Genomic DNA, 56,081 nt, shown 5'->3' with positions numbered 1-56,081 from the left:
CGTCAATGCGCAACCCGATGCGCTGTGGCAGCACGAGCCCGTCTTCTGGCTGCTGGACATCGCGATGCTGCTGGTGCTGACCGCGATCCTGTCCGCGCTCACCTGGTGGCGACTGCGGCTGAAGCGGTCGGCCACATGACCGGGTGGCCGGCTGCCCCGTCGCGCGTGTCGTGCGAATGGCAGGCACACTAGTGCGTGTGACGGCTCGAGTTGGGGCAGTGCATCTCGGCTGGGATGTGGTGTCCGTGGCCGCCGGCGGCGGTGGGACACCGATTCGCCCGGTCCAGGTGGAAGGCACTTACACACCGCCGGCGTATCTGCTGGCCGATGCGTCGGGTCGGCTGCACACCTCCGGGGCGGAGCGGGGGCGGCCCGATCTGGGCATCGCCATCGCCGATGTGCGCGATGTGCTGGGCCATCACCAGATCCGGATCGCGGGCGCGACCTGGCCGGTGGAACTGGTGTTCCGGGCCCGGCTCTACAACCCGCTGGCCGCGGTCGGCAAGCATCTGCGCGGCAAGCCGGACGTGGTGGCATTGCCGTATCCCGACGATTGGCCGGACGAGAAGGTCGACGAATACTGCCGGGTCGTCGAGCTGCTGGACGTGATCACCGAACCGTTGCCGGAATCGGTGGCGCTGTCGGGTTATGTGCGCGCGCTGGGCCTGGTGCAGCCCGCCGACGGCGGACGGCGACCGGTCGGCGCGACCGGGGTGTATTCCGACGGCCGGATGTGTCTGGTCGTCGCGGTGCACGGCGATGACGAGCAGCCGACCGAATCGGTCGGCGTGCCGATCGCACCCGATGCCATGCGCGAGGCGCAGTCGGCCGACAATGTGGTGATCGAGGTGATGGCCGCGGCCCGCTCGATCGGCGCCGACACCTCGACCGTGCTGCTCACCGGCAACATCTGCTTCAACGACGCGTTACGGCTGGCCTTCCAGAACCACCTGGGCCACCGGCTGCGCGTCGCGGACCATCCGATGCACGCCCTGGTGCTGGGCGCGGCCCACCTGCTCGTCACCGACAGCGAGTATCCCGACGATCAATATCCGCCCGGACCGCCGCCCGGTCACGGTGGCCCGCCGCCGCCCGCCCCGCGCGGACCCCAGGGCCCGCCCGGGCCCGGCGGCTCGCATCCGGGCTCGCCCTACGGCACGACGGGACCGCATGTCCAGCCCGGTCCGGGCCGCGGGGGTCCGAGTGTGCCCGGTCCGCCCGGGGCCGCGGGCCCCACGGGCAGCCTGGGACAGGGAGGCCAGGGTCCGCTGAGTAATCCCGGGCCGGGAATCGCCAGGCCGCCCGCCGACCCGGGACCGCCGGGTGCCGCGAGCAATCCGAATGCGAGCCGCGGCGGCTCGGGCGGATCGGGCAATGCCGACTCGCCGGGCGTTTCAGGGTCGCGTCAGGGCGCGCCGGAGAATCCGGGGCATGGGGTTTCCGGAGTCGAACAAGGCATTTCGGGGGCGGAGTCCGCGGCGGGGCGGACCGTGGGGACGAGCGTGAGCGGGGGCGGGCGGCATGCCCTGCCGACGCCGGGCACGCCGACCCCGGCCGCGCGGGGTACCGCGAATCCGGGCATGGCCGCGCCCGCGCGCGAATCCGGGCGGCACAGCTGGCGGCCGCCGGAATCGGCCTCGGTCGAGGCGGCCCCGCAGCTCACCGGCACGGTCGATCAGGGTCCGCGGCACATCGCCGCGCACGCGCAGCCGCTGCAGCGCCAGCCCGAGCCGTTGGCGCGGCAGCCGGAACTGGTGCCGCGGCACGTGGATCCGCCGCCGAGCGAGGGCCGCCACGCCGCCCGGGATTCGGGCGAGCGCGGCGGCCGGTTCACCCGCCCGCCCGCCGACGAGGTGACCACCGTCCTGGGCCGCCGGCCCGAATCGACGGCGACGCGCTCGACCGACCCCTGGACGCCCCCGGCCGCGCCGGAGCGCGACGACGAGGAGGGCGATCAACGCCGGGGCAAGCTCTGGGGCAAGGTCAAGGACAATCTGTTCGGCACCCCGACGATCGTGGGCGCGGTCGCGCTCGCCGCGGTCGCCATCCAGTCCGGCGGTGAGCCGGAACGGCTCGCCCGGCCCGCCGACGCCGTGGCCTCGGTGGACGCCCCCGTGAACGTCGACAGCGCCGCACCGCCCGCGGACGGTGCGGCCAGCTTCGATGTCCGCTCGGCCGCCGTGCTCGGCGAGCGCTCCGATTTCGGCGCGTGGCCCGCGGTGGAACGGGCCTCCCGGGTGCGCCCGACCGTTCCGGAATGCGCCCTTACCCAGCACGCCCGCCCCGATTCCGGCCCGCGGTCCATCGGCGACGCACCCGGCTGTGCCCGGCTGGGCATCGATAATCTGCGCTACCTCGTGCCCACCCTGCCCGGCATCGACGACGTGGGCCCGCCCATGCACGCCTGAGGCCGCCACCCGATTTCGGCGACCCTCGGTCCCGCTGGTATCGTGGGCCGCTGGCGTGCGGTACGTCGCGGGTTTCCCGTGTCGTCGCACGAGCCCCGGGTCTCAACCGGCCGCCGGGATCGCTCGACCGTCCACGCCTGGCCGGCAGCCGAACGACAGACAAGGGATGCACTGTGCCTACGTACAGCCCCAAGGCCGGTGACGTGACCCGCAAGTGGTACGTCATCGACGCCACTGACGTAGTGCTCGGACGCCTTGCCGTGCAAGCAGCCAACCTGCTGCGTGGCAAGAACAAGCCGACCTACGCCCCGAACGTCGATGGTGGCGACTTCGTCATCATCATCAACGCCGACAAGGTTGCCGTCTCCGGCAACAAGCGGCAGAACAAGCTTCTCTACACCCACTCCGGGCACCCGGGCGGCCTGAAGTCCCGGTCTGTCGGGCAGCTGCTCGAGACCCGGCCGGAGCGCCTGGTGGAGCGTGCCGTCAAGGGCATGATCCCGAAGAACAAGCTGGGCAACCAGATCGCGGGCAAGCTGAAGGTCTACGCGGGCCCGACGCATCCGCACGCCGCACAGCAGCCCGTTCCGTTCGAGATCAAGCAGGTGGCCCAGTGACCGCTCCCGAGGAATTCAACGAGGACTTCGTCGCCGAGCCCACCGCGGAGGTCGTCGACGAGGAATACACCTACGAGGCCGAGGGCGAGGCCGACTTCACCCCGGCCCCGGTCGTGATCGACCGTCCGGTCCAGACCGTCGGCCGCCGCAAGGAGGCCGTGGTCCGCGTCCGCCTGGTTCCGGGCACCGGCCAGTTCACCCTGAACGGCCGCAGCCTGGAGAACTACTTCCCGAACAAGGTGCACCAGCAGCTGGTCAAGTCCCCGCTGGTCACCGTCGAGCGCACCGAGACCTTCGACGTGCACGCCCGCCTGGTCGGCGGCGGCCCGTCCGGTCAGGCCGGCGCCCTGCGCCTGGCGATCGCCCGCGCGCTGATCGAGGTCACCCCGGAGGATCGTCCCGCCCTGAAGCGGGCCGGCTTCCTGACCCGTGACCCGCGCGCCACCGAGCGCAAGAAGTACGGCCTCAAGAAGGCCCGCAAGGCTCCGCAGTACTCGAAGCGCTGATCTTGCGACGTACGGCCCGCCCTTTCCGGCACCGCGCCGGTGCCGGAAAGGGTACGGTCTTTTCGTCACCTGTACGAGAGCAGGCGCCCGCGCCGAACCATTCGGAATCGTCGGGCGCCTGCTCTCGTGCTGTATCGACCTGTATTGCTATGCGAGGGCGAGGGAATGGGACGTTTGTTCGGAACCGACGGGGTCCGGGGGCTTGCCAACGAATCGCTGAGTCCTGAACTGGCACTGCATGTTTCGGCGGCGGCGGCGCAGGTGCTCAGCCGGGGCAAGAGACGCGCGGTGGCGGTGGTGGGTCGCGACCCGCGAGCCAGCGGGGAGATGCTCGAGGCCGCGGTGACCGCGGGCCTGACCGCCGCCGGGGTGGACGTGCTGTCGGTCGGTGTCCTACCCACGCCCGCCGTCGCCTATCTGACCGCCGCCTACGACGCGTGCCTGGGCGTGATGATCTCCGCCTCGCACAATCCCATGCCCGACAACGGGATCAAGATCTTCGCCGCGGGCGGGCACAAGCTCGACGACGCGATCGAGGACCGCATCGAGGAACTGGTGCGCGAGCGCGGCTTCAGCCGTCCGACCGGCGCGGGGATCGGGCGGGTGCTGAGCCTGTCCGGTGTGGACGGTCATGTCGACGCGCACTACAGCCTGGCCGGGACCCACGAGCGCTACGTCGAACATCTGGTGGAGGCGACCGGGTGCGATCTGAGCGGGCTGACCGTCGTCGTCGACTGCGCACACGGCGCGGCCTCGGACGTCGGGCCCGCGGCCTATCGCGAGGCGGGCGCCCGCGTGATCGCCATCAATGCCGAGCCGAACGGGCTGAACATCAACGAGCGGTGCGGATCCACGCATCTGGACCAGGTGCAGCACGCGGTGCGCGAACACGGCGCCGATCTGGGCCTGGCCCACGACGGCGACGCCGACCGCTGCCTGGCCGTGGACGCCACCGGCGCGGTGGTGGACGGCGACGCGATCATGGCGATCCTCGCGCTGGCGATGCACGAGGCCGGTGAGCTGGTCCAGGACACCCTGGTGGCCACCGTGATGAGCAATCTCGGCCTGCACATCGCCCTGCGCGAGGCGGGAATCACCGTGCGCACCACGGCCGTCGGCGACCGCTACGTCCTCGAGGAACTGCGCCGCGGCGGCTTCAGCCTGGGCGGCGAACAATCCGGGCACGTGGTCTTCCCGCGCCACGGCACCACCGGCGACGGGGTGCTCACCGGGCTCAAGCTCATGGCCCGCATGGCCCAGACCGGCCGCAGCCTGGGCGATTTGGCGAGCGTGCTGCGGACCGTGCCACAGGTGCTGGTCAACGTCCCGGTGACCGATAAATCCGCCGTGGCCGCCGCGCCGGAGATCCGCGATGCCGTGGCCGAGGCCGAGCGTGTGCTCGGCGAGACCGGCCGGGTCCTGCTCCGCCCCAGTGGCACCGAACAATTGGTGCGGGTCATGGTCGAGGCCACCGATCCGGATCGCGCCCGCGCCCTGGCCGACGATCTGGCCAAGCGGGTCGCCTCCCTGTAACCCCCGTAGCGGAATTTCGCTGGTCGTAGGTAACACTGTGGTGCATCGGGGCGCGCCCCGGCGTACCGCGAAGTATGGTGGACGCTGAATCATGATGCGACAGCGAAAGCTTGGGTTTCCGTGAGGGGGAACAGTGAACACGCTGAAGCTCGATCCGGTGGCGATGGCCGCCTACACCGCCATCGCGGACACCGTCTCGGAGCAATTGGCCGCGGCGGCCGCGGTCGCGGCCGGAGCGGTGAATCCCGGGCAGCTCTCGGCCGATCTCGGGCTGGTCGGCTCGGAATTCGCGGCCCGGTTCACCGCGGCGGTTTCCGAACACGCCCAGGCGCTCTCGACGGCGAGCCGGTTGGTCGCCACCTACGGGCAGGTGCTGCGCGATCACAACGTCGCTTCGCAGGGTATCGATTCCGGTTCGGCCGCGGCGGTCACCCGCGCGGGCGAGGGTGAGGTGAGCGTATGAGGCGCGCAACGGCCCTGAAAGGCCGCCCCGCGGAAGAGGCTTCGGCCCCGATCGATCCGAATGTCGATCCGCCGATCGTCGCCACCCTGGTCCGCCCGCTGCTGCACCTGCGGGCCTCGCTCGGTACCGGCCGGGCCGCCCCGAACGACACCATCGCCGCGGCGCTGTCCAATTCCTCGGCGCGGGCCGCCGATACCGAGGCCCCGCACCGGCAGGGCGTGCACGCGCTGGAGTCCACCTGGACCGGCACCGGCGCCGACGCCGCGGTGCCCGCGCTGCGCACCACCCAGACCCAGATCGGCGACATCTCCGATCGCGGCCCGGCCTATCTGTCGGTGCTGTCGGAGGCGCATGCGACCAGCTCGCGCGCCGCGCGGCAGGTCGATCGGATCATCGCCGACTTCCGCAGTGACGCCCGCGCGATCCTGGGCAACGCCACCGCCGCACCCGATACCGATGCCGTGATCGCCCGTGCGACGCAGGCGCTGCGCGAGGCCATTTCGACCGTGCAGACCGCTCGGTCGGAGATGGACGGGCATACCCAGCGCCTGTCGGATATGGGCCCGCTGACCGTCACCCGGCCCACCGGATTGTCCGACGACGACTGGTCCTCGACGCCGACCGACTATTCCGACTATTCCGGCGACACCTACTCCTCCGACGCGCCGCTGTCCGGCGTCGCCCCCACGGATCGGCCGATGGATCCGGCCCAGGCCGCCCAGCTGCAGCTGCAGCGCCAGCTGATCCAGGCCGGTGTGCAGGTCGGCACGGCAGCGATCAATGCCGGTGTGGATATCGGCACCCACCTGATCGACAAGATCGCCGAGGTCGGCATGCATGCGATGGACACCGTCGCGGCATCGGTCGACAAGGTGGTGGAAACCGCTGTGCCCGAGCTCATCCGCCCGGGTTCGACCAGCACCGGGGACGGCACCGCGGGATCGAAGATCTTCGACTTCGGCGGCGGGACCACGACCCAGCCATCCGGGCCGTCGACCCCGTCCGCGCCCGGCGTGGTGATTCCGCCCGCGCCCAATTCGATCATCCCGCCCGCCCCGAACGCCGCACCCGGTCCGCCCGGAGGGCCGAAACCCACGCTCCCGGAATCCGCTCCGGCCGCGCCCCCGCCCGTGGCCGCCAATCCGCCTGCCCCCGCGCCGAATCCGGCCCCGCCCGCGCCGGTCGGCCCGCCGAAGCCCCCGGAGCCCGGGCAGCCCGGTGTCACCGGCGGCCTGGCCATGCCACCGGCGCAGCCACCGAACACCGACCAGGAGCACAAGCCCCGCGACGGCCAGCTCGGTGTGACCGTGCCCGCGATGGCCGTCGAGGACACGGTTCCGGCCGCCGTCATCGGCGACTTCGGCGATGACACGATCTGATTCGGACGATCCGCGCCAGGGGCAGGGCAATCCGTTCGACCTGGGGCTGCCGATGCTGCGCACCCCCACCCGCAAGGCCAAGCGCCGCCGTTCCGGGCGGCGCGCACCGCGGCGACGGGCCGAGCCGAGCGGCGTTGTGCCCGAACCGCTTCCGGTCGACGACGATTCGGCCTATGAGCAGGACGACTGGGAGCGGTGGCTGGACCCGAATCCGGGGCCACGCTACGCCGCGCTGCCGGGGGCCGGGGGTGTCGGACCGAATGCGGCGCTGGGCCGGGAGGCCGGGCCGTCGGACGATGCGGATGCCGGACTGTCGAGTGCGGCGGGGGACGGGTCGACCCGTGCCGCGCGGCCGCGCACCCGCGCCATCCCCGACGATCTGGTCGACAAGTCCGCGTTGGTGCCGACCCTCATCGATCGATCCGGCGGCAATCCCGGTCCGCGATTACGGCATCCGCGTCGCCCGCGCGAGGACAACCGCCGCCGCGACAAGCTGGTGGCCGCGCTGATCATGATCGGCCTGGGCGTCGTGGTGGTGGCGGTGGTGCTGACCGTCATCCACACCGGCAAGCGCGCGACCCCCGCCACCGCGACCGTATCCGCACCCGGGCGCGCGTCGACCACCCTGACCACGCCCGCGCCGACCACCGCAACCGCCCCGGCCGGTGCGGTGGCGGCCGATGGCTGCGAGCAGCGGCGCAGCGCCGATGTGGTTTCCGGCACCGATCCGGGCGGCACCGGCAACGGTCCCGATACCATCCTGGCCTTCGAACGCGCCTACTATGTGCAGCGCTCCGGCTTCGCCGCCCGCGCGGTCGTCGCCGACGACGCGAAGGTGCCCACGGCCGAGCAGATTCAGCGCGGTATCAACCAGGTCCCGGTCGGCACCCGCTACTGCGTGCAGATCACCCGTTCCGCCGAGGAGGGGCAGTGGGCGGTGCGGCTCACCCAGCAGAAGCCGAACGAGCCGCCGCACACCTTCACCCAGATCATCACCACCCGCACGGTCGCCAACCGCACGCTGATCACGGCCATCACCGAGGGCTGACCCTACCCTTCCTCGAACAACCGCCCCCGCTCGACGCGCCAGCGGCGGGTGGCGCGCACCGTGTCCAGCATGCGCCGATCGTGGGTGACCAGCAGCAGTGTGCCGGAGAAGGATTCGACGGCCTGCTCGAGCTGCTCGATGGCCGGGAGGTCCAGATGGTTGGTGGGTTCGTCGAGGACGAGCAGATTGACCCCGCGGGCCTGCAGCAGCGCCAGTGCCGCCCGGGTTCGCTCCCCGGGGGACAGCGTGTCGTTGGCGCGCAGCACCTGCGGCCCGCGCAGGCCGAATTTGGCGAGCAGGGTGCGCACCTCGGCCTCGGGCCAGTCCGGAACCTGTGCGCCGAAGGTATCCGCGAGCGAGGCGGCCCCGCGAAACAGCCCGCGCGCCTGATCCACCTCGCCCACCGCCACCCCGGAGCCGAGGGTCGCGGTCCCGCCGTCCGGTTCGATCCGGCCCAGCAGCAGCGCCAGCAGCGTGGATTTTCCCGAGCCGTTCGCCCCGGTCACCACGATCCGATCGCCCCAATCCACCTGCGCCGTCACCGGTCCCAGAGTGAAGTCGCCGCGGCGGACGGTCGCACCGGCGAGGCTGGCGACCACCGTGCCGCTGCGCGGGGCGGCCGCGATGGTCATCCGCAGCTCCCACTCCTTGCGCGGCTCCTCCACCTCGTCGAGCCGCTCGATGCGCCGCTGGGTCTGGCGCACCTTCGACGCCTGCTTCTCGGTGGACTCCGCCCGCGTCTTGCGACCGGCCTTGTCGGAGTCCAGCTTTCGCGGATCGCGGGCCTTGCGCCGCGCCGTGCGCACGCCGTGTTCGAGCCAGTTGCGCTGCATGGTCATGCGGTTCTCGAGCGCGGCCCTGGTGTCGGCGTACTCCTCGTAGGCCTCGCGGGCGTGCCGCCGCGCGATCTCCCGCTCCACCAGGTAGGACTCGTAGCCGCCGTCGTAGATGCCGACGCGCTGCTGGGCCAGATCGAGTTCGACGATCCGATTCACCGTGCGCGCCAGGAACTCCCGGTCGTGGCTGATGATCATCAGCGGCGCCCGCACCCCGGCGACGAACCGTTCGAGCCGGGCCAGCCCGTCCAGATCCAGATCGTTGGTGGGCTCGTCGAGCAGCAGAATGTCGAAGCGCGACAACAGCACCGACGCCAGACCGGCGCGCGCGGCCTGACCGCCGGACAGGCCGGTCATCGGGGTGTCCAGACCGTTCGGCAGGCTCGCGATCAGGCCCAGTTCGGCGGCCACCTCCTGGGCCCGCTGCTCCAGATCCGCCCCGCCCAGCGCCAGCCAGCGCTCCAGCGCGGGAGAGTACTCGTCGTCGCCGCCCTCGGCGAGGCGCTCGGCCGCGGCGTCCATGACCCGCTGCGCCGCGGCCACTCCCGTGCGCCGCACCAGGAACCGCGCGACCGTCTCGCCCGCGATCCGCTCGGGTTCCTGCGTCAGATGGCCGACGGTCGCATCGGGCGGGCTGAGGGCGATCTCCCCGGTCGGCGGATTCTGCTCGGCCAGCATGCGCAGCAGCGTCGACTTGCCCGCGCCGTTCACCCCGACCAGCCCGATCACATCGCCGGGCGCGAGCACGAGATCGAGGTCGGCGAACAGGGTGCGCTCGCCGTGCCCGGCAGACAGCCCGCGTGCGTGCAGAGTGGTCACCCCGACAGTGTGCCGGTTTCGGGGTGGCACCCTGAGTTCGGGCCGTGGGAAATCAGGGTGATGATCGGTCCCGTGCCCGATGCGGCCGAGGGTGATCGTCGCGCACAGTGGAGCGGTAGGGATCAACAGAAGGAGAAACCGATGACCGTCCCCACCCGCCGCTTCACCCGCTCGCAGCAGAACAAGTGGATCGCGGGCGTCTGCGGTGGCATCGCCCAGTACTTCGGCTGGAACGCTAATGTGGTGCGGCTACTGTTCGTGCTGTCGTGCCTGCTGCCCGGCCCGCAGTTCATCGTCTATCTGGTGCTGTGGCTGGTCATGCCCAAGTACTGAATGTGATGTAGCTCGCAGCCGAGCCGGTTGTCCACAGCTGCGGGGAACACGGGTGTGCGCGCCCCCGCGAAGATGGAAGGATGGAGCGACATCCCGACGCGCGTCTTTCGAGGAGCCGCACATGATCTCATCAGGCGACCTGCCGGGCCTCGACCTTCCGGATGTCGACGCCCACTCCGATCTGGGCCACCTCGGCTCCGTGGAATTGGACAACCCGACCCAGGACATCACCGGCGACGGCATCGCGGACAGCGTGACCGTGCACGGCGCCCATGCCCTGGAGGTGTGGACCGATATGGACCGCGACGGCACGGCCGACCACGTCTCGATCGTCGAGGAGGACGGCGACTACGCGTCCTGGGAGTTCCGCCACAATCCCGACGGCACCACCGAGTGGGTGCGCACGGATCAGGGACGGATCGGCGAGTAGTCCCGCAGTGGAACCGGGTCCGGTTCCGCCGCGTCCAATAGAGACGGGACCGGGCATGAGGGAGGGGAGTGCGTAGATGGCCGACACCGAGGCGTCCGCGGATGTGCTCGTCGATCGGCAGGCGCTGGTCACCGTGGCCGGTGCGCTGAAGACGTCAGCCGCCACGATCGGCGCCCACGCGAAACAGGTGCAGCCCGGGGCCTTCGCCGCCGCCCAGGCCGGACGGGGGTACGCGGAGCAGGGCAGCGGGATTCATGGCGGGCTGGTCCGCCTCGAGTCCTGGCTGCTGCAGTGGCGTGAGGCGTCCGAGGCGCTGGCCGACGCCCTGGGCAGCAGCGTCGTGGTCCTCGGCGAGACCGATGCCGAGGCGGCCCGGAAGACCGCGAGCGCGTAATGGGCGCCGACACGGATCTCGCGAGATCGGGTGACGTCGACCGGATTCTGGATCACGGGACGCCCGGCCTGCGCTATTTCGAGCTGTATCTGCCGCTGCTGCAGGAGGCGATGCCGGGCGACGGGCCCGGCTATCTCGAGCTGTGCGCCCGCTACGACATGCAGCGGGGCATGAACCTCACCGCGCTGGGCACCGTGGCCGATGCGCTGCGACGGGCGCTCGCGACGGCCGACGCCGAGTGGGAGCTGCAGAACGCGCAGGCCCGGACGCTGCCGTCGATCTGGCACGGCGCGGCCGCGGCGGCCGCCACCGATCTGATGCGTGGACTGCTCGTGCGCGTGAACGAGGACCGGGTGGCCTCCCGAACTGCCCTGGCCGCCTTGGACGCCGCGCTACCCGCGCTGAAACTGATCATCGCCGGGAAGGCGAATGCCGTGCGGGCCATCTGGGATCGGACCGCGGGCACGATCGACGGTAAGCATGCCGGACAGGTCCACGACATCGTCCGGGCCGCCGCGACCTATGCCGCCGACGGTGGGGCAGCGCGGCCCTCCGACGGCGATCACCGGATCGACCGGGTCGCGGCGCTGTTCCCCGGGGTCGCCCGCGACGCCCTGCCGAAGAGCTGTTTCGACTGGGTACACGGACCGTTCCGGACCGATGTGACCGAGAAGGTCGGCGTCTTCGAGCGAGCCTGCGCCAGTTGCCATTTCGGGGTCGAGGGCCTGTACAAGGTGATCATCGATGCCCTCGCCCAGGTCAGCGACGAGCCGTATCCGAAGGCGGGGACGCGGGGGGATTCCAGCCGTCGCACCGGTCACGCCCCGCCGGCCAGGGCTGGGGAACAATCCGATTCGCTGTTCGAGAACACGGGTCCGCAGGCCGGGTCGGCATTGTCGGGCCTGGTTCAGCAGAGCGTCGCGGGGATGATCCAGCAGGGCGTTCCGGACGTGGGTGCTGCGGTGCGGCAGGGAGTCCTGGGCGGGGGCGAGGCGGTGCGGCAGGGTGTTGCTGGCGTGGCCGAGGTGATGCAGCAGGGGGTCCAGGGCGCGGGTCAGGCGGTGCAGCAGGCCATCGCTGGTGTGGCCGGGGCGATTCAGCAGGGCGTTGCTGGTGGTGGTGGTGTGGGGGAGATGATTCAGCAGGGCGTTATGGACGCGGGCGCTGCGGTTCAGCAGGGTGCTGCGGGTGCGGCCGAGGTGATTCGGCAGAGCGCTGGCGGTGCGGGCGAGCTGGTACAGCAAGGTGTTTCGGATATGGGCGAGGCGAGCCGGCCGGGTGGCGTGGGTTCCGCCGAGGTGATTCAGCCGGGTGCCGAGGGGCCGACATCGGCCGGGGCGGGCGCGGAGCGGCAGGGAGTCGACGGGACGCCGCCCAGCGCGGACCGGGCGGGGCTCGGCAATTCCATTGGGACGCTCCGGCACCATCTCGACGCCGCGGCGCAGGCGATCCAGCAGGGGGTCGGCGATGCCGCGGAGCGGATCGCGCACCTGGTGCAGCCGGGCGACGGTCTGCGGGCCGAATTCGAGGCCGGGAGAGGACGTTTGGCGGTCGAGACCGAAGCCGACGGCGGGGTGCGGTTGGCGGTGTCGGAGGACGGCGGGGAGACGCGGGCCTACAGTCTGCGGCTCGGCGAGTACGCCATACCGGTCGTCGCCGAGGAGCAGACACCGGCCGAGCCCGCGGCCGAATCGAGCGGTGAGGCGCACTCCGATCCGCCGCAGCCGGGCGTAGCGCCCGTCGAGGCGCCCGAACCGCAGGCCGATACCGACACACCCCCGGCTCCGGCGGAGCCGCCTCGGAATATCGAAGGCGCCCCGGCGAATACGCCCGACAAGCTCGAGCTCACGCCGCAACACGAGCCCGAACGCGGCAACGAGCCCGATCCACCCCCCGACATCGGCGCCCGGCTGGCGGAGGCGGGTCCCCTGTGAGCGACGGAAGGCGATAGCGACGCATGGACTACGCCGCCGAGATCGAGCGCATTCTGGCGGAGGGCCGCCGCCGCAACGCCCTGCTGCTGGACGAGATCGACGAGGTGAACCGGCAGACCGCCGAGCAGTGCCGCCGCCTCACCGCGCAGTGGGAGGCCGAGGCCGCCGAACAGGCCCGCACCGACCAGGCGGCCCGCGATCGGATCGAGGACCTCGCCCGAATGGCCGCCGCCCGCGCGGCCGAGCGCCCCGCCACCTGGGCCGACGACGAGGACGACGAGTACTACCGCCGGAAGAGCTGGCTGGTCTGAGGCTTTCGATCACCGCGACCGCAACCCTCCTCGCCGCGCCGCCCCGCTCCTACCGTCAGCGAGATGACGACAGAAGTGGGCACCCCGCTCAACGACATCACCGCGGCGACGGCGCGGGCGGTCGCACAGGATCCGGCCGCGGCCGCGGTCGTATTCCGCGCATCCGGCCGACCGGAGGGGACGGTCGCAACCCTGGTCACCGCCGGTCACCACACCGTGCGGGTGGACGAGCCGCCGAATCTGGGCGGGGCGGACACCGCCGCGAATCCGGTCGAGGTGTACCTCGCCGCGTTGATCGCCTGCCACACCGTGACCTATCGGTTCTGGGCGCAGCGGCTCGGCATCGTCGTCGCGGATTTGGCGATCGAGGCCGAGGGGGATCTGGACGTGCGCGGCTTCTTCGGACTCGACGACGCGGTGCGGCCGGGCTTGCAGGCCGTGCGGGTGACCGTGCGGATCGACGGGCCGGAACCGGCCGAACGGTATGCCGAGCTGCATCGCGCGGTCGAAAGCCACTGCCCGGTCTTGGATCTCACCGCCGCGCCGACACCTGTCGAATCCCGCCTGATCACCGGGGCCGCCGCGGGATGATCCTGCCGGTACCCTGCCCTGGGTGAACGTTGCCCCGCCCCGCTCGGCGCTCGTCGAGTGGTTGCTCCGACCCCCGCGACCGATCACTACCACAACGGTTTTCCTGATCACGGCCGCGACCGGCATCGCGCAACTGATCCATCCGGCGCTGTTCGACCGATTCTGTCGCGCCCCGGACCGGGTGGCCGCCGGGGAATGGTGGCGGCTCGGCACGGCGATGTTCTTCCAGGACGGCTGGACCGCGGGCCTGCTGTTCAATCTGGTGATCCTGCTGGTATTCGGCGCGATCGCCGAGCGCGTCCTCGGCCGCTGGCGCTGGGTGCTGCTGTATTTCGGCTGCGGGCTGTTCGGTCAGGTGGTGAGCTACCTGTGGCTGCGTTCCACCGGCGCGGGCAATTCGATGTGCGTCGCCGGGCTGGTCGGTGCGCTCACGATCGCCGCGCTGCGCGCCCCGGACCGGTTCGGTCCCCGCCGCCCGGCTCGGCCGATCCTCTACGCGGTCCCGGCCCTGGCCGTGTTCGGCGCGATCTTCCACGACAATCACGGTCTACCGGTCTTACTCGGTATGGCCGTGGGATATCCGCTGCTGCCACGGGATCGGCCCGAGCCCCGGACATGAGGGCCTGGTGGCGGGCCGCGCCGCGATGAATACTCGGGGCACGCCCATGCGGAGGTAGGTTCACGTCATGCCCAGCAGCGCGAGGTATTCGGCGGTGGGTTTTGCCGCGATCGCGGTCCTGGCGGCCGCATGCACCGGGAACGAGAGCCCCCCGAACGGCGCGACATCGGCCACCGTGGAGGTCTCGCCCGCCGCGCCCAGGTCGGCGGCATCGATGCCGTCCGCCGTCGATCTCCCCGTCAATCCCTGTGCGACCGGCCAGCTTTCGGTGGTCCAGCAGGATCAGGGCGTGGGTGCGGGCCAGTACCACGCCACCCTCGTCTTCACCAACACCTCCGCCACGGCCTGCACCCTCACGGGCTATCCCGGGGTCTCCTACGTCACCGCATCCGGCGAGCAATCCGGTAACGCCGCCACGCGCGCCCCCGGCCAGATCGTCACCGTCACCCTCGACCCAGGTACCAAGGCCGCCGCACGCCTGCACGACACCAACGGCATGGGCGGCTTCGAGCCGCAGCAGTGTCAACTCAGCCCAGCCACGGGGCTGCGCGTCTATCCGCCGGATCAGAAGGACGCCTTGTTCATTCCGTGGCAAACCGAGCACTGCGCGGGCCCGGACATCCACTCGTTCACCATCGGCCCGATCCAGCCGGGCACCGCGCCCCGCTGAGCGGTTACTTCCGCAGCATCTGAACCACGTGCAGCAGTTGCCGTTTCGACGGCGCGTGCGGTTCGGGTTCGTGGGGGGCGTCCGGATCGACTGGTTCGGTGTGCGGGATCACGGCCTCGGGATCGGCGAAGGGCTTGTAGGTCTTGTCGCCGAGGAGCTGGTAGAGCAGGTAGCCGACCAGCAGGCCGCGGGTGGTGCGGTCGGTCCTGGGCTCGTGCTTGCCCGCGCCGAGGGCGGCCAGCGCGCGGCGGCCCTCGACAATGCCGTTGTGCGAGGCCTTGTCGACCGTGCGCAGCACCGCGGGACCACCCCAGGCGGAGGCCAGCGGGAGGGCATTCGAGCCGACCGAGTCGATGTCCTGCGCCCCGGCCACGATGAGCGCGGGGGTCTCGAGGCCGGGGGCGAGCGATTCCGCGGCGGGTGCGGTGGGCGCGGGGAACAGCGCGGCGACCGCGGCGACCTCGCGGCGGGTGGCCGCGATGACGGCCGCGCCCGCGCCCATGCCGTGGCCGGCCAGGGCCAGGCGGTCGGGGTGGACGCTGATCTTGCCCTCGCCCAGGCGGACGCCGGTGCAGATGTCCAGGGTGGTGAGCAGATCGGTCGCCAGATTCAGATGTGACGGAATCGGCCCGCGCTCGGTGTCGGGGGCGGCCGCGACGAAACCCCAGGAGGCGAGGTGTTCCAGCAGCCTGCGGTAGTTGCCGACGCCGGTCAGCCAGCCGTGCCCGAAGGCCACCGCGGGTAGGTTCAGGCCCTGCTCCGGGGTGAACACCACCCCCGGCTGTCCGGCAATGCCCAGGTTGCCGCGCATGACCCGGTGCGGTCCCGGGCTGGACAGGGAGCTCAGGAGCGATTTCACAGACGCCGACACGAACTTGAACTTAACCGATGGCACCGGCGCTTGGCCCGCCCGCTGGCCCGCGGATTCGCGCCACCGGCACGGGCACACCGGTGAACCGGCAAAAGCTTGTCCGATTCGCATGTCCTACGCCTCCCAGTAGGCTGGGGACCCATGTGCGGAATCGTTGGGTACGTCGGTTACCGGGACGCGCTGGGCGTTGTCGTGGACGCGCTGCGCCGCATGGAATACCGCGGCTACGACTCCGCGGGCGTGGCCATCCTCGACGGCGCGGGCTCGATCGCGGTGGAGCGCAAGGCCGGGCGGCTGGCCAATCTGGAGGCCGAACTCGCCGAAACCGGTCTGGCCGCCTTCGCCGGGAGCACCGGTATGGGTCACACCCGCTGGGCCACGCACGGCGCGCCGACCGATCGCAACGCGCATCCGCATCGCGATGCCAGCGGCACGGTGGCGGTGGTGCACAACGGCATCATCGAGAATTTCGCCCCGCTGCGGCGCGAACTCGAGGACGCCGGCGTCGAATTGCGCAGCGACACCGATACCGAGGTGGCGGTGCACCTGGTCGCGCGCGCCTATGCCGCGGGGCCGACCGCGGGCGATTTCGTCGCCAGCGCCCTGGCCGTGCTGCGTCGGCTCGAGGGGGCGTTCACGCTGGTCTTTACGCACGCCGAACATCCGGACATGATCATCGCGGCGCGTCGTTCGACGCCGCTGGTGGTCGGCGTCGGTCAGGGCGAGATGTTCATCGCCTCGGATGTGACGGCGTTCATCGAGCACACCCGCGAGGCCGTGGAGCTGGGGCAGGACCAGGCCGTGGTGATCACCGCCGACGGCTATACGGTCACCGACTTCGACGGCGATTCCGGCGTCACGACCCGGCCGTTCACCATCGACTGGGATCTGGCGGCCGCCGAGAAGGGCGGTCACGACTACTTCATGCTCAAGGAGATCGAGGAGCAACCGGCCGGAGTGGCCGACACGCTGATCGGGCATTTCGCCAATGGCCGGATCGTGCTGGACGAGCAGCGGCTGGCGGATCAGGAGCTGCGCGAATTCGACAAGGTCTTCGTGGTCGCCTGTGGCAGTTCCTATCACGCGGGCCTGCTGGCGAAGTATGCGATCGAGCACTGGACGCGGCTGCCCGTGGAGGTGGAGCTGGCCAGCGAATTCCGGTATCGCGACCCGGTTCTGGACCGGTCGACGCTGGTGGTGGCGATCTCGCAGTCCGGCGAGACCGCCGACACCCTCGAGGCGGTGCGCCACGCCAAGGAGCAGAAGGCGCGCGTGCTGGCCATCTGCAACACCAACGGCGCGCAGATTCCGCGGGAATCCGACGCGGTGCTCTACACCCGCACCGGCCCGGAGATCGGCGTCGCCTCCACCAAGGCGTTCCTCGCCCAGATTACCGCGAATTACCTGGTGGGCCTCGCCCTCGCGCAGGCGCGCGGCACCAAGTATCCGGACGAGGTGGCGCGCGAATACGCCGAGCTGGAGGCGATGCCCAAGCTGGTGGAGCGGGTGCTCGACGCCGCGCCGCGGGTGCGGGAGATCGCGCGGCAGTTCGCCCAGCAGTCCACGGTGCTGTTCCTGGGCCGCCACGTCGGTTACCCGGTCGCGCTGGAGGGCGCGCTCAAGCTCAAGGAACTGGCCTACATGCACGCCGAGGGCTTCGCCGCGGGCGAGCTCAAGCACGGCCCGATCGCCCTGATCGAAGAGGGCCTCCCGGTGATCGTGGTGATGCCCTCCCCGAAGGGCCGCGCGGTCCTGCACTCCAAGCTGCTCAGTAACATTCGCGAAATCCAGGCCCGCGGCGCCCGCACGATCGTCATCGCGGAGGAGGGCGACGACACGGTCCGCCCCTTCGCCGACCACCTCATCGAAATCCCCGCCGCCCCCACCCTGTACCAGCCCCTCCTGTCCACGGTCCCGCTACAGATCTTCGCCGCCGAGGTAGCCCAGTCCCGCGGCTACGACATAGACAAGCCCCGCAACCTCGCCAAGTCCGTCACCGTCGAGTAACCCGACCCCCGCCGCGCCTCGCACCATTTACGGGCGGCCGGAGCGGGTGCACAGTGCGAGAAGGGTTGCGGCTGCCTGGCCATCGGCCTGTCGCACCCTTTCCCGCGCTTCGCACCGTTTGCGGGCGGCCGTAGCGGGTGCGAAGTGCCAAAGAGAGTGCGGCTGCGCGGGCCACCCCGCCCGCGTCGCACCCTTTCCCGCGCTTCGCACCGTTTGCGGGCGGCTGTAGTGGGTGCGAAGTGCGAGAAGGGGTGCGGCGGTGGTGGGCTCAGCTGCCCGCGGCCACGAGGTCTTCGGTGGGTGCGGCGGCTCGGTCGCGGCGCTCCAGCGCGCCGGACAGGACGGCCAGGCCGACGGCGCTGCCGGACAGTGCGACGCCCACCCAGTTGGACGCGGTGTAGTCGAAGCCCGCGTCGATGACCAGGCCGCCGAGCCAGGCCGCCAGCGCGTTGCCCAGGTTGAACGCGCCGATATTGAGGGCCGAGGCCAGGGTGGGGGCGCTGGCGGCGTAGTCCAGGACGCGCTTCTGCAGCGGCGGGACGGTGGCGAAACCCGTTGCACCGATGAGCACCACGGTGATCGCGGCCGCGAACCTGTTGTGCGCGGTGACGGTGAACAGCGCCAGCACCACCGCGAGCGAGGTCAGCGTGAGGTAGAGCATGGGCATCAGATGCCGGTCGGCGTAGCGGCCGCCGATCAGATTGCCGACCAGGAAACCGCCGCCGAACAGCGCCATGATCCAGGTGACCGAGCTGTCCGCGAACCCGGCGACCTCGGTCATCATCGGCGCCAGATAGGTCAGCGCCGCGAAGACCCCGCCGAAGCCCAGCACCGTCATCGCCATCGCGAGCAGGACCTGCGGATTGCGCAACACGGCCAGCTCGTGCCGCAGCCGGGCGCCGGGCTGGGCGGGCTGATGCGGAACCAGCGCGGACACCCCGGCGAATGCGGCCACGCCGACCCCCGCCACCAGCGCGAACGCCAGCCGCCAGCCGAAATGCTGGCCCAGCAGCGTACTCAGCGGCACCCCGGCCACCGCCGACAGCGTCAGACCGGTGAACATCATCGCGATCGCGCCCGCGCGCCGATCGGCGGCGACCAGGCTTCCGGCGACGATCGATCCGATCCCGAAGAACGCCCCATGCGCCAGCGACGCCACGATGCGACCGGTCAGCATCACACCGAAGTTCCCAGCGATCGCCGAGAGCAGATTGCCCCCGATGAGCAGCGACAGGCTCAGCAGCAACATGCGCTTGCGGGAGACCCGCGTGCCCAGTCCGGCCATCACCGGCGCACCGGCGAGTACGCCGAGGGCATATCCGCTGACCAGCCAGCCCGCGGTGGGGATCGAGACGCCGAAGCCGTCCGCGATTCCGGGTAGCAGGCCGACCACGATGAATTCGGTCGTGCCGATGGCGAACGCCCCAACCGTGAGGGCGAGCAGTGCGAGCGGCATGGATGAAGCCTCCACATAGCATTGCGTACGAGTATTACGAGCGCCAACAATAATTGCATGCGCTCTATAGTTGCAAGCGCGCGCTATTTCGTAAGCTAGGTATTCTGGAGGTCGCACCCCACGCAGGAGGAACAGATGACCGCGGATGCCTCGCTCACCGGTCTCGCCGACGGCTGGTACGCCCTGTCGGTGCTGCACGATCGGATCGAATCGCGCATCGAGCGCGCCCTACAGAGCGGTCACGGCCTCAGCGTGCGCGAATTCTCGCTGCTGGTGGTGCTGAGTCGGCAGCACGACGGGCCCGGCGGCCATCTACGAATGAATCAGGTCGCCGAGTCGGTCGCGCTGAGCCAGAGCGCCACCACCCGCCTGGTCACCCGCCTGGAGGATCGCGGCCTGCTGCAGCGCTACCTGTGCCCCGACGATCGCCGCGGCATCTACACCGACGTCACACCCGCGGGCCTGGCCCTGCTCGACCAGGCCCGCCCGACTCATGACGAGGCCCTGGCAGCCGAACTGCGTCAAGCCGCCGCCGATCCCGAACTGGCCCCCCTGGTTTCGGCCGTCGAGGCACTGAACACCGCATCCGCCCGCAAGGCGCACTCACCCGCCTGAGCTGCTACCGCACGGTGATCGAGCCGCGCATCTCCGGATGCAACGGGCACAGATACCGGTAATTACCCGGCACGGTAAAGGTGTGACTCCACTCCCCCCTAGTGAAGATGGGACTGTTGATCCCCATCGCCGCATCCCCGATCCCCTGCACCTGATGCGGCACCTTGTCGGAGAACTTCCAGGTCACAGTGTCCCCCACCCGGATGCTCAACACCCCCGGAGTGAACTTCATATCGCTCACCTCGACGGTCACCGTCGCGGGCTGCACAACGGTCGGACTCGCCTCGACCGATGTGGCCGTCGCGGTGGTCACCGATGGCCCGGAAGCGGTTGTCGCCGAACCACATCCACCGATCACCCCCGCCGCGGCGATCAGCACCGAAGCAACCCCGATCCGCACGCCGACCCCATGCCCCATAACCCCACCCTATCCCGTCCCGATAACCACCGGTTCGCCCGAGCACCATCGCGGGGCGGTCCGCATGCGGCCTCCGCTGACCGGCGACGTGCTGCCGACCGACCAGCGCGGGTCGCGCCGAGATTATCCCCGGGTGATCGGGAGCGATTTCGAGATGATCCATCCGTGATCGTCCGTCCGGTCTAATTCTTGGCGTGTCACCGGGGTTTCCCCGATCGCACGAGCAGCCGGGACCGATGCCGGGACGATTATCGGAGGATCAGTGGGCGACAACCAGACGGGCATCGTCAAGCTGGAACCGGGGGCCGCGGAGTCGTGTGCTCAGGCGTGTGCGGAGATGGTCGATCAGCTCGGCGCCGTGCAGCGACTGATCGATGCCGTCAAGGTCGAGAAGTTCGGAGGCCTGGCGTCGGGGAATTCGCTCGAGGAGCGATTCAACACCAAAAACCAGCAGCTCTCCGCGATATTGGATGAACACATCGAGCTTGTCACCGACCTCGGTACCAAGATCATCGATGCGGGGAAGATGTACATACAGGCCGATCAGGAGTCCAAGAGCTGGTTCGAACGCCTCGAGAAGATCGAGTTCGTGCCGGATCCGAACCGGAAGCTCGATCCGCCGACCGTGAGCAGCGCCAATTCGTCCGGCAGCGGTAAACCGCAGGTTCCCGCGGACGGTGCGGGAATGGATCCGGGCGGCACATCCCCGGAACCCGCCGACAGCCTCGGATGGGGCACGCTGTACAGCCTCGGTCAGAACATCGATGCCAGTTCGGTGCGTTCGGCCGCAAACACCTGGAAGTTCGCCCGTGAGCAGATCGTGACGTCGGCGCGGACACTCGTCGACAAGGTGAGCGGCGTGACCGCGCAGCAGTGGTGGGGCGTGGGGCCGAAGGCGATCAAGGAGACGGCGCAGCGATACCAATCCGCCGTCGGCAATCTCGCCGACCGGATGAACACCCTGGTTCAGAACGCCGAGTACACCGGCGGCTGGCTGGACAGCACGAAGGCCGGATTGTCGGCGATGCCCGCGACACCTCCGACCGATCAGGCCGAGGCGGATGCGGAGCTGAAGAAGTATCGCGAGATCTATCAGAGCAATTACGAGAACAACTACCCCGCTTCCGACGCGGCATTTCCGGTGTGGCCCAAACCCGAAGGTGTGCTGTCCGACGAGAAGATGACCGTGGACAACAAGTCCGACGGCGACCGCGGCGGCAAGAACGAGCACGGCGGAGGCGGTGAGGAGAACCGCAACGACGATGGTGGCGAGGGGAAGGGCTCCGGCGAGGAGGAAAGCAAGGGCAAGGGCAAGGGTGAGGAAGGCTCGGCCGGCGGCGGCTCCGGCGCGGGTAAGTCCGGAGGCGGGGAATCCGGCGGCAGCGGCTCCGGCAAGAAGGAATCCGGTTCGAAGTCGGGCTCGGAACACGGCAAGTCGAAGACCGATCCGAGATCCGGTGGCCACAGCAGGGTGTCCGATCCCTCGAAGACCCGACCGTCGGACCCGCCCGCTGCGAAAGACCGTGCGGTACAACCGCCGAAGGCGCCGACCAACCGCCCCGATCCCGCGTCCCTGCTCAGCAACATGATCGGCCCACTGGGCAATGCGATCAATCAGGGCGTGCAAGCGGCGGGCCAGCTGGCCCAGGCCGCCATACAGGCGAAAGCCGCCGAAATGGCCGGCGCGCAGGGGCCCGCATCCGGTCCGGGCGCCGGCGATCCGAAGCCGGGTGGCGGAGGGGGTGGACGCGGGGGTGGTTCCGGTGTCGGGCCCGCACCGCTCAGCTCGGACACCACGATGCAATCGAGACTCTTTCCGCGCGCGACGATGTCGGTTCCCGGCGGCGCGAGCCTGCTCGGTGCGCCTAGCACGTGGGGTCCGGGCGCTGGCGTGCCGATGGTTCCCGGTATGGCCGGGGGGCCCGCCGCCGGGCTGCGTGCGCAATCGCAGGCCGATCGGGCGAAGGTCCGCGACGAGCCGTTCCTCGACGAGACCGAGCTCGAACCGACAACCGTCCGGCCGGTGCTCGGCTCATGACGAACACGACCTGGCGGTACACCGATCTGGAGTTCGTGGTGCTGTGGGAGCGCTACTCGGATCTGCCGTTTCCCTCTCCTCTGCTGTACACCAGTCGGTTCTCCCGACAGGACGACTACGAGCGGGAGAAGCGCCGGATCTGGGAACAGCTGTGCGATCGGGTGCCCACGGAGGTGGTCTGGGCGATCGGAACTCTGGGGCGCCCCGATGTGTGCGTGACCGCGCAGGGCTGGTGTGACCAGGACGTGGAGAATCCGGACAAGCACATCCGGATCTCCGCCGCACGATCGGCCGTGGCGGGCTATGTGGTGACCCAGTTGCCGGGCGAAACGCGGTGGCACAGTGGTGGTTACACGATCGCCGAATGCCCGGCCCGGCAACTGGCCGCGACGCTGGTGGCCGCGCTGCCGGAGGTCGCGGCCGGCAGCCGGCCGAATATCCCGATCGTGCAGCCCGGTGGCATCGACCCCTACAAGTTGTTCGACGACTCGCGCGATACCCCCGAGACCCGCAGCAGACGCTTTCTGGAGTTGCCCGCCGCGACCACCGGCCGGATCAGGGTGCGCCAAGGCCGGTCGAAGTTCGGCCAGCGCGGCATCGCCGAACAGGTGTTCAGCTGGCGCGATCTCGCCGACGACGGACGGTACGTGATCGCCGAGGGCGACGATCGGGTGGCCGTCGGCACCGGGCCCCAGCGGCTGATCAGGATACTCGACGAGGCGATCGAGGCGATGGTCACGCGGCTGGAAACCCATTGGGAGACGGGCGAATCGACCGCCGGTGAATGGTCCGTCCCGATGCGTCGGCCGTGGGGGTGACCAGCGGATCTCTCCTGGTTTCGGACCGGTCGGCAATCTCTCCGATCCTGGTGCCCCGACACACCCGGGTGCCGGGAGAAGGGGACATCCGGCGGTAGTCTGCGAGGCGGATGCGTCGTGGTGGAGGAGGCGATGGCTGTGCTCGGGTATTTCACCGCCGACGAGGTGCGGGCGGCGGAGGCGGAGCTGTTCGAGCGGGTGGCGGCGGGGGTGCCGATGCGGCGGGCCGCTCATGGGCTGGCCGATGTGGTGGCGAGGGAACTGCGGGAGCGGACCGGTGGGGTGGCCGGGCGGTCGGTGACGCTGCTGGTCGGGTCGGGGGACAACGGTGGGGACGCGCTGTGGGCCGGTTCGATGCTGCGTCGGCGCGGGGTCGCGGTGTCGGCGGTGCTGCTGTCGCCCGAGCGAGCCCATCGGGCCGGACTGGCGGCGCTGCGGCGCACCGGCGGGCGGGTGCGTGCGGATCTCGGTGCGCCGGATCTGGTGATCGACGGGATCGTCGGCATTTCGGGGCGGGGGCCGCTGCGGCCGCGCGCGGCCGAACTCGTTGCGGGCGTGCGGGTTCCGATCGTCTCCGCGGATCTACCCAGCGGCGTCGATCCCGATACCGGTGCGGTGGACGGGCCCGCCGTGCGCGCCGATGTGACCGTGGCCTTCGGCGCCTACAAGCCGGTGCACGCGCTGGCCGCGCCCTGGTGCGGTCGAATCGAATTGGTACCCATCGGTTTACGACTGCCCGAACCGAATCTCGCTGCGCTGGAACCGGCTTCGATCGGGCGGCAGTGGCCGATTCCCGGCCCGCACGACGACAAGTACACCCAGGGCGTCACCGGCATCTGCGCGGGCAGTGCGACCTACCCGGGCGCGGCGGTGCTGTGTACAGGCGGTGCGGTGGCCGCGACCTCGGGCATGGTCCGTTACGCCGGTGCCGGCGCCGACGAGGTGCTGGCGCACTTCCCGGAAATCATTGCGGCTCAGTCGGTTTCCAAGACCGGACGGGTGCAGGCCTGGGTCTTCGGCCCGGGCGCGGGGACCGACGACGCCGCCCGCGACCGGCTTTCGGAGATTCTGTCCACCGACCTGCCGGTGGTGATCGACGCCGACGGCCTGACCCTGCTGGCCGCCGAGCCGGCCCTGGTCACCGACCGCGCCGCGCCCACCATCCTCACCCCGCACGCCGGTGAATTCGCCCGCCTCACCGGCGCCGAGCCCGGTCCCGATCGAGTAGCGGCGGTACGCCGCCTCGCTGCGGGCTGGCGGGTCACCGTCCTGCTCAAGGGTCGCGCCACCCTGATCGCCGCCCCGGACGGACCCGTCCTGATCAACGAGGCGGGCGGCTCCTGGGCCGCCACCGCCGGTGCGGGCGACGTCCTGTCCGGCATCATCGGCGCCCTCCTCGCCGCGGGCCGCGACCCGTCCTGGTCCGCGGCCGCCGCCGCCCGAGTCCACGCCCTGGCCGCCAACCTCGCGGCCCACGCCCACCCCGGCCCCGGCGCCCCGATCTCGGCCGTCCCCCTGCTCCACCACATCCGCCCGGCCATCCAAACCCTCAGGGCCCTGAGCGAACCCAACTGACCCTGCTGCCGGGCGCGCTGGGCGGAGAGTCGATCCTTACGGCAACGCTAGCGACCTGGAGTTCACTCCAAGCAAGTACTTTCTCGGCCACGCCCGTACCTCCCCACCTGAGACAGGTGGCAGGATCGGTAACCGTGAGTAGTGCCGATCCGCAGGTGGAAACCGTCGTCGATCTGAACGCCATCGCACACAACGTGCGAATTCTGCGCCAGTACGCCGGTGAGGCCGCGGTGATGGCGGTGGTGAAGGCCGACGGCTACAACCACGGCGCCGTGCAGGTCGGCCGGACGGCGCTGGCCGCGGGCGCCAGCGAACTGGGCGTCACCACCATCGACGAGGCGCTGGCACTGCGCGCGGCGGGCATCGACGCACCTATTCTCAGCTGGCTCAACACCTGCGCCAGCGATTACGCCGCCGCGGTGGCCGCCGATATCGAGCTGGGCATCTCCTCCGTCGCCCAACTGCGGACGGTCGAACAGGCCGCCCGCACCCTCGGCCGGACCGCCACGGTGACCCTCAAGGTCGACACCGGCATGAACCGCAACGGCATATCGCCCACCGAATACCCCGAGGTGCTGGCCCTGCTCCGGCAACTGGTCGCCGACGGGGCGGTGCGATTCCGCGCGATGTTCTCCCACCTCGCCTGCGCCGACGAGCCCGGACATCCGTCCATCGACATGCAGCGCGACCGCTTCCTCGACGCCATCGCCACCGCCAAGCAGTACCGCCTGCAACCCGAACTGGTGCATCTGGCCAATTCCCCCGCGACACTGACCCGCCCGGACCTCGCCTTCGATATGGTCCGCCCCGGCATCGCCGTGTACGGGCTGTCGCCCCTGCCTCAGCTCTCCGACTTCGGTCTGCGCCCGGCCATGACCTTCCGCGCCCGGGTGGCCCTGGTGAAGCGGATCGCCGCGGGGGAGGGCGTCTCCTACGGACACCGCTGGATTGCCCCGCGCGACACCACCGTCGCCCTGATCCCGGCCGGATACGCCGACGGCGTGCCCCGCACGCTGACCGGTCGCATCGCGGTGCGCATCGGCGAGCACGACTATCCGAGCGTCGGCACGATCTCGATGGACCAGCTGGTGATCGACCTCGGCGACAATCCGGAGGATGTACGGCAGGGGGATACGGCCGTACTGTTCGGCCCCGACGGCCCGCATCCGCAGCAGTGGGCCGACCTGCTCGGCACGATCAATTACGAGATCGTCTGTATGCCGCGCGGCCGGGTCGTGCGACGCTATGCGAACGATCCGGAGCAAGCGGGATGAGAATGAAAACCGAACGCGCGCAAGCTTTTCGAACCACTGTCCGGCGCGGCGGCCTGGCCACCGCCGGACTGCTGGGCACCATGGCCGGTGCCCACGCGCTGCGCCGGTTGGGCGCGGCCGTGCGCTGGCCGGCGCGCCGGGACGAGCTGCGCGAGGAGGATTTCACCCTGCTCGACCGCGACCGCGCGCATACGGTCGTCGCCGACGACGGTGTGACGCTGGCTGTTCGCGAGTGCTCCGGGGAAAAGGCCGCCGCCACAATGGTTTTCGTGCACGGGTTCTGTAACAGCATGGAGTCGTGGCATTTCCAGCGCCGCGATCTGGAGAAGCTATGGGGCGGCAAGGTCCGGATGCTGTTCTTCGATCAGCGCGGCCACGGCCGATCGGGTATGCCGAGCACCGACAGCTGCACCGTCCCACAGCTGGGCCGGGATCTGGCGGCGGTGGTGCGTGAATGCGCGCCGAGCGGGCCGTTGGTGCTGGTCGGACATTCGATGGGCGGCATGGCGATTCTGGCCGCGGCGGCTCAGTTCCCGACGCTGTTCGCCGAGCGGGTGCGCGGGGTGGCGCTGCTGTCGACCGCCGCCGCCGAGGTCGCCTCCACCGGAGTCGCACAGCTGCTGCGCAACCCGGCACTCGACGGTTTCCGCGCGGCCGTCCTCGCCTCGCCGGCGCTGGCGCAGGCGGGCCGGGTCACCGCACGGGGCATCATCACGCCGCTGCTGCACGTCAGCTCCTTCCACGGCGACGTGAGCCCGACCCTGTCCCGGTTCACCACCGCGATGATCGATCGGACGCCGGTGGCGACGATCGTGAAATTCCTAAAAGCCCTGCAGCTGCACGACGAATCGGCCGCGCTGCCCACCCTCGAACCGCTGCCCGCGCTGGTGCTCGGCGGTGTGCACGATCTGGTGATCCCGTTCCGCAACTCCCTGGCCCTGGCCCGGCAGCTGCCCGAGGCCGATCTGGTTCGCGTCACCGACGCCGCGCACATGGTGCATCTGCAATATCCGGAGCTGGTCAACGCCGCGCTGGATCGCCTGCTGCTCCGCAGCGGCGCCCTCGGCCGCACCCGACGAAAGGCCCTGCATGGCTGAGCAACGACTGTTGCCCACGGTCGAGGACACCGAGGCCCTGGGCCGCGAGCTGGCCGCCGAACTGCGGGCCGGTGATCTGGTGGTTCTCGACGGCCCCCTGGGCGCGGGCAAGACCGCCCTGACCCGTGGCATCGCCGCCGGGCTCGGCGTGCAGGGCCGGGTCAGCTCCCCGACCTTCATCATCGCCCGGCAGCACCGCGCTGGCACCCAACCCGGCGCGGTCGGCATGGTCCACGTCGACGCCTACCGCCTCGGCGGCAATCTCGACGAACTCGACGCCCTCGATCTGGACACCGATCTCGACGAGTCCGTGGTCGTGGTCGAATGGGGCCACGGCGTGGTCGAACATCTCACCGACCGCCACCTGCTGGTCCGGCTCCGGCGCGAGCCGGACTCCGATATCCGCACGGCCACCTGGGAATGGATCGCCCAGCCGATGTGATGCCCGACACGGGGCCGAAGGGGTGGAAATCGCCGAAGGCCCTGCGCATTCGCTCCGGGTGACGGCGCTGCCGTCGGGTAGGTGACCAGCCGGTATCGTAAGGACAATCATGCTTGTACTCGCCATCGACACCGCGACACCTGCCGTTACAGCAGGATTGGTGGAACTGGAGCAGGGCGCCCGCCACACTCTCGCCTCCCGGGTGACCGTGGATGCGCGCGCGCACAACGAGGTCCTCACCCCGCAGGTCCTCGCCTGCCTGGAGACCGCCGGACGCTCCCGGACCGACCTCGATGCGGTCGTCGTCGGCATCGGGCCCGGCCCTTTCACCGGACTGCGGGTCGGGATGGCCACCGCGGCCGCCTTCGGTGACGCGCTGGGCCTGCCCGTGCACGGGGTGTGCAGCCTGGACGCCATCGCCGCCGACGCCTGGCGTGAGATCGCGGACGATTCGGCCGAACTGCTGGTAGTCACCGATGCCCGCCGCCGCGAGGTGTACTGGGCCCGCTACCGCGGCACCGGCCGTATCGACGGTCCCGGTGTGTGCAAGCCGAACGACCTGGATGCCGGTGAGGCCACGGTGATCGCCGGATCCGCCTCGCACGTCGATCTTTTCGATCTGCCCGTGCTGCCGGTGGAGACGCCCTCCCCGGCGGGCCTGGTCGCCTGCGCGGCCGCCGACCTGCGGGCGGGGATCGCCCCCGCGCCGCTCGAACCGCTGTATCTGCGCCGCCCCGACGCGGTCGAACGCAGCTACCAGGCGGTGCGATGAGCGAGCAGACCCGGCCGAGCGTCCTCATCGAACCGATGGGGTCGGCCGATATCGAGCGTTGCGTGGAACTCGAGAAGATCCTGTTCCCCGAGGATGATCCGTGGTCGGAGGTGGCCTTCGCCTCCGAGCTGTCCGGTGCGCACAACCGCTATCTGGTCGCGCGCGACGCGTCCGGCCGCATGCTCGGCTATGCCGGAATCGCCCTGCTGGGCAGCCCGGAACATCCCGAGGCCGAGGTGCACACCATCGGCGTCGACCCGCGCTGCCATCGCTCCGGCGTCGGCACGCTGCTGCTGCGCGCGCTGCTGGCCGAGGCCGGGCGGCGCGGCGGACCGGTGTTCCTGGAGGTGCGCACCGACAATGCCCCGGCCATCGCGCTGTACCAGAAGCACGGCTTCCACATCATCGGTCTGCGCAAGAGCTACTACCAGCCCAGCGGCGCCGACGCGTTCACCATGCGCCGCCCCGCGATGAGCGGATTCCCGCGACCCGAGGCGGGCGTCGGGCAGGATACCGAGGTGCTGTCATGATCGTGCTGGGCATCGAGAGTTCGTGCGACGAAACGGGTGTCGGCATCGTGCGCTGGCCCGGCGACGGCACCTGCGAACTGCTCGCCGACGAGGTCGCCTCGAGCGTGGATCAGCATGCGCGCTTCGGCGGTGTGGTGCCGGAGATCGCCTCGCGCGCCCATCTGGAGGCGATCGTGCCCGCGATGCGGCGCGCGCTGGCGGCGGCGGGCGTCGCCAAGCCCGATGCGGTGGCCGTGACCATCGGACCCGGGCTCGCGGGCGCCCTGCTGGTCGGCGTCGCCGCCGCGAAAGCCTATGCGGCGGCGTGGGATGTCCCGCTGTACGCGCTCAACCACCTGGGCGGCCACGTCGCCGTCGACGCCCTCGAGCACGGCCCGATGCCGCCGTGTGTGGCGCTGCTGGTCTCCGGTGGCCACACCCATCTGCTGCACGTCAGCGATCTGGCCGAGCCCATCGTCGAACTGGGCAGCACCGTCGACGACGCGGCCGGTGAGGCGTTCGACAAGGTGGCGCGCCTGCTCGATCTCGGTTTCCCCGGCGGACCGGCGCTGGATGCCGCCGCGGCGCACGGCGATCCGCAGGCCATCGCCTTCCCGCGCGGTATGACCGGCCCGCGCGATCCACGCTACGACTTCTCCTTCTCGGGCCTGAAGACCGCGGTCGCGCGCTACGTGGAGGGCATCCGGCGCGAGGGCCGCGAGCTGCCGATCCCGGATATCGCGGCCTCGTTCCAGGAGGCGGTCGCCGATGTGCTCACCCTGAAGGCGATTCGCGCCGCCCAGGACGTCGGCGTCGACACCCTGGTGCTCGGCGGCGGCGCCACGGCCAACTCCCGTATCCGCTCGCTGGCCGAACAGCGTTGCGCCGAAGCGGGTCTCACCCTGCGCGTCCCCAAGCCCCGCCTGTGTACCGACAACGGCGTCATGATCGCCACCCTCGGCGCCCATGTGATCGCGGGCGGCGCCAAGCCCTCCCCCCTGACCGTCGCCACCGATCCGGGCCTGCCGGTCTCGACCAGTCAGATCCGCTGAGCCGCAAGGTATTCGGTCCCGCCTTGCCTGTCGACCCGGCAGGCCACGATCCTGCACTGCCTCTGCAGCCGGCACGCCGATGACCGTGTGCGCCAGCGTCATCTCCACGCGAATCTGCGGGCCATCGCTGCGTGGGTGGTGCCGTTCGTGGTCCAGCTCGTCGGCGAATGGGTGGTCGACATCGTCATCGACATCCCACGTGGGCCGAGCGATGTGGTGACCGCCGGGACCGCGCACCACGAGGTCTACGGGCGGTTCGCCGCCACCAACGCGGAGTTCGTCGAGCGGACCGGCCAGCGCGTCACCAGCTACTGGTATTGCTACTACCGCAACCGCTTTTCACGTCCCGACTATCCGGGCCGCATTGTGCTGGACGAGCTCGACGAGGCCGCGGCGGCCTATCGGCGCGCTCTCGACGAGCGCATCCGCGCCTACCGCAGGGGATGGCTCAGTCGGTGGGGCGGATCGGGTTCGAGCCGGACGAGCCCGAATTCGAGCGCGGGACGGTGGCGCCCGGATTCTGGGCGGTGGTGCCGATCAGGGGGCCGAGCAGGCGGGGGAGGTCGGGGAGCGGGATCTGGGGGAGGTCCGGATCCGGGCGCAGGGGCGGGCCGACCGGGGTCTGCGAGCGGGCGGGGCCGGTCGTCGGTGGCTGGTTGTTCGCTGACGGGGGTGTAGTGCCGTCCGTTCCGCCCTGTCGGGCCGGGGTGGTCGCGGGACCGCCCGGGGTGGGGGTGGGAGCGGGGGACGTGCCCACCTGCGCGGTATCGGTGGTTCCGGCGGGGCTGACGTCGTGATTGGCGGTGGGGACCAATTCCTTGACGCCGTAACCGACGACCAGGCCCACCACCACGACCGCACCGGCGAGAGTGCCGACCAGCTTGGTGAAGGTACTCGGCGAACCCTCGCTGCCGAGACCGATCGCCGGGAAGGGCGAGGGCTGTGCCGAATCCGCGATGAGCGCCGCACCCTTCGCGATCGCCGCCTCCGGTTCGGGCACGGTGTGCACGCGAACCTCGAGCAGCTGGTCGAACGCGGCGATGACGGCCGGAATGTTCGCTCCGCCGCCGATGACGGCGACCGCCTGCGGATATTTGGGCGCGCGGGTGAACACCGCGGAGACGAATGCCGCGGCCTCGCGCAGCAGATCGGCGATGAGCTCGTCGAAATCGGCCCGGGTCAGCTTGAGCGGCTGTCCCGCAACGTGATCGATGGTCACCGCGGGCGCTATGGACAGATGCTCCTTGGCCGCGCGGCTGCGGTTGACGAGCATGCCGCGATTGGGGCGGGTGCCGCGGCGGGCGAAGTGACAGTCGAGCAGATGGTGGTAGATCAGCTCGTCGATGGCGCTGCCGCTGACCGTCTCGGAGCGCTCGCAGCGCAGCACCGTATCGTCGGCCAGATCGGCCACGGTGACGCTCATTCCGGACGCGCCGACGTCGATGACGCCCACCGTGTCGTAGCGGTCGAGCAGGCCGGTGTGGCGCAGATAGGCCAGGGCCGCGGTGCTTTCGGGGATGAGCTGCACATCGCGGCGCTGTCGGCCGATGGCCGCGCGGATGGCCACCGCCTGCTCCCGGTCGCGGTAGGCGACGGCGATCGCGCCGGGCGCGGTGACGGCGTCGGTGCGCGCCATCGGGATCCCGCTGTGGGTGGGCACGGGATACAGGAAATCGCGGGGCATCTGGGTGGTCATCAGCTCGATCGAGGACACCACCAGATCACCGAGATCGGAATGCGCCATATCCGCCGTGACGACGCGGTAGTCGAAGTTCTGGGAGCCGTTCGGCGCGGTGCCGACCAGCGCCGAGCACACCACCTCGTTCCCGGCGGAGATGCCGAGGGATGTTCGCATGTTCACCTCCCTTCGAGCGGATGGTCGCGGTGTCGCCGACCATCTCGAACGGACACGACGAACCTCCGCGTGGATGGCGGACGGCCCGAGCGGCGGATCCGGAGATCACTAGCGGTCTTGCTCTCGTTCTCAGGCTTGCGCGAGGGGCGTCGCGCAGTGGGGTGAAGCGGTTGTCAAATGCTCGGCGGACGGCGTGAGGAAGCATCCCTGTCGGCACGGAGTCCGCGTCGGAGGCAACATCACGGAGCCGTCGTCCATAGTGTCACAATCCGTTATCCGAACGTTACAGTTTTTTCGGATCGATTGCTACGTACTGCGCGCGTGTCGCGTTTGTGCCAATTTCACTCCCCGGACACCCATTCGTCCTGGTCAGACGCTCAGTATTTTTTGACCGTCCGCTTGCTGGCGGATGCACCCGGTAGCACAACCCTCCCTTGAGCGCTGGCACTCTCCTGTATAGAGTGCTAGTTGGCACTGGATGTGCTCAGATGCCAGCTTGACTACTGAGCAGGGGTCCCGGCACCCGCGACGACGGGGCTATGCCCAGGGTCAACACACGACCGAAACCGTGAGTCCGGGGAACGGCCCCGGACGACCGAATCCCCTGAAAGTGGAGGGCTCAACGTGGCGAGCGTGAACATCAAGCCGCTCGAGGACAAGATCCTCGTCCAGGCCAACGAGGCCGAGACGACGACCGCCTCCGGCCTGGTCATCCCCGACACGGCGAAGGAGAAGCCCCAGGAGGGCACCGTCATCGCCGTGGGCCCGGGCCGCTGGGATGACGAGGGCGAGAAGCGCATCCCGCTGGATGTGAAGGAAGGCGACACCGTCATCTACAGCAAGTACGGCGGCACCGAGATCAAGTACAACGGCGAGGAGTACCTGATCCTGTCCGCGCGCGACCTGCTGGCCGTCGTCGACAAGTGACCGCGCGCAGCGGGATCGAGTCGTAACGGGCTGCCCCGGTGTCCCACCACGCGTAGGGGCATCGGGGCAGTTGTCGTTTCCCTCTGACATTCAAGGACTCAACACATGGCAAAGCAGATCGAGTTCGACGAGAAGGCTCGTCGGGCGATGGAGCGCGGCGTCGACAAGCTGGCCGACGCCGTCAAGGTCACGCTCGGCCCGCGCGGTCGGCATGTCGTGCTGGCCAAGGCCTTCGGCGGCCCGACGGTCACCAACGACGGCGTCACCATCGCCCGCGACATCGACCTCGAGGATCCGTTCGAGAATTTGGGCGCGCAGCTGGTCAAGAGCGTCGCCACCAAGACCAACGACGTCGCCGGTGACGGCACCACCACCGCGACCGTGCTGGCGCAGGCGCTGATCAAGGGCGGCCTGAAGAACATCGCCGCGGGCGCCAACCCGATCGCCCTCGGACAGGGCATGAGCAAGGCCGCCGAGGCGGTCTCGCAGGCGCTGCTGGCCGCCGCGAAGCCGGTCTCCGGCGAGCAGGCCATCGCGCAGGTGGCCACCGTGTCCTCGCGCGACGCCGAGATCGGCGAGATGGTCGGCAAGGCGCTGACCACCGTCGGCAAGGACGGCGTGGTGACCGTGGAGGAGGCCTCCACCCTGCACACCGAGCTGGTTGTCACCGAGGGCGTGCAGTTCGACAAGGGCTACCTGTCGGGCTACTTCGTCACCGACCAGGACAAGCAGGAGGCCGTCCTGGAGGACGCCTACGTGCTGCTGCATCGGGAGAAGATCTCCTCGCTGCCGGACTTCCTGCCGTTGCTGGAGAAGATCGCCGAATCCGGTAAGCCGGTCCTGATCATCGCCGAGGACATCGAGGGCGAGGCGCTGTCCACCCTGGTGGTCAACGCGATTCGCAAGACGCTCAAGGTCGTCGCGGTGAAGGCGCCGTTCTTCGGTGACCGGCGCAAGGCGTTCCTGCAGGATCTGGCCGTCGTCACCGGCGGCACGGTGATCGAGCCCGATCTGGGCATCACCCTGCGCGAGGCCACCCTGGATCAGCTGGGCAAGGCCCGGCGCGTCGTGGTCGGCAAGGACGAGACCACGATCGTCGAGGGTGCGGGCACCCAGGAGGCCATCGACGCCCGGATCGCGCAGCTGCGCGGCGAGATCGAGGCCACCGACTCCGACTGGGATCGCGAGAAGCTCGAGGAGCGGCTGGCGAAGCTGTCCGGCGGCGTCGCGGTGATCAAGGTCGGTGCGGCCACCGAGACCGCGCTCAAGGAGCGCAAGTACCGCGTCGAGGATGCGGTCAGCGCGGCCAAGGCCGCGGTGGAGGAGGGCATCGTGCCCGGCGGCGGCACCGCGCTGGTGCAGGCCGCGGCCAAGCTGGCCGAGCTGCGGCAGTCGCTGACCGGCGATGCGGCCGTCGGTGTCGAGGTGGTGCGCCGGGCGCTGCAGGCGCCGCTGTACTGGATCGCCTCCAACGCGGGCGTCGACGGCGCGGTCGTGGTCAGCAAGGTGGCCGAGGGCAAGGACGGCTTCAACGCCGCCACCCTGTCCTACGGCGACCTGGTCACCGACGGCGTCGTGGACCCGGTCAAGGTCACCCGCTCCGCGGTCCTCAACGCCGTCTCGGTCGCCCGCATGGTGCTCACCACCGAGAGCGCCGTGGTCGACAAGCCCGCCGAGGAAGCCGCGGGCGACCATCACCACGGTCACGCCCACTGAGCAAGGCCATACGAACGGGCCGTTCACATCCACGGATGTGAACGGCCCGTTGTATTTTCGATGTTCCCCCGTTCGCATGCCGTATGCGGTCGTCGGTCGACTCCCGAACGGGCGGCCCCCTCGTTCACCGTCGTTCGGCCGGTCAGCGGACATCGGATGTCGCAGGCCTCGTCGCCGTATCGCAGGCGCCGTGCGGCCTTGTCGGACGCGGGAAATCAATGCTTGGTCGCGGAATTCCCGCGGTTGTTGCAACCGCAGGGGTGCGGTGTGCGGTCGGTCTGGTCTTCGGCAATCGCGGCGAGCAGTCGATCACGGAGTGACGCGGGCGGTGGGGTCGCGGCGGCCGAGGCGAACTCGGCCAGTGCGTCCCTGGTCTGCTGCACTTCCCTGGTGAAATCTGCGCGCAGCACGGGATCACCGCTGTCGAGTAACTCCTGCACCGCGCGCTGGTCGTCGTCGCCGATCGATCCGAGCGCGACCGTGTGCGCGAGATCGATCTGGCTTTCGTTCATCTCACGTCACTCCCAAACTCTTCTTGAGTCGTGTCAATCCGTCACGAATACGGGACTTAACAGTCGGTAACCCTACGCCCAGATAGGCGGCAACCTCCGCATAGGTCCGGCCACCGAAATAGGCCAGCGATATCGCCTCCCGCTGCGTCTCCGTCAGAGTGGCGAGGCCCTCCAGCACGGCCTGCTGCTCGAGTCTTCGTCCTACCTCTTCGGTGACCTCGTCGAATTCGTTACCCAGACCGGTCGCTCCGTAGGCCACCTCGCGGAGCGCATGCGCCTGCTCGGCGCGCACGCGATCCACCGCTCGACGATGGGCGAGCGTCATCAGCCAGGTGACCGCGGAACCCTTGGCCGGGTCGAAATTGGCTGCGGTACGCCAGATCTGGAGGTAGACCTCCTGGGTCGTCTCCTCCGCGTAGCCGGGATCGTGTAGGACACGCAGGACCAAGCCGAAGACCCGAGCGCTCGTACGGTCGTAGAGCTCGGCGAAGGCTTGCTGATCACCCCGCCCGCACCGTGCTAGTAGTGCGGCGAGTTCGACGCTTTCGGCTGCGCGTGCCGTCACCGCAGAGTCCAGGCTCTCCCCGACTTGCTCCTGGAACGAGTCGCCCTCTGCGGCCGGCGGCCGCGTTGTCACAACGCTCCGTTCTGTGTCATCGGCCACTACCGTAGCGTGCCGCTATGACCTCCTTTCGGCTGGGGTATCGGCAAATTTCCTGCCGCCCAGCGACTTTCGGGCATATCCGGACACATCTGGCGGTGTTCGCACACGACACGCCGTGACACGCCAAGAACCGAATGCGGGACAACAGGTTGGGCGAGGCTTCTGGCCATCGCACGGCAGGACGGATCGGCGGTGGCCGACCGAACCCGCACGCCTCATCTGTTCACCCGCCGTCAGCTCCAGTGGCCGGGTGTTTGCTAGGCATTCGGCGCGCCCGGGCGTTCGGATGGCTCGAGGGTGCGACAAATTTCCGAACGGTCCCGACGGTGGGGCTCAGACGGCCATGCGGCGCCGATTGCGCCGGGCGTGCAGCTCTCGCTCGGTCTCGGACATGCCGCCCCAGATGCCGTAGGGCTCGCTGACCTTGAGTGCGTGGCTGCGGCATTGCATCAGCACCGGGCAGGTCCGGCAGATCTCCTTGGCGCGCAGCTCGCGCTGGGCGCGGGCCCGACCACGCTCGCCGTCGGGATGGAAGAACACGGATGAGTCCACGCCGCGGCAGGAACCGCGCATCTGCCAGTCCCAGACATCGGCGTTCGGACCAGGGAGATGGGTGGGCATGGGCATGTGAACTCCTTGTGGTGCGAGCTCGTCGGCGTTGTCGAGCGATGCTTTGTTAGCAACGGTCTGTCCGAACCACGGCGCGGCCGGATGGGATCCGCCGAGATCGGGCTCGGACCGTTATCGTCGGAAGTCCGGCGATCGCAGTTCGTGGTCGCCCTCATTTTCGAGCGGCGCCAACGACGGCGATGACGTACGTTAGGACGCACGACGAAATCGAGTCAATAGTTTCTCCGTCGGCGATCGAAATGTCGGCGGCCCCCAGATTTAACCTTCATGCTATTTACTTTCGCGCTCGCACTGGTGATACTGATCGGTTGGCCAACAGGGGTCTGGTCCCGGCTCGTCCGCTGACAGATCATAAAAGGCCAGCTCGGGCCATATTTTTCCAGACAGAAGTGCTGATCGTCGGTATGTGACCGTTCCATGTGGTAGGTGGGCTGAGCCACTGTCGCGCGGAATCGCGCCGGGCTCGAGGTGGCCGCACCAAGGCGCGCAGGTTAATTATCCGAAAAGCATACGAATTCTTAAGACACGTGCTGAGGGATAGCCCACGATAGTTTTACGTGGTGGAAACACCGGGGTGGCTTCGGTGGCGCTGATCGGTTGCCGGATGTTCGTATGCGCACGTCCGCGCGCTGGTTAGAGTGCGGGCCGTGAACGAGTTCTCCATCTCCTCGGCCGGGCTGCCGGATCGAGGACACGCGGTGTGGGCCGATGCCGCCTTCGGGGCCCGCCCCGGTCTCACCGCCGCCGAGGCGCCGCCGGTCGGCAGCGCCGTCGACGCCTGGCTGCGGGCGGTCGTACTGGGCGGTCAGGGCCGCTACGCCGCGGCGCGGGCGCAGCTGGGGCGGGTCCGCCGGAGCGCGCGCGAGCCCGTGCTGGTCTCGCTCGCGATCAGTACCGAGGCCTCGTTGCTGCGTCAACTCGGTTGGCACGCAAGCGCCTCGGCGCTGGACGGGCGCGCCCTGGCGCTGGTGCTCCCGGAGCTGAGCCGCTCCGGTGACCGGGTCGATTCGAACGGCGCCGAGGCGGTTTGCGACGCGTTGACCGGTCTCGCCGCCGACGCACTCGGCACCGCCCGCCCGACCCTTTCGGTTCGGCTGCTGGAACGTTGCCGAGACTTTTTAGGGGAATCGCCGCAACGCTGGCGTTCCCGGCTGCGCTGGCACTGGGTGGCCGCCGAGACCGCGCTGGCCGCGCCCGCGCTGGTCGACGCCCCCGCGCTGGCCCACGCCGAGGCGGCCGTCGAACTGGCCGATGCGGCGCCCTCGGTGCGCCACCGGGTCAAGTCCCGTCTACTGCTCGCGGCGGCAGCGGCCGCCGCCGGTGCGCCGGGCCGTTCGCTCACCCTCGCCGCGGAGGTGGCCGAGGAGACCCGCGAACACGATCTGCTGCCGCTGCGCTGGGCGTGCGCGATGCTCCGCTCCGGAGTGGCGGCGGGCCCCGTCGCGGGAGTGGCCGCGGCCGAAGCCGCCCAGCTCGTAGCGGCTTTGGCCGGTCGAGGTGGGCTATTGCGTTCGGAGAACACGGTTCTGGGCGAGGCCTGATCCCAGGTGTTGCCGAACTTCAGGATTGAAGCCGCTATTGTTGGACCCGTTCCGCCGTCCGGCGGAAGCACCGGTCAACACCGACCGTGCCACTTGTAACGCCAGGAATATCTCTGACGATGACGCACACGGGCGAGGAGTTGGACGCCGCCGTCGCTGCCGCAGCGCAAGGCGATCGTTCGGCTTTAGCCCAGGTACTGGAGATCATCCGCCCGCTGGTGGTGCGCTACTGCCGCGCGCGGATCGGATCCGCGGAGCGTGGGCAGCTCTCCGCGGACGACGTTGCGCAGGAGGTCTGTTTGGCTGTGATGACCGCCCTGCCTCGTTATCAGGACCAGGGGCGGCCGTTCATGGCATTCGTGTACGGAATCGCTTCGCACAAGGTCGCCGACGCTCACCGCAATGCCGCCCGTAACAAGGCGGACGCGATGGCCGAAGTACCAGATGTCATATCCACCGACCAAGGGCCGGAGCAGCGCGCTCTCGAATCCGAAACCAGCCGGCAGATGAACTCCCTGCTGGCCACGCTTCCGGAGAAACATCGAGAGATTCTGATCCTGCGTTTGGTCATGGGTCTGTCAGCAGAAGAAACAGCACTTGCCGTGGGCAGTACGGCCGGTGCTATACGAGTGGCCCAGCATCGGGCGCTCGCGAAACTCAAGTCACAAGTGGCGAGGGCAGGTGAAATGTATGGCTAGGGATGGCGAGCGCGGTCGGGGCGACTGGAAGGCGCGGCTTGGATCGCAGGACAGCGATCCCTATGCCGAGGCATCCGGTGACACCGGACCGGTCGATATCGCCGCGGTCCGCCGCGACGATGCGCTCATCGAAGCCATTGCCGGCGACGGACCCGTAGCGACCGACAGTGCCGAGGAATATCAGCTCGCGAGCCTGCTCGCGAACTGGCGGGCCGAGATCGTCGAGGCCCCGATGCCGGCCGGACCGGATCTGGACACCATTGTCGCGGCGGTCAATCAGGAGGCCGGGTACCGGCAGGCGCGGAACAACCCGAGCCGGCGACGGCATTTGCGGCTGGCCCGCCCGATTCTGGGTGCGGCGGCCGCGGTGGCCGTGATCTTCGGTGGTGTCACGGCGTTTTCCTACGGTGCGCAGCCCGGCGATCCTTTATGGCCGTTCAAGGAGGTGGTGTTCAGCCAGCAGGCGCAGACCACCATCGTCCAGCGTGCGGACAGTGCCTTGGACGAGGCCCAGACCGCGCTGCGGCAGAAGGACCCGCAGAAGGCGAAGGAGGCGCTGGTCAGCGCCCAGGACAATGCGACCCAGGTCAGCGATCCGGCGCGCAAGAGCGATCTGGAGAAGAAGCTGCGCGAACTGTTCGCCCAGCTGCCGCCGGAACTGCAGAAGCAGTTGGAGCAAACGATCCCCAAGGGCACCAGCGATCCGCTCACGCCGCCGAGCAAGGTCACGCCGACGAAGGAACAACCGGCAGGTAAGACCGACACCAAGCCGATTCCCGATCCTCGCATCATGGGTACGTCACCGGACGATCCCACCAACGGCACCGAACCGACCGGCAATGTGCCGACCACACCCGTGCAGCCGCCGACCACGGCCGTCCCGCCGACCACGATTCCCCCGACCGGACAGCCGCCGACCAACGACCCGACGGTACCGACCTCCATCGCCTCTCCGGGGACCGGTGGAGCGGTACCTACCGGGCCGGTGACTCCGCCGATCCAGGCGACCGTGCAACCGCCGGGACCTGTGGTGCCCACCTCGATCATCCTGCCGGGTGGCATTCTGCCCGGGGGTGTCAACTAATTGGAGAACGCGCCCGCCTGTACGTTGGGCGGGCATTCACATCGACCGATCGCCGCTGGCGGTCGGTCTTTTCGTATCGGGGCCTATTCGGCTCGCGCGCTCACGCGGCACCGGGCGCAGACGCACCCGCTCGGTGGCATCCGGCCACCGGAGGAAGATATCCGCCGTCAGGCGTCGAAACCGTCGAACCCGTCGCCGTGCAGCGCCTCGTTCATCGACGCATCGGCGTAGCCGCGGCAGTAGTCCCACGTCACGTAGGCCTCGGGCTGCGGATCATAGGCGGGTTCGTGCGGGCGCACGGTGCCGTCGACCAACAGCTGAAGCAGGTTGGCGCGCAACATGTCCCAATCGTGGTAATGGTCCTGCCGACAATCCTCGCAGCTGACCACGAGTCCGCGAATGCCGCGGTGCGCCAGCAGCGCCTCGTAGACCGCGAGATCGGCGAGATCCTCCTCGACCGCTAGGCGCTCATGAGGATCCAGCGGTTCCCCCGGCTCGATGGCATCGAGCGCGGCCGACGGGTCGGAGGGATCTCCGGCGAACGGATCCGGCGGCAGGCCAGGTGGTAGATGGTCACGCACAATCCCACGGTACGCAGAACCACCCCCTCCGCGCCAGCGCTGTCGGCATTTTGACGCGCCTGTCGCAGCAATTCGGCCCGGTACTGCGGCACATCGGGCATTCGGCGTGTCGACAACACCTGGCAACCGGTGTGTCGCCATGTGAGATGGGCTACAGCCGGATCCGGCCGGGGCGCGTCGGGACGGAGGCGGCGCACTCGGTGTCGACCCGGGCCGATACCATGTCTATAACAAGGTGCCGGGTATCGATCTTCGGCTCCGCCAATCCGTCAGTTGTTCGCGATCCGGGCCGATCCCGGATCGTTGCTTTCGAGGTCCAGGAGGGGTCGATCCGATGACTAGTCCCGTGATGGGCGAAGCCGTACGCCCTCTTACGGGTGGTGACGATCCGAACAAGATCGCGATGCTCGGCCTGACGTTCGACGACGTGCTGTTGCTGCCGGCCGCTTCGGATCTGATCCCCAGCACGGTGGACACCTCCAGCCGGCTGACCCGTGAGATCACGCTGCGCACCCCGCTGGTGAGCTCCGCGATGGACACCGTCACCGAGGCGCGCATGGCGATCGCGATGGCTCGCGCGGGTGGTATGGGCGTGCTGCATCGCAATCTGTCCGCCGCCGAACAGGCCTCGGCCGTGGAGACGGTGAAGCGGTCCGAGGCGGGGATGGTCACCAATCCGGTGACCTGCCGCCCCACCGACACCCTCGCCGAGGTCGACGCCATGTGCGCGCGCTACCGCATCTCGGGCCTGCCGGTGGTGGACGAGACGGGTGAGCTGGTCGGCATCATCACCAATCGCGATATGCGCTTCGAGGTGGATCAGAACCGCCGCGTCGCCGATGTGATGACCAAGGCCCCGCTGATCACCGCGCAGGAGGGCGTCACCGCCGAGGCCGCGCTGGGCCTGCTGCGTCGCCACAAGGTGGAGAAGCTGCCGATCGTCGACGGCAACGGACGGCTGCGCGGGCTCATCACCGTCAAGGACTTCGTCAAGACCGATCAGTACCCGAACGCCACCAAGGACCGCGACGGCCGCCTGCTGGTCGGCGCGGCCGTCGGCGTCGGCGAGGACGCCTGGTCGCGTGCCATGTCGCTGCGCGACGCGGGCGTGGACGTACTGATCGTGGACACCGCCCACGGCCATCAGGCCCAGGTGCTGCAGATGGTCTCCAAGCTGAAAGCCGAAGTGGGCGAGACCATCCAGGTGGTCGGCGGCAACGTCGCCACTCGCGCCGGGGCGGCCGCGCTGGTCGAGGCCGGTGTGGATGCGGTGAAGGTGGGCGTGGGCCCCGGCTCGATCTGCACCACCCGCGTGGTGGCCGGTGTCGGCGCACCGCAGATCACCGCGATCCTCGAGGCCGTGGCCGTCTGTGCCCCGGCCGGGGTGCCGGTCATCGCCGACGGCGGTGTGCAGTACTCCGGTGACATCGCCAAGGCCATCGCCGCGGGCGCGTCCACGGTCATGCTCGGCTCGCTGCTGGCCGGTACCGCCGAATCGCCGGGTGATCTGATCCTGGTCAACGGCAAGCAGTTCAAGAGCTACCGCGGCATGGGTTCGCTGGGCGCCATGCAGGGCCGCGGCCAGGCCAAGTCCTACTCCAAGGACCGCTACTTCCAGGACGACGTGCTGGCCGAGGACAAGCTGGTGCCCGAGGGCATCGAGGGCCGGGTTCCGTTCCGCGGCCCGGTCAACCAGGTCATTCACCAGCTCGTCGGCGGCCTGCGCGCGGCCATGGGCTACACCGGCTCGCAGAACATCACCGACCTGCAGAAGGCACAGTTCGTGCAGATCACCGCGGCCGGGCTCAAGGAGAGCCACCCGCACGACATCACGATGACGGTCGAGGCGCCCAACTACACAACGCGGTAATTTTTGCTCCGCTTCGCTCCGCGGGTTTGCGGCCTCGTGACCCCGTCGTTCAGCACCCGCCGCTCGCTCCTTCGTTGCATCGCGGGCGCGGAACGACGGGGCGGCCGCAAACCGTGCGGGGTGACCTGCGGGGAAGCGCTCGGTCTTCCCTTTCGAGGCGGACACCGGGTGTCGGCGTGTGCCCATATCGGGGCGGGATGGGACGCTGAGCAGTAAGAGCCCGCCTCGGCGGGTACGCCAGGTCGAACGACCCCTGACGAGCAGGCCTGGCAGCACACACAAAGGAGAACTACCAGTGCGCGACATGGTCGAGATCGGCATGGGCCGGACCGCCCGGCGTACCTACGAACTGGACGATGTCGACATCGTCCCCTCGCGGCGGACCCGCTCGTCCAAACAGGTCTCGCTGTCCTGGCAGCTGGACGCCTATCGCTTCGACATCCCGCTGGTGACCCATCCGACCGACGCGCTGGTCTCGCCGGAGCTGGCCATCGAGCTCGGCCGCCTGGGCGGGCTGGGCGTCATCAACGGCGAAGGGCTGTGGGCGCGGCACGCCGATGTGGCCGCGCGCATCGACCAGCTCATCGAGGTGGCCGAGAAGGAGGGCACCGAGGCGGGCGTCGCGCTGCTGCAGCAGCTGCACGCCGCGCCCATGCAGCCGGATCTGCTGGCCGCGGCCGTCGCGCAGGTGCGCGCCGCCGGGGTCACCGTGGCGGTCCGGGTCAGCCCGCAGAACGCCCGCGCACTCACTCCGTCGCTGGTGCAGGCCGGGATCGACCTGCTGGTCGTGCACGGCACCATCATCTCGGCCGAGCACGTCAGCGACGGTGAGCCGCTGAACCTGAAGACCTTCATCGCCGAGCTGGACGTGCCCGTGGTCGCGGGCGGGGTGAGCGATCACCGCACCGCCCTGCACCTGATGCGCACGGGCGCGGCCGGGGTGATCGTCGGCTACGGCTCCACCCCGGGCGCCACCACCACCGGCGAGGTGCTCGGCATCGGCGTGCCCATGGCCACCGCCATCGCCGACGCCGCCGCCGCGCGTCGCGACTATCTCGACGAGACCGGCGGCCGCTACGTGCACGTCATCGCCGACGGCGACATCGTCTCGTCGGGCCAGCTGGCCAAGGCCATCGCCTGCGGAGCCGACGCCGCCATGGTCGGCGTGCCGCTCGCGCTGGCCCAGGAGGCCCCGGGCCGCGGCTGGTACTGGCCCTCGGCGGCCGCGCACCCGTCGGTGCCGCGCGGGGCGCTGCTGAAGTTCGCCGACGAGGACGAGCGCCCCACGCTGCAGCAACTGCTCTATGGTCCGTCCAGCGATCCGTGGGGTTCGGTGAATCTGGTTGGTGGCCTGCGCCGTTCGATGGCCAAGGCGGGATACTGCGAGCTCAAGGAGTTCCAGAAGGTCGGCCTGAGCGTTCGCGCCTGACGCTCGGCCGCCTCTGCGCGTTTTCGGCCGTACCAGTTGGGTGCCCGCTCTGACTGGTCTGCTCGCGAAATCAGTTGTCGCTCTGAGTGGTCCTCAGCTCGTCTGTGTGCAGACCTGGTCGCGGAGGAATTCGCGGATGGCGGCGTTGACCTGGTCGGGATGGGTCATATTGGCCGCCTGGGGCGCGCCCTCGATCTCGACGTAGCGTGAATTCGGCAGGCCGCGAGCCGTTTCCAGGGCGTGCGCCCGCGCGATGCCCGCCCCGGTCGGGTGGATCACCAGTGCGGGGCAGGTGATCTCGGGCAGCCGGTCCAGCACCGAATCGCGGGCGAGCAGACAGCCCGCGGCCACCTCGAGGGCCACCGGATCGCGGGCCAGCCAGCGCTTGGTCCACAGCGCGCGGTACCACTCGTCGTCACCGATTAGCCACTGCGCGAGATGTTCGGCCAGCGTCTGCCGCGCGGCGGGCTCATGCCACTTGTCCAGGAAGCGGCGCGAATTCGCCAGTTCCTGTGCGGTGGGCGCATGCGCCTCGGTGGCGATGAGGATCAGCGCCGCAACCCGGTCGGGCGCTAGCAGCGCGGTGCGCATGGCGCTGAACCCGCCCTGGGAGATGCCGCCGACCACGGCGCGTTCGACGCCGAGCTGATCCAGCACGGTCAGCGCGTCGCGGGCCGCGGTCCAGTAGGTGAACGGCAGCCCCTCGTCGCGAGTGCGCCCGTGACCGCGGGCATCCCAGGCGACGATGCGAAATTCCGGGGACAGCGCGGCGGCCTGGGAGCCGAACATGGTTCGGTCCATGAAGAATTCGTGCCCGAGCAGCACTACCGGGCCGTCGCCGCCACTGTCCTCGTAATGGATCTCGGCATCGATCGCGCGGGCGAATGGCACGAGCACGAGAATAGCTGGCTCGGCCCCCGCACACGGGCGGGTTGCGCGCGCGGATCGATGGGCCTGGAAGATCGTTATCGAACCGACCGGCTGCTGCCGATTCGCCGACCACCCCCGTTGCGCCAGAGAGAGATTCGCGCTCGCCCGCCCGTCGGCCAGGTCGGGCGACGACACATTTCGGGAGTACCTGGGTAACCCATCGGGCACGCCCAAAGCTTGCCCGGCATCCGACGCAGGACCCGTGACCAGCCCGAGCGGCATCCAACTGGTATGGCCTGAAGCTCGGGGAGGCGGACCGGCTATTTAGACTATGTCAGTGGCAGAAACCCAGCGACCAGTTCTCGTCGTCGACTTCGGGGCGCAGTACGCGCAGTTGATCGCGCGGCGGGTGCGCGAATCCAGTGTGTACTCCGAGGTGGTTCCGCACACCGCGACCGTCGAGGAGATCGCCGAGCGGCAGCCGCTCGCGGTGATCCTGTCCGGCGGTCCGGCCAGCGTGTACGCCGAGGGCGCGCCGCGGCTGGATCCGCGGCTGTTCGACCTGGACATCCCGGTCTTCGGCATCTGCTACGGCTTCCAGGCCATGGCCCAGGCCCTCGGCGGTACGGTCGCCCACACCGGCACCCGCGAATACGGCCGCACCGAGCTGAACATCGACGGCGGTGTCCTGCACGGCGGACTGCCCACCATCCAGCCGGTGTGGATGAGCCACGGCGATGCGGTGACCGACGCCCCGGCCGGGTTCGCGGTCACCGGCACCACCCCGGGCGCCCCGGTCGCGGCCTTCGAGAACACCCAGCGCCGCCTGGCCGGGGTGCAGTACCACCCCGAGGTGCTGCATTCCCCGCACGGCCAGCAGGTGCTGAGCCGGTTCCTGCACGAGATGGCCGGAATCAAGGCGACCTGGACGCCCGCGAATATCGCCGATGCGCTGGTCGAGCAGGTGCGCGCGCAGGTCGGCGACGGACACGCGATCTGCGGCCTGTCCGGTGGCGTCGACTCCGCGGTCGCCGCGGCGCTGGTGCAGCGGGCCATCGGCGACCGGTTGACCTGTGTCTTCGTCGATCACGGCCTGCTGCGGTCGGGGGAGCGCGAGCAGGTCCAGCGCGATTTCGTCGCCGCGACCGGAGCCAAGCTGGTGACCGTCGACGCGGTGGACAAATTCCTCGGCGAGCTGAAGGGCGTCACCGATCCGGAGGAGAAGCGCAAGATCATCGGGCGGGAGTTCATCCGCTCGTTCGAGGACGCCGTGGCCGGGATCGTGCAGGAGGCGGGCGGCACCTCGTCGGTGGAGTACCTCGTGCAGGGCACGCTCTACCCGGATGTGGTCGAGTCCGGCGGGGGCTCGGGCACCGCGAACATCAAGAGCCATCACAATGTCGGCGGCCTGCCCGAGGATCTCGAGTTCGAGCTGGTCGAGCCGCTGCGGTTGCTGTTCAAGGACGAGGTCCGCGCGGTCGGCCGGGAGCTGGGCCTGCCCGAGGAAATCGTTGCGCGCCAGCCATTCCCGGGGCCGGGCCTGGCGATTCGCATCGTCGGCGAGGTGACCCGCGACCGGCTCGACACGCTGCGCCAGGCCGATGCCATCGCGCGCGAGGAACTGACCGCGGCCGGACTGGACAAGCAGATCTGGCAGTGTCCGGTGGTGCTGCTGGCCGATGTGCGCAGCGTCGGCGTGCAGGGCGACGGCCGGACCTACGGTCACCCGATCGTGCTGCGCCCGGTCTCCAGCGAGGACGCCATGACCGCCGATTGGACCCGGCTGCCCTACGAGGTGCTCGAACGCATCTCCACCCGAATCACCAACGAGGTGGCGGAGATCAACCGGGTGGTCCTCGACGTCACCAGCAAGCCGCCGGGGACCATCGAGTGGGAGTGAGTCGGCGGGCGTAGCGCGCAACAGATTTCACTAGTTCGCAACAGTAACGTGGGGTCGGCGGTCTCGGTGGTTCAGTCCGGCGTGCCAGATTGGCGCCGAGATCACCGACGACTGTTGCGAGGTAGTTGACGATGCGGGGTTCCAAGGCGCTCGCCACGGCCGTCCTGGCCGTATTCGCCGCGATGACGGTGCTGCTGGGTGGGTCGACGCAGGCCGGGGAGGATATTCAGCTGCAGGGCTGCTCGGTTCCGGATCGGGCCTGGCACACCTTGCAGTTGATCGATGCGGGGCAGTGGCCGCCGAACGACGGCTCCGGCACCAAGGGCGGCACCACCTGGCAGAACCGCGAGGGTAGGCTGCCGCGCACGGACGGCGGCCGGACCATCCACTATCTCGAGTGGGACGTCAACCGGAAGAAGCCGGGGCAGTCGCGCGATGCCGAGCGGATCGTCACCGGTGATATCGGAACGGCCTGGTACACCGGCGATCACTACGGCAGCTTCTGTCGGATGCGCTGACGCGCGAAGGGCTCGGATCCACTCGGATCCGAGCCCCGGCCATTTATTGGCTCTCGGCTCCGGCACGCTTTTCGCCGGAGTCACTCCCTCTTCCTGCGGGGCGAGATCACCATGATCACCCCGACCAGGATGGCCACGCCGACCACGATCCAGCCGATTGGCACCGCGCTGTGCGCGGGCCAGGCGGACGGTCCGATGAACGCCCACACGCTCACCAGCAGCGCCAGCACCCCCGCCAGCAGCAGCGAAAACGACGGCCCGCGACGGGTTTCGGAATTCTCACTCATGGATCACCTCCGCATTTCCGGCGTGGACGACGACGTTGAGGGTGAGCGTGGGGCCGCTCGGGGGTCCGCTGTATCCCGAGGGACACTGAGCGTTGCCCATCTTCGTGTTGCAGATGGCGTGCAGTCGCATATTCGACGGCACCAGGATCCGGGCATCGCCCATCTTCACCGGCACGTGCACCGTTTTGTCCTCGGTGAGATTCAGCGAGCGCAAATCCAGCGTGCCCGAGCCCATGGACACGCTGTAGGCCGGTAGCAGTTCGCTCGTCGTGGTCGGCTTCCACTCCTGATCACCCATGGCGCCCTGGTCGAATTGGATCGGACCGACCAGCGAGGCCAGGATGACGAAGCCCGCCAGCGGCGCGAGCACCACCATCAGGCCCCAGCCGCGCCGCAGGAACGCGCCGACCACCAGCCCCAGCCCGACCACCGCCAGCGCCACCGCGCCGATCCGTGCGGGGGTCATCCATTCGATCCCGGAGGCGGCCACCACACCGGCCGCCGCGGCGGCGAGGATCGCCAGTCCGATCACCACCGGGGTGAGCCGGGAGCGCGGTCGCCGGGGCGGCGGCGGTGCCACGACCGGTCGAGCGGGAGCGGGTTCGGGCAGATCCCAGGCCAGCGGGGCGACGCCGAGCGGATCCCAGCCGGGCGGGGTGGGGCCGAACCGGAGGGGGTCGGAGACGGTGCGAGTGGGCGGGGCGCCGGGCGTGATCCGCTGTGCCGCTTCGGATTTGTCAGCGGGAGCCGGGGCTTTTCCCAGCACCACCGTCGTCTCGTCCGCCGCATCCTGCTTGCCGGTCGGCGCGTCGTGCCGCAGCACCGCCGTATCGGCATCGGTCGCTTCGTCACGCGGCAATACCGCGGTGTCCCGGGGCAGTACCTCGGTGTCGCGCGAGACGACCTCGGTGGGCGCGGTCTCCGAAACATTCGGCCCCGCAGCCGCTTTCGGCTGGTCGGGCTCATAGTGATCGGGCAGCTTGGTATAGGGCCCGTACGGGCTCGCCGCCCACGGCGACCCACCCGGGAACATCGTGCCCGGATATCCGGTCGCGGCGATATCACCGTCGGGCAGCCCGGCATAACCGACGGGTGGTTCGGCCTGCCGCAGATACAGCAGCCACCATCCGGCCAGCATGAGCACGAAGCTGATCAGCCCCGACCCACCGAGCCCGACCCCGACCGGCCCCATCGTGCTGATCGCGATCGCCAGCGCGACGATCAACACGATCGTCTTGGTGGGTGACTGCGTGGCATGCCCCTTGTTGAGCAGCCCCTCGACGGGCGAAACCTGATCATCGGCCGAGGGCAGGAACAACCACGCCGCGAGATACAGCACGATCCCGGCCCCGCCGAACAGCGTCGATACCACGAACGCCACCCGAATCAAGACGGGATCGACCCCGTACCGCTGGCCGAATCCGGCCGCGACTCCCGCGAAGGGACCCAGCCGCGGCTGTCGCACCGGCCGGGTCCGCCACAGATGATGCAACTGTTCGTTGAATCCGGTCCGGCCGGAGCCCCCGGCCCACCCGCTCGCTCTCGTCATGTTCTCCATGGTGGCTGGTCAGCGGCTCGGATTGCATCGGGGTTCACCCTGAGTGGGCTCCTGATTTCGTTTCCGGCGACGGGTGCATGCCAGCGATCCGGGTGCGATCTCGCCGGGTCGTCAACGGGGCGACGATCTGCCCGACGCGCGGGTGATCGGCCCACCTCAACCGTGTCGCCACCGTCGAAATGGGGGTGATTCCGGATGGTCGCTGTCGGTGCGCCGTGCCACTATCGAAGGCATGTACCCGTCCATGCCCGCGTTCGATGCGCGCGGAGCCGCCGCCCCCGCGCCGACGACTCCGCGATTGATGCGGCGATCCGGGGGGCGGGTCGTCGGGGGCGTCGCGGGCGGTATCGCCGACCATCTCGGGGTCGACGTGTTCAAGGTACGGATGGCGTTCGTGCTGTTGTCCGCGCTGCTGGGCGCCGGGATCGTCGCCTACGGCATGCTGTGGATCTTCGCGCCCGCGGGCGGGGACGCGCCGCCGCTGTCGCCCGCCGAACGGCGGCAGGCGGTCGGCCTGGCCCTGCTCGGGCTGGGGCTGTGGGTGTCGCTGACCTGGTTGTTCAGCGGGACCATCGCCCATGTGCTCGGGCCGATCATCGTGGTCGCGGTGGGCGCCGCGCTGGTGTGGCGGGAATTCGATGCGGAGGGGCCGCGCTCGATCCTCGGATTGCCCGCGCGCCCGACCGTTTTGACCTGGACCCGCATCCTGGCCGGAGTGACGCTGATCGTGGTCGGGCTGGGCGTGGTGGTGCTGGCCCGAATCAATCTGAGTTCGTTGGGCTCGGCGCTCATCGCGGTCGCGGTGACGCTGATCGGCGTCGGGCTGCTGACCGTCCCGCTGTGGCTGCGCATGATGCGCGCGCTGAATGCCGAACGGGCCGCGCGCATCCGCAACGAGGAACGCGAGGAGATCGCCTCCCATTTGCACGACTCGGTATTGCAGACGCTGGCGCTGATCCAGCGGCAGGCCTACGACCCGCAGGAAGTCACGCGGCTGGCCCGCAGCCAGGAGCGCGAACTGCGCAAATGGCTGTTCGAGGACTCCATGCCCGTCGAATCCAGCCTGGCCGCGGCGCTGCGCACCATCGCCGGTGAGGTCGAGGACCAGCACGGGGTGCAGGTGACTCCGGTGACCGTCGGCGATGTGTCGATGGATCCGGGCGACACCGGTTTCGGCCTGCCCAAGGAACATTTCACCGCCCTGCTCGGCGCCACCCGCGAGGCGCTGGTGAACGCCGCCAAACACGCCGGGGTACCGACCATCGACCTGTTCGCGGAGGTCGAGCCGCATCAGGTGAGCATTTTCGTCCGCGACCGCGGCACCGGCTTCGATCCCGCCGCGGTCCCCGCCGATCGCCAGGGCCTGGCCAAGTCCATTCACGCCCGCATCGAACGCCGCGGCGGCACGGTCGAGGTCAAGTCCACTCCCGGCCGCGGCACCGAGGTGCGAATCAGTCTGCCTCGCAACGACTCCGAGGGCCAGGAGTCGGTCGACGAGCCGATGTGGGAGCCCACCGAAGCGGCCGCGGGGCAACCCGCCGACGATGCCACCCCGGCCGAGGGGTCCGCGAACGGCCACGTGGGGGAGCCCGCGAGCAACTTCCAGCGCGGTCGATAGGTTCGGGCCTGCGCTCAGTCCACCCAAACCGGCACCAGCGGCAGGCCGCGTGTGGTGCGGGCCTCGTCGACCAGGCGCTGGATCAGAGCTGGGCGCCAGTTGCCGTTCACGGGCGGCGTATTCGGCGGCAGCCTCCGGATGAGTGCGCAGGTGGTCTCGCGGGAACCGCTCGTTCTGGTCGTCCCAGTCCGCCGCGCGCACGACGTGCGGATGGTGGTACGGGTCCCATCCAGCTCGGCGCGCGGGTAGGACAGCCGCCCGCTCATCCAGGTCGGCTCGAGGGTGGTAGCCCAGCTTCGCCAATTTCGGCTCGTGCGTGGTCATCTCGTTGATATCGCACACGGCGGCCATCGGATCGATGATGGGTTTGGCGGCCAGGCCCGGCACGGCTGTGCTGCCGAGGTGCTCGAACTCGACGAATAGGCCGGGTAGGTATCACCCCGACCGACCCGAGTTGATCCTATGTTTGTCGTGCGCGGACGTCCGGCTCGTGACCTGGATACCAGCGGACCCGGGTGTGGTGTGGTACCGATGAGTGGGCGATCTGCGCGCCCGGCGGCTTCGGCTCGAGGTGGAGGAGAACAGTGACAATCCGGGTCTTTCTGGTCGATGACCATGCCGTATTCCGCTCCGGCGTGCGGGCCGAACTGAGCCGTGAATCCGATATGGAGGTGGTCGGGGAGGCCGGTGGGGTGAGCGAGGCCATTGCCGGGATCAGGTCCACCCGGCCGGATGTGGTGCTGCTCGATGTGCACATGCCCGACGGCGGCGGGGTCGCGGTGCTGCAGGGTATCGAGGACCGGCCGAACGGTCAGGGGTCGGAGGAGACGCAGGGTTCCCGCAGGCAGAGCCCGGTGTGCCTGGCGCTGAGCGTGTCCGATGCGGCCGAGGACGTGATCGCGGTGATCCGCGCGGGCGCCCGCGGCTATGTCACCAAGACCATCTCGGGATCCGAACTGGCGGACGGGATTCGGCGGGTGGCGGGCGGGGACGCGGTGTTCAGTCCGCGGCTGGCGGGTTTCGTGCTCGACTCGTTCACCGGCCGCTCACCCGCGCCGGAGCCGCCGTTGGATCCCGAACTGGATTCCCTCACCCCGCGCGAACTCGAGGTGCTGCGCCTGCTCGCTCGCGGCTACACCTACCGCGAAATCGCCGAGACCCTGTTCATCTCGGTGAAGACCGTGGAGACCCACGCCTCCAACGTTCTGCGAAAGACGCAGCAGTCCAACCGAAACGCGCTCACCCGCTGGGCGCATCGCCGGCGCATCGACTGAACCTTCGTCCGGCGCTCACATCACGGCGACGAGGACGACGATCAGGATCAGCAGCCCGATGAGCAGGCCGACCGCGATCGCCAGCGGTGCGGCATTGGGCCCGAGGTTGCCGATCTTGATTCCGCCGTTCGATTTCCGTTGCGGCGCGGGCGCACTCGGCGACACCGCGCGCGGCGGACGCGGCAGCGGCGTGGAGTGTGGGCTGCGCAGACCGCTGGCGGAGTTGCGGGCCGCCCAGGCGGGAATCGTGCCGTCCTCGGTGCGCACGGGGGCGCCGAGGATGTAGGGCCCGGTGCCGGGACCGAAGGCGGCGGTGAGGATTTCGTTGCGCGCCTCGGCCATGCTCGGGCGGCGTTGCGGTGCGGGCTCCATCATGTGCAGCAGCACCTCGGTGAGCGCGCCGCTGCGACTGGGCGGAATGATCTGCGCCATGGCCGCACGCTCGACGATCACGTTGTTGTCTTCGTGGAACCCGTAGGGTGGCTGGCCCTCGACGGCGGTGTAAAGCGTTGCGCCGAGCGAGAATACGTCGCTGGCGGCGGTCGGCTTGTATCCGCGCGCCACCTCCGGCGGCAGATAGGCGGGCGTTCCGGTGATCGTGTCATCCGCATCGTCGGACGGATCCCCGGCGCCGCTGGAGATGCCGAAGTCGCTGAGCTTCACCTTGCCCACCTCGGCGCCGCGATCGGCGACCAGGATGTTGCCGGGCTTGATGTCGCGATGCACGATGCCCGCGGCGTGCGCGGCCGCGAGCGCGTCGGCGACCTGCGCGCCGATCTGGGCGACCTCGATCGGCGGCAGCACGTCCACCAGCGCCAGCGCCTTGGCCACGCTGCGCGAGGGCAGGTACTCCATCACCAACCACGGCTCACCGGCCTCGAGCACCACGTCGTAGACGGCGATGGCGTGTTCGTGCGACAGTTTCGCCGCGACCCGGCCCTCGTGGATGATGCGGTTGCGAACCTCGTTGGCCTCGTCCTCGCTGAGTCCGGCCGTGGACAACACCTGTTTGATGGCGACGTCGCGATCGAGTAGCCGGTCGTGGGCCAGCCACACCGCGCCCATGCCGCCGCCGCCGAGCTTCGACTGCAGGCGATAGCGTCCGGCGACCAGATAATCGGGGCCGACGATGGGGCGGGCGCGTTCAGTCACGGCGCGAGGATAGCGGAAAACCATCCTGACTGGCCTGCTTCGGAACTCGAGGTTGTGCGCGTGGCGCTTGACGGGATCGGGGGGTGGGGTTCTACTGAGGATGAATCGAACGTATATTCGATTCGAATCGATAGCTGGATCGGTGCTGTGAAGTATCGGTCCGGCGTCGGCGGGAGTCCATCGGTAGGAGAGTGGTGGTCGAAGATGGGTTCGCCTGATACCTCGACAGCGGAGCGGCTGGCCGAGCTGCGGCGGCGCATGGCCGCGATTCCGGCCCGCGGCGCGATGACGGCCGGACGGCTGCCCTCGGCCGCCGAGCTGCGACGAGAACCGCTACCCGTACCGTCCGCGCTGGTAGGGCTGCTGCCCGAGGGCGGTCTGGCCAAAGGTTCGGTGGTGGCGTACTCGGGTGCGACATCGCTGCTGGCGGGTCTGCTGGCCGCGGTCACCGGTAGCGGCGGTCATGCCGCGGCCGTCGGCCTGCCGCGCCTGGGCCTGCTCGCCGCGGCCGAAATGGGCGCCCAATTGGGCAAACTGGCGGTCGTCCCCGATCCCGGTCCCGATCCCGTCGAGATCGCCGCGGTGTTGCTCGACGGTCTGGACCTGGTCGTACTCGGCCTGGGCGGCATTTCGGTCCCGCCCAGCCGCACCCGCGTCCTCGCCGCCCGCGCCCGCAGCAAGGGTGCCACCCTCGTGGTGACCGGCGGCGCCTGGACCGGCGCCACCCTCCGCATCGATAGCCGCATAGCGGGCTACGAGGGCCTGTCCCGCGGCCGCGGCCGCCTGCACACCATCCACCTCAACGTCTCCGTCCGCACCCGCTCCACCCCACCCCGCACCGGCCGCCTCACCCTGTGCCCCCGCAACGACCGCGTGGAATGGCTTACCCCCCAACCGAATACCCCACCATCGCTGGAGCCCGTCGGCGATGTCGCCTCATAACTTCGTTTCCTTCCGTCCGGCCCTCGGGTGGAGCTTCCATGCCCCCCGCCGTCCGGCCCCCAGGCCGGGCGGCGGGGGCTTCGGGCGAGGTCGGCTGTGCGGGTGAGGAAGCGGAGCGGGGCGCGGGTGCTGGCCGTGTGGTGCCCGGATTGGCCCGCTGTTGCCGCCGCGGCGGTGGGCGATGTGCCGCCTATTCGGCCGGTGGTGGTTTTGCATGCGAATCGGGTGGTCGCGTGTTCCGCCGTGGCGCGCGGGGCGGGGGTGCGGCGGGGGCTGAAGCGGCGGGAGGCGCAGGCGCGGTGTCCGGATATGTATGTGGCGCAGGCGGATCCGGATCGGGACGCGCGACTGTTCGAGCCGGTGGTGGCGGCCGTGGACGCGACCGTGCCCGGGGTGGAGGTGTTGCGCCCGGGACTGCTCGTACTGGGTGCGCGCGGTGCCGCCCGGTTCTTCGGATCCGAGGAGGCGGCGGCCGAACGGCTGATCGATGCCGTCGCGGCGGTTGGGGTGGAGTGCCAGATCGGTATCGCCGACGAGCTGTCCACCGCGGTGATCGCGGCCCGCCGCGCCGCCATCGTCGCGCCGGGGAGCGGCGCGAACTTCCTCGCACCCCTGCCGGTCGCCGAACTCGCGCTGGAGCCCAGCCTGGCCGCTCCCGAGCGCGAGGAGCTGGTGGATCTCCTGCACCGCTTGGGTTTACGTCGCATCGGTGATTTCGCCGCCCTCACCCCCGCCGAGGTCGCCTCCCGCTTCGACGCCGACGCCATCCGCGCACACCGCTGCGCCCGCGCCGAACCCGAGCGCCCGCCCTCGTCCCGCCCACCGGCCCCGGACCTGACCGTCGAATACCACTGCGACCCGCCGATCGAGCGCGTCGACGCCGCCGCCTTCGCGGGCCGCCTGCTGGCCACCCATCTGCACGACCGCCTCTCCGCCGCGGGCGTGGCCTGCACCCGCCTGGCGGTAATCGCCGAAACCGCCGCGGGAGAACAACTCTCCCGCATCTGGCGCTGCGCCGAACCCCTCACCCCCGAGGGCACCGCCGACCGCATCCGCTGGCAACTGGACGGCTGGCTCACCCACCGCACCCTGACCGGCGCCACCCCGAACCCCGACGCGGCCTTCGGCAGAATCCACGGCCGCGCGACCCCCGAGGCCGATCCAACCCCCTCTCCGGCCCGGCCGAGCACATCGAAACCCGTTCCGGCGAAGGAGAACCCACCCCGCACCGCGCCCACTCCAACCGATACGGCAAAGTCGACCACCCCGAAATCGGTGCCCAGCGCGCCGATCATCCTGCTGCGACTGGAACCGGTCGAGGTGGTGGCGGCCGGGGCGCTGCAGCTCGGGCTGTGGGGCGGGGTCGGGGAGGAGGACGAGCGGGCCCGCCGGGCGCTGGTGCGGGTGCAGGGACTGCTGGGTGGGGAGGCGGTGCGGATCGGGGTGCTCAGTGGTGGGCGTGGTCCCGCCGAGCGGATCACGCTGGTGGCGCTCGGCGACGAACCCGTCCCCGCGACGGATCCCGAATCGCCCTGGCCCGGAAGGCTTCCGCCACCGACACCGGCCGTGGTGCTGATGAGCCATCCGGAGGTGATGTTGGAGGCCGATGACGGCACGGGCGTGTGGATCAGCGAGCGCGGGCTGTTCACCGCCGAACCGGCCCGGCTGCGCTGGGGCGGCAAGCAGTGGGCGGTGACCGGTTGGGCCGGTCCCTGGCTGCTGGACGAGCGCTGGTGGTCCGGCGACCGCCCCGGCGATTACGCCATCCGTGCCCAGGTCATGCTCGACGAGCAATTCCGTGTCCTGCTGCTGCTCGGCTACGCCGGAAGCTGGCATGTCGAGGGCCTCTACGAATGACCGTCAGCCCTGTTTCGGCAGCTCCTGCACCGCCCACTTGTTGCCGTCGGGATCGGCGAAATACGTGAACAGCCCCCAGCCCTCGTCCTTCACCGGGGTGGCGTCGACACCCGCGGCAACCAGCTGCCGATACGCCTCCTCGGCGCTGGCGACCACCATCTGCATACCCTCGACGCTGCCCGGCGCGGCCTGCGTGATGCCCTTGCCGATGCAGATCGAACAGCCCGAGCCGGGCGGAGTGAGCTGCACGAAACGGATGTCCTCGGTGGGGCTTTGGTCGTAGTCGGCGTTGAAACCGATCCTGGTGTAGAAGTCCTTGGCGCGGTCCACATCGGTGACGGGAATGGCGACGAGCTCGATTTTCCAATCCATGCCCGAAGCATCCCATCCACCACCGACAAAAATGCCGAAACCGGTGCGCCCGCTGCTACTCCGACAGCGTCCACACCAGCGCCATCGTGAACGGATGTCCGCGCAGCCGAGCCCATTTCGGCTTCGCCGCCAGCCAGCCGTCGTCGACCACCGCCTCGGTGGCCTCGGCCAGGCGCCACCCCGCCGCCACCCCGGCGTTCACATGATCGCTGAACAGGTGCAGATGGGTGCTGATCGCCAGCGACTCGCCGGACGCGTCGGTGTAATGCGTCGGCATGCCGGTCACCATGATGAACTGCGGGTGATAGCTGACCGAGACGAATATCGCCCCCGGCGCGGCCAGCCTGCGCGCCTCGTCGTACAGCGGGCCCAGTTCGGGCAGATGCTCGTC

At 69.7% G+C, this 56,081-nt stretch carries 57 protein-coding genes and 1 pseudogene (2 of these 58 running past the window's edge); 41 read left to right on the top strand and 17 right to left on the bottom strand.

Going from position 1 to position 56,081, the window contains the following annotated elements; translation table 11 throughout:
* The 8 genes from NDR87_RS19380 to NDR87_RS19345 all read left to right on the top strand — a co-directional run.
* Window positions 1-139, top strand: the 3' end of a protein-coding gene (locus NDR87_RS19380; protein ID WP_251914454.1) for an FHA domain-containing protein. The gene continues 2,360 nt to the left of window position 1, outside the view; 139 of the gene's 2,499 nt are visible here — the last part of the coding sequence; the start codon falls outside the window, past its left edge; its stop codon occupies window positions 137-139.
* Between the two features lie 58 nt (window positions 140-197).
* A complete protein-coding gene (locus tag NDR87_RS19375; protein ID WP_251914589.1) occupies window positions 198-2,408 on the top strand; it encodes a hypothetical protein in 2,211 nt (736 codons plus the stop codon).
* 173 nt (window positions 2,409-2,581) lie between these two features.
* Window positions 2,582-3,025, top strand: coding sequence for a 50S ribosomal protein L13 (gene rplM / locus NDR87_RS19370; protein ID WP_251914455.1), 444 nt, complete (start codon window positions 2,582-2,584; stop codon window positions 3,023-3,025).
* Window positions 3,022-3,531, top strand: a complete 510-nt coding sequence (gene rpsI, locus NDR87_RS19365) for a 30S ribosomal protein S9 (protein ID WP_251914456.1) — start codon at window positions 3,022-3,024, stop codon at window positions 3,529-3,531. The genes rplM and rpsI overlap by 4 nt, the downstream gene beginning before the upstream one ends.
* Before the next feature lie 165 nt (window positions 3,532-3,696).
* Complete coding sequence (gene glmM, locus NDR87_RS19360) at window positions 3,697-5,064, top strand: phosphoglucosamine mutase (RefSeq protein ID WP_251914457.1); 1,368 nt, start codon at window positions 3,697-3,699, stop codon at window positions 5,062-5,064.
* A 133-nt stretch (window positions 5,065-5,197) separates the two neighbouring features.
* The gene (locus NDR87_RS19355) at window positions 5,198-5,527 is read left to right on the top strand and encodes a hypothetical protein (protein WP_251914458.1); all 330 of its coding nucleotides are present in this window, start codon (window positions 5,198-5,200) and stop codon (window positions 5,525-5,527) included.
* Complete coding sequence (locus NDR87_RS19350; RefSeq protein WP_251914459.1) at window positions 5,524-6,906, top strand: hypothetical protein; 1,383 nt, start codon at window positions 5,524-5,526, stop codon at window positions 6,904-6,906. The genes NDR87_RS19355 and NDR87_RS19350 overlap by 4 nt, the downstream gene beginning before the upstream one ends.
* Entirely contained in the window at window positions 6,893-7,954 is a 1,062-nt protein-coding gene (locus NDR87_RS19345) for a hypothetical protein (RefSeq protein WP_251914460.1), read from the top strand. Before NDR87_RS19350 ends, NDR87_RS19345 begins: the two co-directional genes overlap by 14 nt.
* A 2-nt stretch (window positions 7,955-7,956) precedes the next feature.
* Here the strand turns inward: NDR87_RS19345 and NDR87_RS19340 are convergent, their stop codons facing one another.
* Window positions 7,957-9,609, bottom strand: a complete 1,653-nt coding sequence (locus tag NDR87_RS19340; protein ID WP_251914461.1) for an ABC-F family ATP-binding cassette domain-containing protein — start codon at window positions 9,607-9,609, stop codon at window positions 7,957-7,959.
* Between the two features lie 141 nt (window positions 9,610-9,750).
* Here NDR87_RS19340 and NDR87_RS19335 point away from each other — a divergent pair, with 141 nt between their 5' ends.
* The 7 genes from NDR87_RS19335 (at window position 9,751) to NDR87_RS19305 (ending at window position 14,221) form a co-directional block, all read left to right on the top strand.
* Window positions 9,751-9,942, top strand: a complete 192-nt coding sequence (locus NDR87_RS19335) for a PspC domain-containing protein (RefSeq protein WP_251914462.1) — start codon at window positions 9,751-9,753, stop codon at window positions 9,940-9,942.
* Window positions 9,943-10,063: 121 nt separating this feature from the next.
* The gene (locus tag NDR87_RS19330; RefSeq protein WP_251914463.1) at window positions 10,064-10,372 is read left to right on the top strand and encodes a DUF6802 family protein; all 309 of its coding nucleotides are present in this window, start codon (window positions 10,064-10,066) and stop codon (window positions 10,370-10,372) included.
* A gap of 76 nt (window positions 10,373-10,448) precedes the next feature.
* Window positions 10,449-10,766: a hypothetical protein gene (locus tag NDR87_RS19325; protein WP_251914464.1), complete on the top strand. Its 318-nt coding sequence runs from the start codon at window positions 10,449-10,451 to the stop codon at window positions 10,764-10,766.
* The gene (locus NDR87_RS19320) at window positions 10,766-12,700 is read left to right on the top strand and encodes a hypothetical protein (protein ID WP_251914465.1); all 1,935 of its coding nucleotides are present in this window, start codon (window positions 10,766-10,768) and stop codon (window positions 12,698-12,700) included. Before NDR87_RS19325 ends, NDR87_RS19320 begins: the two co-directional genes overlap by 1 nt.
* A gap of 23 nt (window positions 12,701-12,723) precedes the next feature.
* A complete protein-coding gene (locus NDR87_RS19315) occupies window positions 12,724-13,011 on the top strand; it encodes a hypothetical protein (protein WP_251914466.1) in 288 nt (95 codons plus the stop codon).
* Window positions 13,012-13,074: 63 nt separating this feature from the next.
* On the top strand, window positions 13,075-13,602 hold the full coding sequence (locus NDR87_RS19310) for an OsmC family protein (RefSeq protein ID WP_251914467.1): 528 nt from the start codon (window positions 13,075-13,077) through the stop codon (window positions 13,600-13,602).
* A gap of 22 nt (window positions 13,603-13,624) precedes the next feature.
* The gene (locus NDR87_RS19305) at window positions 13,625-14,221 is read left to right on the top strand and encodes a rhomboid family intramembrane serine protease (protein ID WP_251914468.1); all 597 of its coding nucleotides are present in this window, start codon (window positions 13,625-13,627) and stop codon (window positions 14,219-14,221) included.
* Between the two features lie 60 nt (window positions 14,222-14,281).
* Here NDR87_RS19305 and NDR87_RS19300 read toward each other — a convergent pair whose 3' ends face one another.
* Window positions 14,282-14,464, bottom strand: a complete 183-nt coding sequence (locus tag NDR87_RS19300) for a hypothetical protein (protein ID WP_251914469.1) — start codon at window positions 14,462-14,464, stop codon at window positions 14,282-14,284.
* Between NDR87_RS19300 and NDR87_RS19295 the strand changes: the two genes are divergently transcribed.
* Complete coding sequence (locus tag NDR87_RS19295) at window positions 14,436-14,891, top strand: DUF4232 domain-containing protein (RefSeq protein ID WP_286013784.1); 456 nt, start codon at window positions 14,436-14,438, stop codon at window positions 14,889-14,891. The two genes, NDR87_RS19300 and NDR87_RS19295, sit on opposite strands and share 29 nt — an antisense overlap.
* Before the next feature lie 4 nt (window positions 14,892-14,895).
* Here the strand turns inward: NDR87_RS19295 and NDR87_RS19290 are convergent, their stop codons facing one another.
* On the bottom strand, window positions 14,896-15,762 hold the full coding sequence (locus tag NDR87_RS19290; protein WP_251914471.1) for a dienelactone hydrolase family protein: 867 nt from the start codon (window positions 15,760-15,762) through the stop codon (window positions 14,896-14,898).
* Window positions 15,763-15,903: 141 nt separating this feature from the next.
* Here NDR87_RS19290 and glmS point away from each other — a divergent pair, with 141 nt between their 5' ends.
* The gene (gene glmS / locus NDR87_RS19285) at window positions 15,904-17,769 is read left to right on the top strand and encodes a glutamine--fructose-6-phosphate transaminase (isomerizing) (protein WP_251914472.1); all 1,866 of its coding nucleotides are present in this window, start codon (window positions 15,904-15,906) and stop codon (window positions 17,767-17,769) included.
* Between the two features lie 268 nt (window positions 17,770-18,037).
* On the opposite strand, the gene NDR87_RS19280 is transcribed toward glmS, so the two are convergent.
* Window positions 18,038-19,225 carry an MFS transporter gene (locus NDR87_RS19280; protein WP_251914473.1) on the bottom strand — a complete coding sequence of 396 codons (1,188 nt, stop codon included), beginning with the start codon at window positions 19,223-19,225 and terminating at the stop codon, window positions 18,038-18,040.
* Window positions 19,226-19,360: 135 nt separating this feature from the next.
* Here NDR87_RS19280 and NDR87_RS19275 point away from each other — a divergent pair, with 135 nt between their 5' ends.
* On the top strand, window positions 19,361-19,840 hold the full coding sequence (locus NDR87_RS19275) for a MarR family winged helix-turn-helix transcriptional regulator (protein ID WP_251914474.1): 480 nt from the start codon (window positions 19,361-19,363) through the stop codon (window positions 19,838-19,840).
* A 4-nt stretch (window positions 19,841-19,844) separates the two neighbouring features.
* Here the strand turns inward: NDR87_RS19275 and NDR87_RS19270 are convergent, their stop codons facing one another.
* On the bottom strand, window positions 19,845-20,072 hold the full coding sequence (locus NDR87_RS19270) for a plastocyanin/azurin family copper-binding protein (RefSeq protein ID WP_251914475.1): 228 nt from the start codon (window positions 20,070-20,072) through the stop codon (window positions 19,845-19,847).
* On the opposite strand from NDR87_RS19270, the gene NDR87_RS19265 reads away from it, so the two are divergent.
* The 10 genes from NDR87_RS19265 to tsaD all read left to right on the top strand — a co-directional run bounded on the left by NDR87_RS19265 (window position 20,062) and on the right by tsaD (window position 29,835).
* Window positions 20,062-20,427, top strand: coding sequence for a hypothetical protein (locus NDR87_RS19265; RefSeq protein WP_251914476.1), 366 nt, complete (start codon window positions 20,062-20,064; stop codon window positions 20,425-20,427). The two genes, NDR87_RS19270 and NDR87_RS19265, sit on opposite strands and share 11 nt — an antisense overlap.
* A gap of 93 nt (window positions 20,428-20,520) precedes the next feature.
* Entirely contained in the window at window positions 20,521-22,296 is a 1,776-nt protein-coding gene (locus NDR87_RS19260) for a hypothetical protein (RefSeq protein WP_251914477.1), read from the top strand.
* Window positions 22,293-23,114: an ESX secretion-associated protein EspG gene (locus NDR87_RS19255; protein WP_251914478.1), complete on the top strand. Its 822-nt coding sequence runs from the start codon at window positions 22,293-22,295 to the stop codon at window positions 23,112-23,114. The genes NDR87_RS19260 and NDR87_RS19255 overlap by 4 nt, the downstream gene beginning before the upstream one ends.
* Before the next feature lie 138 nt (window positions 23,115-23,252).
* Window positions 23,253-24,689, top strand: coding sequence for an NAD(P)H-hydrate dehydratase (locus NDR87_RS19250; RefSeq protein ID WP_372494236.1), 1,437 nt, complete (start codon window positions 23,253-23,255; stop codon window positions 24,687-24,689).
* A gap of 134 nt (window positions 24,690-24,823) precedes the next feature.
* Window positions 24,824-25,963, top strand: coding sequence for an alanine racemase (gene alr, locus NDR87_RS19245; protein WP_251914480.1), 1,140 nt, complete (start codon window positions 24,824-24,826; stop codon window positions 25,961-25,963).
* Entirely contained in the window at window positions 25,960-27,060 is a 1,101-nt protein-coding gene (locus NDR87_RS19240) for an alpha/beta fold hydrolase (protein WP_251914481.1), read from the top strand. Before alr ends, NDR87_RS19240 begins: the two co-directional genes overlap by 4 nt.
* Window positions 27,053-27,502 carry a tRNA (adenosine(37)-N6)-threonylcarbamoyltransferase complex ATPase subunit type 1 TsaE gene (tsaE, locus tag NDR87_RS19235; protein ID WP_251914482.1) on the top strand — a complete coding sequence of 150 codons (450 nt, stop codon included), beginning with the start codon at window positions 27,053-27,055 and terminating at the stop codon, window positions 27,500-27,502. Before NDR87_RS19240 ends, tsaE begins: the two co-directional genes overlap by 8 nt.
* Window positions 27,503-27,611: 109 nt before the next feature.
* The gene (gene tsaB / locus NDR87_RS19230; protein ID WP_251914483.1) at window positions 27,612-28,274 is read left to right on the top strand and encodes a tRNA (adenosine(37)-N6)-threonylcarbamoyltransferase complex dimerization subunit type 1 TsaB; all 663 of its coding nucleotides are present in this window, start codon (window positions 27,612-27,614) and stop codon (window positions 28,272-28,274) included.
* A complete protein-coding gene (gene rimI / locus NDR87_RS19225; protein ID WP_251914484.1) occupies window positions 28,271-28,804 on the top strand; it encodes a ribosomal protein S18-alanine N-acetyltransferase in 534 nt (177 codons plus the stop codon). The genes tsaB and rimI overlap by 4 nt, the downstream gene beginning before the upstream one ends.
* Window positions 28,801-29,835: a tRNA (adenosine(37)-N6)-threonylcarbamoyltransferase complex transferase subunit TsaD gene (gene tsaD, locus NDR87_RS19220; protein ID WP_251914485.1), complete on the top strand. Its 1,035-nt coding sequence runs from the start codon at window positions 28,801-28,803 to the stop codon at window positions 29,833-29,835. The genes rimI and tsaD overlap by 4 nt, the downstream gene beginning before the upstream one ends.
* Window positions 29,836-30,283: 448 nt before the next feature.
* Here the strand turns inward: tsaD and NDR87_RS19215 are convergent, their stop codons facing one another.
* Entirely contained in the window at window positions 30,284-31,690 is a 1,407-nt protein-coding gene (locus NDR87_RS19215; RefSeq protein WP_251914486.1) for an Hsp70 family protein, read from the bottom strand.
* A 624-nt stretch (window positions 31,691-32,314) separates the two neighbouring features.
* Here NDR87_RS19215 and groES point away from each other — a divergent pair.
* Together groES and groL are read left to right on the top strand one after the other, a co-directional pair.
* Window positions 32,315-32,617, top strand: coding sequence for a co-chaperone GroES (groES, locus tag NDR87_RS19210; protein ID WP_195107235.1), 303 nt, complete (start codon window positions 32,315-32,317; stop codon window positions 32,615-32,617).
* 105 nt (window positions 32,618-32,722) lie between these two features.
* On the top strand, window positions 32,723-34,333 hold the full coding sequence (groL, locus tag NDR87_RS19205) for a chaperonin GroEL (protein WP_251914487.1): 1,611 nt from the start codon (window positions 32,723-32,725) through the stop codon (window positions 34,331-34,333).
* Window positions 34,334-34,548: 215 nt separating this feature from the next.
* On the opposite strand, the gene NDR87_RS19200 is transcribed toward groL, so the two are convergent.
* The 3 genes from NDR87_RS19200 to NDR87_RS19190 all read right to left on the bottom strand — a co-directional run bounded on the left by NDR87_RS19200 (window position 34,549) and on the right by NDR87_RS19190 (window position 36,136).
* Window positions 34,549-34,845, bottom strand: coding sequence for a hypothetical protein (locus tag NDR87_RS19200; protein ID WP_251914488.1), 297 nt, complete (start codon window positions 34,843-34,845; stop codon window positions 34,549-34,551).
* Window position 34,846: 1 nt separating this feature from the next.
* On the bottom strand, window positions 34,847-35,422 hold the full coding sequence (locus NDR87_RS19195) for a sigma-70 family RNA polymerase sigma factor (protein ID WP_251914584.1): 576 nt from the start codon (window positions 35,420-35,422) through the stop codon (window positions 34,847-34,849).
* Between the two features lie 420 nt (window positions 35,423-35,842).
* Window positions 35,843-36,136, bottom strand: coding sequence for a WhiB family transcriptional regulator (locus NDR87_RS19190; protein WP_251914489.1), 294 nt, complete (start codon window positions 36,134-36,136; stop codon window positions 35,843-35,845).
* Window positions 36,137-36,786: 650 nt separating this feature from the next.
* On the opposite strand from NDR87_RS19190, the gene NDR87_RS19185 reads away from it, so the two are divergent.
* The 3 genes from NDR87_RS19185 to NDR87_RS37385 all read left to right on the top strand — a co-directional run bounded on the left by NDR87_RS19185 (window position 36,787) and on the right by NDR87_RS37385 (window position 39,462).
* Window positions 36,787-37,680: a hypothetical protein gene (locus NDR87_RS19185; RefSeq protein WP_251914490.1), complete on the top strand. Its 894-nt coding sequence runs from the start codon at window positions 36,787-36,789 to the stop codon at window positions 37,678-37,680.
* A 119-nt stretch (window positions 37,681-37,799) separates the two neighbouring features.
* Window positions 37,800-38,378 carry a sigma-70 family RNA polymerase sigma factor gene (locus NDR87_RS19180; protein ID WP_062512718.1) on the top strand — a complete coding sequence of 193 codons (579 nt, stop codon included), beginning with the start codon at window positions 37,800-37,802 and terminating at the stop codon, window positions 38,376-38,378.
* The gene (locus NDR87_RS37385) at window positions 38,371-39,462 is read left to right on the top strand and encodes an anti-sigma-D factor RsdA (protein ID WP_286013766.1); all 1,092 of its coding nucleotides are present in this window, start codon (window positions 38,371-38,373) and stop codon (window positions 39,460-39,462) included. The genes NDR87_RS19180 and NDR87_RS37385 overlap by 8 nt, the downstream gene beginning before the upstream one ends.
* Window positions 39,463-39,629: 167 nt before the next feature.
* Here NDR87_RS37385 and NDR87_RS19170 read toward each other — a convergent pair whose 3' ends face one another.
* Window positions 39,630-40,043: a DUF5319 domain-containing protein gene (locus NDR87_RS19170; RefSeq protein WP_062512720.1), complete on the bottom strand. Its 414-nt coding sequence runs from the start codon at window positions 40,041-40,043 to the stop codon at window positions 39,630-39,632.
* Between the two features lie 334 nt (window positions 40,044-40,377).
* On the opposite strand from NDR87_RS19170, the gene guaB reads away from it, so the two are divergent.
* On the top strand, window positions 40,378-41,913 hold the full coding sequence (guaB, locus tag NDR87_RS19165) for an IMP dehydrogenase (RefSeq protein WP_251914491.1): 1,536 nt from the start codon (window positions 40,378-40,380) through the stop codon (window positions 41,911-41,913).
* Between the two features lie 295 nt (window positions 41,914-42,208).
* Window positions 42,209-43,342 (top strand): GuaB3 family IMP dehydrogenase-related protein, encoded by a 1,134-nt coding sequence (locus NDR87_RS19160; protein ID WP_251914492.1) that lies wholly within the window; start codon window positions 42,209-42,211, stop codon window positions 43,340-43,342.
* 93 nt (window positions 43,343-43,435) lie between these two features.
* Here the strand turns inward: NDR87_RS19160 and NDR87_RS19155 are convergent, their stop codons facing one another.
* A complete protein-coding gene (locus NDR87_RS19155) occupies window positions 43,436-44,233 on the bottom strand; it encodes an alpha/beta fold hydrolase (RefSeq protein ID WP_251914493.1) in 798 nt (265 codons plus the stop codon).
* A gap of 310 nt (window positions 44,234-44,543) precedes the next feature.
* On the opposite strand from NDR87_RS19155, the gene guaA reads away from it, so the two are divergent.
* Together guaA and NDR87_RS19145 are read left to right on the top strand one after the other, a co-directional pair.
* Window positions 44,544-46,112, top strand: coding sequence for a glutamine-hydrolyzing GMP synthase (gene guaA / locus NDR87_RS19150; protein ID WP_251914494.1), 1,569 nt, complete (start codon window positions 44,544-44,546; stop codon window positions 46,110-46,112).
* 131 nt (window positions 46,113-46,243) lie between these two features.
* Window positions 46,244-46,630, top strand: a complete 387-nt coding sequence (locus tag NDR87_RS19145) for a ribonuclease domain-containing protein (protein ID WP_251914495.1) — start codon at window positions 46,244-46,246, stop codon at window positions 46,628-46,630.
* 80 nt (window positions 46,631-46,710) lie between these two features.
* Here the strand turns inward: NDR87_RS19145 and NDR87_RS19140 are convergent, their stop codons facing one another.
* Both NDR87_RS19140 and NDR87_RS19135 read right to left on the bottom strand, forming a co-directional pair.
* Window positions 46,711-46,917: a hypothetical protein gene (locus NDR87_RS19140; RefSeq protein WP_251914496.1), complete on the bottom strand. Its 207-nt coding sequence runs from the start codon at window positions 46,915-46,917 to the stop codon at window positions 46,711-46,713.
* Window positions 46,910-48,466, bottom strand: coding sequence for a PspC domain-containing protein (locus tag NDR87_RS19135; RefSeq protein ID WP_251914497.1), 1,557 nt, complete (start codon window positions 48,464-48,466; stop codon window positions 46,910-46,912). Before NDR87_RS19135 ends, NDR87_RS19140 begins: the two co-directional genes overlap by 8 nt.
* Window positions 48,467-48,707: 241 nt before the next feature.
* Between NDR87_RS19135 and NDR87_RS19130 the strand changes: the two genes are divergently transcribed.
* Window positions 48,708-50,093 (top strand): PspC domain-containing protein, encoded by a 1,386-nt coding sequence (locus NDR87_RS19130; protein ID WP_372494228.1) that lies wholly within the window; start codon window positions 48,708-48,710, stop codon window positions 50,091-50,093.
* Window positions 50,094-50,192: 99 nt separating this feature from the next.
* On the opposite strand, the pseudogene NDR87_RS37910 reads toward NDR87_RS19130, so the two are convergent.
* A pseudogene (locus NDR87_RS37910) lies at window positions 50,193-50,498 on the bottom strand (GrpB family protein); the annotation flags it as partial.
* 185 nt (window positions 50,499-50,683) lie between these two features.
* Here NDR87_RS37910 and NDR87_RS19125 point away from each other — a divergent pair.
* Window positions 50,684-51,367, top strand: a complete 684-nt coding sequence (locus tag NDR87_RS19125) for a response regulator transcription factor (RefSeq protein ID WP_251914586.1) — start codon at window positions 50,684-50,686, stop codon at window positions 51,365-51,367.
* A gap of 15 nt (window positions 51,368-51,382) precedes the next feature.
* Here NDR87_RS19125 and NDR87_RS19120 read toward each other — a convergent pair whose 3' ends face one another.
* A complete protein-coding gene (locus tag NDR87_RS19120; RefSeq protein ID WP_251914498.1) occupies window positions 51,383-52,543 on the bottom strand; it encodes a serine/threonine-protein kinase in 1,161 nt (386 codons plus the stop codon).
* 180 nt (window positions 52,544-52,723) lie between these two features.
* On the opposite strand from NDR87_RS19120, the gene NDR87_RS19115 reads away from it, so the two are divergent.
* Complete coding sequence (locus NDR87_RS19115; protein ID WP_251914499.1) at window positions 52,724-53,461, top strand: hypothetical protein; 738 nt, start codon at window positions 52,724-52,726, stop codon at window positions 53,459-53,461.
* Between the two features lie 102 nt (window positions 53,462-53,563).
* Window positions 53,564-55,318 (top strand): DNA polymerase Y family protein, encoded by a 1,755-nt coding sequence (locus tag NDR87_RS19110; RefSeq protein WP_251914500.1) that lies wholly within the window; start codon window positions 53,564-53,566, stop codon window positions 55,316-55,318.
* A gap of 3 nt (window positions 55,319-55,321) precedes the next feature.
* Here NDR87_RS19110 and NDR87_RS19105 read toward each other — a convergent pair whose 3' ends face one another.
* A complete protein-coding gene (locus tag NDR87_RS19105) occupies window positions 55,322-55,690 on the bottom strand; it encodes a VOC family protein (RefSeq protein ID WP_251914501.1) in 369 nt (122 codons plus the stop codon).
* Between the two features lie 55 nt (window positions 55,691-55,745).
* A protein-coding gene (locus NDR87_RS19100; RefSeq protein ID WP_251914502.1) for a class I SAM-dependent methyltransferase crosses the window boundary here: on the bottom strand, window positions 55,746-56,081 show its 3' portion. Its footprint extends 366 nt past the window's final position; 336 of the gene's 702 nt are visible here — the last part of the coding sequence; the start codon falls outside the window, past its right edge — the gene reads right to left on this strand; it ends in the stop codon at window positions 55,746-55,748.

The sequence above is a fragment of the Nocardia sp. CDC159 genome (genome assembly GCF_023740735.1).
Taxonomy (GTDB): Bacteria; Actinomycetota; Actinomycetes; order Mycobacteriales; family Mycobacteriaceae; genus Nocardia; species Nocardia pulmonis.
The sequence above is the reverse complement of the archived record's forward strand: the minus strand, read 5'-3'. Positions and strand labels throughout refer to the sequence as shown.

Excerpts from the sequence above, each read along its gene's own strand:
- NDR87_RS19115 (WP_251914499.1), top strand. The coding sequence starts at position 52,724 with ATGGGTTCGCCTGATACCTCGACAGCGGAGCGGCTGGCCGAGCTGCGG.
- NDR87_RS37385 (WP_286013766.1), top strand. The coding sequence starts at position 38,371 with ATGGCTAGGGATGGCGAGCGCGGTCGGGGCGACTGGAAGGCGCGGCTT.
- glmS (WP_251914472.1), top strand. The coding sequence starts at position 15,904 with ATGTGCGGAATCGTTGGGTACGTCGGTTACCGGGACGCGCTGGGCGTT.
- glmM (WP_251914457.1), top strand. The coding sequence starts at position 3,697 with ATGGGACGTTTGTTCGGAACCGACGGGGTCCGGGGGCTTGCCAACGAA.
- NDR87_RS19135 (WP_251914497.1), bottom strand. The coding sequence starts at position 48,466 with ATGACGAGAGCGAGCGGGTGGGCCGGGGGCTCCGGCCGGACCGGATTC.
- NDR87_RS19345 (WP_251914460.1), top strand. The coding sequence starts at position 6,893 with ATGACACGATCTGATTCGGACGATCCGCGCCAGGGGCAGGGCAATCCG.
- NDR87_RS19270 (WP_251914475.1), bottom strand. The coding sequence starts at position 20,072 with ATGAAGTTCACTCCGGGGGTGTTGAGCATCCGGGTGGGGGACACTGTG.
- NDR87_RS19215 (WP_251914486.1), bottom strand. The coding sequence starts at position 31,690 with ATGCGAACATCCCTCGGCATCTCCGCCGGGAACGAGGTGGTGTGCTCG.
- NDR87_RS19130 (WP_372494228.1), top strand. The coding sequence starts at position 48,708 with ATGTACCCGTCCATGCCCGCGTTCGATGCGCGCGGAGCCGCCGCCCCC.
- guaB (WP_251914491.1), top strand. The coding sequence starts at position 40,378 with ATGACTAGTCCCGTGATGGGCGAAGCCGTACGCCCTCTTACGGGTGGT.
- NDR87_RS19190 (WP_251914489.1), bottom strand. The coding sequence starts at position 36,136 with ATGCCCATGCCCACCCATCTCCCTGGTCCGAACGCCGATGTCTGGGAC.
- groL (WP_251914487.1), top strand. The coding sequence starts at position 32,723 with ATGGCAAAGCAGATCGAGTTCGACGAGAAGGCTCGTCGGGCGATGGAG.
- NDR87_RS19105 (WP_251914501.1), bottom strand. The coding sequence starts at position 55,690 with ATGGATTGGAAAATCGAGCTCGTCGCCATTCCCGTCACCGATGTGGAC.
- NDR87_RS19330 (WP_251914463.1), top strand. The coding sequence starts at position 10,064 with ATGATCTCATCAGGCGACCTGCCGGGCCTCGACCTTCCGGATGTCGAC.
- NDR87_RS19295 (WP_286013784.1), top strand. The coding sequence starts at position 14,436 with ATGCCGTCCGCCGTCGATCTCCCCGTCAATCCCTGTGCGACCGGCCAG.
- NDR87_RS19350 (WP_251914459.1), top strand. The coding sequence starts at position 5,524 with ATGAGGCGCGCAACGGCCCTGAAAGGCCGCCCCGCGGAAGAGGCTTCG.
- NDR87_RS19335 (WP_251914462.1), top strand. The coding sequence starts at position 9,751 with ATGACCGTCCCCACCCGCCGCTTCACCCGCTCGCAGCAGAACAAGTGG.
- NDR87_RS19145 (WP_251914495.1), top strand. The coding sequence starts at position 46,244 with ATGCGGGGTTCCAAGGCGCTCGCCACGGCCGTCCTGGCCGTATTCGCC.
- NDR87_RS19280 (WP_251914473.1), bottom strand. The coding sequence starts at position 19,225 with ATGCCGCTCGCACTGCTCGCCCTCACGGTTGGGGCGTTCGCCATCGGC.
- rimI (WP_251914484.1), top strand. The coding sequence starts at position 28,271 with ATGAGCGAGCAGACCCGGCCGAGCGTCCTCATCGAACCGATGGGGTCG.
- NDR87_RS19255 (WP_251914478.1), top strand. The coding sequence starts at position 22,293 with ATGACGAACACGACCTGGCGGTACACCGATCTGGAGTTCGTGGTGCTG.
- NDR87_RS19315 (WP_251914466.1), top strand. The coding sequence starts at position 12,724 with ATGGACTACGCCGCCGAGATCGAGCGCATTCTGGCGGAGGGCCGCCGC.
- NDR87_RS19310 (WP_251914467.1), top strand. The coding sequence starts at position 13,075 with ATGACGACAGAAGTGGGCACCCCGCTCAACGACATCACCGCGGCGACG.
- tsaD (WP_251914485.1), top strand. The coding sequence starts at position 28,801 with ATGATCGTGCTGGGCATCGAGAGTTCGTGCGACGAAACGGGTGTCGGC.
- guaA (WP_251914494.1), top strand. The coding sequence starts at position 44,544 with ATGTCAGTGGCAGAAACCCAGCGACCAGTTCTCGTCGTCGACTTCGGG.
- NDR87_RS19275 (WP_251914474.1), top strand. The coding sequence starts at position 19,361 with ATGACCGCGGATGCCTCGCTCACCGGTCTCGCCGACGGCTGGTACGCC.
- NDR87_RS19325 (WP_251914464.1), top strand. The coding sequence starts at position 10,449 with ATGGCCGACACCGAGGCGTCCGCGGATGTGCTCGTCGATCGGCAGGCG.
- tsaB (WP_251914483.1), top strand. The coding sequence starts at position 27,612 with ATGCTTGTACTCGCCATCGACACCGCGACACCTGCCGTTACAGCAGGA.
- tsaE (WP_251914482.1), top strand. The coding sequence starts at position 27,053 with ATGGCTGAGCAACGACTGTTGCCCACGGTCGAGGACACCGAGGCCCTG.
- NDR87_RS19240 (WP_251914481.1), top strand. The coding sequence starts at position 25,960 with ATGAGAATGAAAACCGAACGCGCGCAAGCTTTTCGAACCACTGTCCGG.
- NDR87_RS19180 (WP_062512718.1), top strand. The coding sequence starts at position 37,800 with ATGACGCACACGGGCGAGGAGTTGGACGCCGCCGTCGCTGCCGCAGCG.
- NDR87_RS19200 (WP_251914488.1), bottom strand. The coding sequence starts at position 34,845 with ATGAACGAAAGCCAGATCGATCTCGCGCACACGGTCGCGCTCGGATCG.
- NDR87_RS19120 (WP_251914498.1), bottom strand. The coding sequence starts at position 52,543 with ATGGTTTTCCGCTATCCTCGCGCCGTGACTGAACGCGCCCGCCCCATC.
- NDR87_RS19140 (WP_251914496.1), bottom strand. The coding sequence starts at position 46,917 with ATGAGTGAGAATTCCGAAACCCGTCGCGGGCCGTCGTTTTCGCTGCTG.
- NDR87_RS19320 (WP_251914465.1), top strand. The coding sequence starts at position 10,766 with ATGGGCGCCGACACGGATCTCGCGAGATCGGGTGACGTCGACCGGATT.